General features: G+C 42.6%; 55 protein-coding genes and 1 pseudogene (1 of these 56 running past the window's edge). 34 read left to right on the forward strand and 22 right to left on the reverse strand.

Annotated features, from left to right (window positions below; translation table 11 throughout):
• A pseudogene (locus tag FTT91_RS05120) lies at nucleotides 1-956 on the forward strand (IS66-like element ISAba25 family transposase); the annotation flags it as partial.
• A gap of 268 nt (nucleotides 957-1,224) precedes the next feature.
• Here FTT91_RS05120 and FTT91_RS05125 read toward each other — a convergent pair.
• Nucleotides 1,225-3,192 (reverse strand): BCCT family transporter, encoded by a 1,968-nt coding sequence (locus tag FTT91_RS05125; RefSeq protein WP_180169085.1) that lies wholly within the window; start codon nucleotides 3,190-3,192, stop codon nucleotides 1,225-1,227.
• A gap of 535 nt (nucleotides 3,193-3,727) precedes the next feature.
• Between FTT91_RS05125 and FTT91_RS05130 the strand changes: the two genes are divergently transcribed.
• The gene (locus FTT91_RS05130) at nucleotides 3,728-3,982 is read left to right on the forward strand and encodes a TIGR03643 family protein (RefSeq protein ID WP_004976999.1); all 255 of its coding nucleotides are present in this window, start codon (nucleotides 3,728-3,730) and stop codon (nucleotides 3,980-3,982) included.
• On the opposite strand, the gene FTT91_RS05135 is transcribed toward FTT91_RS05130, so the two are convergent.
• Entirely contained in the window at nucleotides 3,979-4,131 is a 153-nt protein-coding gene (locus FTT91_RS05135) for a DUF2256 domain-containing protein (RefSeq protein ID WP_136143616.1), read from the reverse strand. The genes FTT91_RS05130 and FTT91_RS05135 overlap by 4 nt on opposite strands.
• A gap of 3 nt (nucleotides 4,132-4,134) precedes the next feature.
• Nucleotides 4,135-5,658 (reverse strand): cryptochrome/photolyase family protein, encoded by a 1,524-nt coding sequence (locus FTT91_RS05140; protein WP_180169086.1) that lies wholly within the window; start codon nucleotides 5,656-5,658, stop codon nucleotides 4,135-4,137.
• Nucleotides 5,659-6,047: 389 nt separating this feature from the next.
• On the opposite strand from FTT91_RS05140, the gene nudC reads away from it, so the two are divergent.
• From nudC to FTT91_RS05185, 9 genes are all read left to right on the forward strand, one after another.
• Nucleotides 6,048-6,815: an NAD(+) diphosphatase gene (gene nudC, locus FTT91_RS05145; protein WP_019837893.1), complete on the forward strand. Its 768-nt coding sequence runs from the start codon at nucleotides 6,048-6,050 to the stop codon at nucleotides 6,813-6,815.
• 120 nt (nucleotides 6,816-6,935) lie between these two features.
• Nucleotides 6,936-7,484, forward strand: a complete 549-nt coding sequence (locus FTT91_RS05150) for a lipocalin family protein (RefSeq protein WP_180169087.1) — start codon at nucleotides 6,936-6,938, stop codon at nucleotides 7,482-7,484.
• 138 nt (nucleotides 7,485-7,622) lie between these two features.
• The gene (locus FTT91_RS05155; protein ID WP_180060411.1) at nucleotides 7,623-8,609 is read left to right on the forward strand and encodes an acyl-CoA desaturase; all 987 of its coding nucleotides are present in this window, start codon (nucleotides 7,623-7,625) and stop codon (nucleotides 8,607-8,609) included.
• Nucleotides 8,606-9,889: an NAD(P)/FAD-dependent oxidoreductase gene (locus tag FTT91_RS05160; RefSeq protein ID WP_180169088.1), complete on the forward strand. Its 1,284-nt coding sequence runs from the start codon at nucleotides 8,606-8,608 to the stop codon at nucleotides 9,887-9,889. The genes FTT91_RS05155 and FTT91_RS05160 overlap by 4 nt, the downstream gene beginning before the upstream one ends.
• A gap of 9 nt (nucleotides 9,890-9,898) precedes the next feature.
• Nucleotides 9,899-10,693: a DUF1365 domain-containing protein gene (locus FTT91_RS05165; RefSeq protein ID WP_180169144.1), complete on the forward strand. Its 795-nt coding sequence runs from the start codon at nucleotides 9,899-9,901 to the stop codon at nucleotides 10,691-10,693.
• On the forward strand, nucleotides 10,690-11,886 hold the full coding sequence (locus tag FTT91_RS05170; RefSeq protein WP_180169089.1) for a cyclopropane-fatty-acyl-phospholipid synthase family protein: 1,197 nt from the start codon (nucleotides 10,690-10,692) through the stop codon (nucleotides 11,884-11,886). The genes FTT91_RS05165 and FTT91_RS05170 overlap by 4 nt, the downstream gene beginning before the upstream one ends.
• 25 nt (nucleotides 11,887-11,911) lie before the next feature.
• Entirely contained in the window at nucleotides 11,912-12,691 is a 780-nt protein-coding gene (locus FTT91_RS05175) for a DUF1295 domain-containing protein (protein ID WP_180169090.1), read from the forward strand.
• Between the two features lie 8 nt (nucleotides 12,692-12,699).
• Nucleotides 12,700-13,749, forward strand: coding sequence for a cyclopropane-fatty-acyl-phospholipid synthase family protein (locus FTT91_RS05180; RefSeq protein WP_180169145.1), 1,050 nt, complete (start codon nucleotides 12,700-12,702; stop codon nucleotides 13,747-13,749).
• A 39-nt stretch (nucleotides 13,750-13,788) separates the two neighbouring features.
• A complete protein-coding gene (locus FTT91_RS05185; protein WP_373686105.1) occupies nucleotides 13,789-15,111 on the forward strand; it encodes a sensor histidine kinase in 1,323 nt (440 codons plus the stop codon).
• Here the strand turns inward: FTT91_RS05185 and FTT91_RS05190 are convergent.
• The 6 genes from FTT91_RS05190 to ribA all read right to left on the reverse strand — a co-directional run bounded on the left by FTT91_RS05190 (nucleotide 15,108) and on the right by ribA (nucleotide 19,102).
• Nucleotides 15,108-15,800 carry a response regulator transcription factor gene (locus FTT91_RS05190; protein ID WP_004976968.1) on the reverse strand — a complete coding sequence of 231 codons (693 nt, stop codon included), beginning with the start codon at nucleotides 15,798-15,800 and terminating at the stop codon, nucleotides 15,108-15,110. The two genes, FTT91_RS05185 and FTT91_RS05190, sit on opposite strands and share 4 nt — an antisense overlap.
• A gap of 11 nt (nucleotides 15,801-15,811) precedes the next feature.
• Nucleotides 15,812-16,312 (reverse strand): chalcone isomerase family protein, encoded by a 501-nt coding sequence (locus tag FTT91_RS05195; protein WP_005177287.1) that lies wholly within the window; start codon nucleotides 16,310-16,312, stop codon nucleotides 15,812-15,814.
• Nucleotides 16,288-16,860: a nuclear transport factor 2 family protein gene (locus FTT91_RS05200; protein ID WP_180169091.1), complete on the reverse strand. Its 573-nt coding sequence runs from the start codon at nucleotides 16,858-16,860 to the stop codon at nucleotides 16,288-16,290. The genes FTT91_RS05195 and FTT91_RS05200 overlap by 25 nt, the downstream gene beginning before the upstream one ends.
• A gap of 378 nt (nucleotides 16,861-17,238) precedes the next feature.
• Entirely contained in the window at nucleotides 17,239-17,847 is a 609-nt protein-coding gene (locus tag FTT91_RS05205; RefSeq protein WP_168397586.1) for a hypothetical protein, read from the reverse strand.
• Complete coding sequence (locus FTT91_RS05210; RefSeq protein WP_257229575.1) at nucleotides 17,837-17,962, reverse strand: hypothetical protein; 126 nt, start codon at nucleotides 17,960-17,962, stop codon at nucleotides 17,837-17,839. Before FTT91_RS05210 ends, FTT91_RS05205 begins: the two co-directional genes overlap by 11 nt.
• Nucleotides 17,963-18,499: 537 nt before the next feature.
• A complete protein-coding gene (ribA, locus tag FTT91_RS05215; RefSeq protein WP_004976959.1) occupies nucleotides 18,500-19,102 on the reverse strand; it encodes a GTP cyclohydrolase II in 603 nt (200 codons plus the stop codon).
• A gap of 537 nt (nucleotides 19,103-19,639) precedes the next feature.
• Here ribA and FTT91_RS05220 point away from each other — a divergent pair.
• From FTT91_RS05220 to FTT91_RS05240, 5 genes are all read left to right on the forward strand, one after another.
• Entirely contained in the window at nucleotides 19,640-20,548 is a 909-nt protein-coding gene (locus FTT91_RS05220; RefSeq protein WP_136143601.1) for a cation diffusion facilitator family transporter, read from the forward strand.
• A gap of 64 nt (nucleotides 20,549-20,612) precedes the next feature.
• On the forward strand, nucleotides 20,613-21,032 hold the full coding sequence (locus FTT91_RS05225; protein WP_180169092.1) for a cation efflux protein, CzcI-like: 420 nt from the start codon (nucleotides 20,613-20,615) through the stop codon (nucleotides 21,030-21,032).
• A gap of 47 nt (nucleotides 21,033-21,079) precedes the next feature.
• Nucleotides 21,080-22,402, forward strand: coding sequence for a TolC family protein (locus FTT91_RS05230; protein ID WP_163142145.1), 1,323 nt, complete (start codon nucleotides 21,080-21,082; stop codon nucleotides 22,400-22,402).
• 1 nt (nucleotide 22,403) lies between these two features.
• A complete protein-coding gene (locus tag FTT91_RS05235; protein ID WP_180169093.1) occupies nucleotides 22,404-23,639 on the forward strand; it encodes an efflux RND transporter periplasmic adaptor subunit in 1,236 nt (411 codons plus the stop codon).
• Complete coding sequence (locus FTT91_RS05240) at nucleotides 23,629-26,775, forward strand: efflux RND transporter permease subunit (protein WP_180169094.1); 3,147 nt, start codon at nucleotides 23,629-23,631, stop codon at nucleotides 26,773-26,775. Before FTT91_RS05235 ends, FTT91_RS05240 begins: the two co-directional genes overlap by 11 nt.
• A gap of 62 nt (nucleotides 26,776-26,837) precedes the next feature.
• Here the strand turns inward: FTT91_RS05240 and betA are convergent, their stop codons facing one another.
• From betA to betI, 3 genes are all read right to left on the reverse strand, one after another.
• Complete coding sequence (betA, locus tag FTT91_RS05245) at nucleotides 26,838-28,505, reverse strand: choline dehydrogenase (protein ID WP_136143596.1); 1,668 nt, start codon at nucleotides 28,503-28,505, stop codon at nucleotides 26,838-26,840.
• 107 nt (nucleotides 28,506-28,612) lie between these two features.
• Nucleotides 28,613-30,085 (reverse strand): betaine-aldehyde dehydrogenase, encoded by a 1,473-nt coding sequence (gene betB, locus FTT91_RS05250; RefSeq protein ID WP_096901206.1) that lies wholly within the window; start codon nucleotides 30,083-30,085, stop codon nucleotides 28,613-28,615.
• Entirely contained in the window at nucleotides 30,078-30,704 is a 627-nt protein-coding gene (gene betI, locus FTT91_RS05255; RefSeq protein WP_004976938.1) for a transcriptional regulator BetI, read from the reverse strand. The genes betB and betI overlap by 8 nt, the downstream gene beginning before the upstream one ends.
• A gap of 554 nt (nucleotides 30,705-31,258) precedes the next feature.
• Between betI and FTT91_RS05260 the strand changes: the two genes are divergently transcribed.
• Nucleotides 31,259-33,319 carry a choline transporter gene (locus tag FTT91_RS05260; RefSeq protein ID WP_004976932.1) on the forward strand — a complete coding sequence of 687 codons (2,061 nt, stop codon included), beginning with the start codon at nucleotides 31,259-31,261 and terminating at the stop codon, nucleotides 33,317-33,319.
• Between the two features lie 12 nt (nucleotides 33,320-33,331).
• Complete coding sequence (locus FTT91_RS05265) at nucleotides 33,332-33,946, forward strand: MarC family protein (protein WP_004976930.1); 615 nt, start codon at nucleotides 33,332-33,334, stop codon at nucleotides 33,944-33,946.
• A gap of 238 nt (nucleotides 33,947-34,184) precedes the next feature.
• On the opposite strand, the gene FTT91_RS05270 is transcribed toward FTT91_RS05265, so the two are convergent.
• Nucleotides 34,185-34,616, reverse strand: a complete 432-nt coding sequence (locus tag FTT91_RS05270) for a PPC domain-containing protein (RefSeq protein WP_004976922.1) — start codon at nucleotides 34,614-34,616, stop codon at nucleotides 34,185-34,187.
• 135 nt (nucleotides 34,617-34,751) lie between these two features.
• Nucleotides 34,752-35,618, reverse strand: coding sequence for an SAM-dependent methyltransferase TehB (gene tehB, locus FTT91_RS05275; protein WP_180169095.1), 867 nt, complete (start codon nucleotides 35,616-35,618; stop codon nucleotides 34,752-34,754).
• 278 nt (nucleotides 35,619-35,896) lie between these two features.
• Here tehB and FTT91_RS05280 point away from each other — a divergent pair, with 278 nt between their 5' ends.
• The 6 genes from FTT91_RS05280 (at nucleotide 35,897) to FTT91_RS05305 (ending at nucleotide 40,313) form a co-directional block, all read left to right on the forward strand.
• Nucleotides 35,897-36,523 carry a 2'-5' RNA ligase family protein gene (locus FTT91_RS05280; RefSeq protein ID WP_096901204.1) on the forward strand — a complete coding sequence of 209 codons (627 nt, stop codon included), beginning with the start codon at nucleotides 35,897-35,899 and terminating at the stop codon, nucleotides 36,521-36,523.
• Entirely contained in the window at nucleotides 36,520-37,041 is a 522-nt protein-coding gene (gene cobU, locus FTT91_RS05285) for a bifunctional adenosylcobinamide kinase/adenosylcobinamide-phosphate guanylyltransferase (protein ID WP_180169096.1), read from the forward strand. The genes FTT91_RS05280 and cobU overlap by 4 nt, the downstream gene beginning before the upstream one ends.
• The gene (gene cobT, locus FTT91_RS05290; protein ID WP_004976913.1) at nucleotides 37,038-38,096 is read left to right on the forward strand and encodes a nicotinate-nucleotide--dimethylbenzimidazole phosphoribosyltransferase; all 1,059 of its coding nucleotides are present in this window, start codon (nucleotides 37,038-37,040) and stop codon (nucleotides 38,094-38,096) included. Before cobU ends, cobT begins: the two co-directional genes overlap by 4 nt.
• On the forward strand, nucleotides 38,093-38,698 hold the full coding sequence (locus FTT91_RS05295) for a histidine phosphatase family protein (RefSeq protein WP_131261637.1): 606 nt from the start codon (nucleotides 38,093-38,095) through the stop codon (nucleotides 38,696-38,698). The genes cobT and FTT91_RS05295 overlap by 4 nt, the downstream gene beginning before the upstream one ends.
• A complete protein-coding gene (locus FTT91_RS05300) occupies nucleotides 38,695-39,438 on the forward strand; it encodes an adenosylcobinamide-GDP ribazoletransferase (protein ID WP_180169097.1) in 744 nt (247 codons plus the stop codon). The genes FTT91_RS05295 and FTT91_RS05300 overlap by 4 nt, the downstream gene beginning before the upstream one ends.
• Nucleotides 39,439-40,103: 665 nt before the next feature.
• A complete protein-coding gene (locus tag FTT91_RS05305; RefSeq protein ID WP_004976903.1) occupies nucleotides 40,104-40,313 on the forward strand; it encodes a hypothetical protein in 210 nt (69 codons plus the stop codon).
• Between the two features lie 85 nt (nucleotides 40,314-40,398).
• Here the strand turns inward: FTT91_RS05305 and bioB are convergent, their stop codons facing one another.
• Complete coding sequence (gene bioB, locus FTT91_RS05310) at nucleotides 40,399-41,391, reverse strand: biotin synthase BioB (protein ID WP_104851863.1); 993 nt, start codon at nucleotides 41,389-41,391, stop codon at nucleotides 40,399-40,401.
• A gap of 288 nt (nucleotides 41,392-41,679) precedes the next feature.
• On the reverse strand, nucleotides 41,680-42,780 hold the full coding sequence (gene queG / locus FTT91_RS05315; protein ID WP_154320819.1) for a tRNA epoxyqueuosine(34) reductase QueG: 1,101 nt from the start codon (nucleotides 42,778-42,780) through the stop codon (nucleotides 41,680-41,682).
• 21 nt (nucleotides 42,781-42,801) lie between these two features.
• Here queG and FTT91_RS05320 point away from each other — a divergent pair, with 21 nt between their 5' ends.
• A complete protein-coding gene (locus FTT91_RS05320) occupies nucleotides 42,802-44,322 on the forward strand; it encodes an NAD(P)H-hydrate dehydratase (RefSeq protein ID WP_104851865.1) in 1,521 nt (506 codons plus the stop codon).
• Nucleotides 44,323-44,346: 24 nt separating this feature from the next.
• Here FTT91_RS05320 and ruvC read toward each other — a convergent pair whose 3' ends face one another.
• Nucleotides 44,347-44,892 (reverse strand): crossover junction endodeoxyribonuclease RuvC, encoded by a 546-nt coding sequence (gene ruvC / locus FTT91_RS05325; protein WP_004976895.1) that lies wholly within the window; start codon nucleotides 44,890-44,892, stop codon nucleotides 44,347-44,349.
• A gap of 200 nt (nucleotides 44,893-45,092) precedes the next feature.
• Between ruvC and FTT91_RS05330 the strand changes: the two genes are divergently transcribed.
• From FTT91_RS05330 to FTT91_RS05340, 3 genes are all read left to right on the forward strand, one after another.
• Nucleotides 45,093-45,476: a YkvA family protein gene (locus FTT91_RS05330; RefSeq protein WP_154320817.1), complete on the forward strand. Its 384-nt coding sequence runs from the start codon at nucleotides 45,093-45,095 to the stop codon at nucleotides 45,474-45,476.
• Nucleotides 45,477-45,644: 168 nt separating this feature from the next.
• Nucleotides 45,645-46,220, forward strand: coding sequence for an FxsA family protein (locus FTT91_RS05335; protein WP_004976892.1), 576 nt, complete (start codon nucleotides 45,645-45,647; stop codon nucleotides 46,218-46,220).
• 169 nt (nucleotides 46,221-46,389) lie between these two features.
• Nucleotides 46,390-47,025 (forward strand): LysE family transporter, encoded by a 636-nt coding sequence (locus FTT91_RS05340; protein ID WP_096901197.1) that lies wholly within the window; start codon nucleotides 46,390-46,392, stop codon nucleotides 47,023-47,025.
• Nucleotides 47,026-47,045: 20 nt separating this feature from the next.
• Here FTT91_RS05340 and FTT91_RS05345 read toward each other — a convergent pair whose 3' ends face one another.
• A complete protein-coding gene (locus FTT91_RS05345; protein WP_154320816.1) occupies nucleotides 47,046-47,255 on the reverse strand; it encodes a hypothetical protein in 210 nt (69 codons plus the stop codon).
• A 315-nt stretch (nucleotides 47,256-47,570) separates the two neighbouring features.
• Between FTT91_RS05345 and FTT91_RS05350 the strand changes: the two genes are divergently transcribed.
• The gene (locus FTT91_RS05350) at nucleotides 47,571-47,801 is read left to right on the forward strand and encodes a hypothetical protein (protein ID WP_372238839.1); all 231 of its coding nucleotides are present in this window, start codon (nucleotides 47,571-47,573) and stop codon (nucleotides 47,799-47,801) included.
• Between the two features lie 152 nt (nucleotides 47,802-47,953).
• Here FTT91_RS05350 and FTT91_RS05355 read toward each other — a convergent pair whose 3' ends face one another.
• Nucleotides 47,954-48,265 (reverse strand): monooxygenase, encoded by a 312-nt coding sequence (locus FTT91_RS05355; protein WP_004976884.1) that lies wholly within the window; start codon nucleotides 48,263-48,265, stop codon nucleotides 47,954-47,956.
• A gap of 158 nt (nucleotides 48,266-48,423) precedes the next feature.
• Complete coding sequence (gene metK, locus FTT91_RS05360; protein ID WP_004976883.1) at nucleotides 48,424-49,590, reverse strand: methionine adenosyltransferase; 1,167 nt, start codon at nucleotides 49,588-49,590, stop codon at nucleotides 48,424-48,426.
• A 749-nt stretch (nucleotides 49,591-50,339) separates the two neighbouring features.
• Here metK and tkt point away from each other — a divergent pair.
• The 4 genes from tkt to FTT91_RS05380 all read left to right on the forward strand — a co-directional run bounded on the left by tkt (nucleotide 50,340) and on the right by FTT91_RS05380 (nucleotide 54,082).
• Nucleotides 50,340-52,328 carry a transketolase gene (gene tkt / locus FTT91_RS05365; protein ID WP_004976881.1) on the forward strand — a complete coding sequence of 663 codons (1,989 nt, stop codon included), beginning with the start codon at nucleotides 50,340-50,342 and terminating at the stop codon, nucleotides 52,326-52,328.
• 152 nt (nucleotides 52,329-52,480) lie between these two features.
• A complete protein-coding gene (locus tag FTT91_RS05370; protein WP_004976879.1) occupies nucleotides 52,481-52,696 on the forward strand; it encodes a hypothetical protein in 216 nt (71 codons plus the stop codon).
• Nucleotides 52,697-52,875: 179 nt separating this feature from the next.
• Complete coding sequence (locus FTT91_RS05375) at nucleotides 52,876-53,361, forward strand: GNAT family N-acetyltransferase (RefSeq protein WP_154320812.1); 486 nt, start codon at nucleotides 52,876-52,878, stop codon at nucleotides 53,359-53,361.
• 136 nt (nucleotides 53,362-53,497) lie between these two features.
• Nucleotides 53,498-54,082, forward strand: a complete 585-nt coding sequence (locus tag FTT91_RS05380) for a YceI family protein (RefSeq protein ID WP_004976875.1) — start codon at nucleotides 53,498-53,500, stop codon at nucleotides 54,080-54,082.
• A gap of 230 nt (nucleotides 54,083-54,312) precedes the next feature.
• Here FTT91_RS05380 and FTT91_RS05385 read toward each other — a convergent pair whose 3' ends face one another.
• Entirely contained in the window at nucleotides 54,313-55,824 is a 1,512-nt protein-coding gene (locus FTT91_RS05385) for an aldehyde dehydrogenase family protein (RefSeq protein ID WP_180169098.1), read from the reverse strand.
• A gap of 244 nt (nucleotides 55,825-56,068) precedes the next feature.
• Between FTT91_RS05385 and FTT91_RS05390 the strand changes: the two genes are divergently transcribed.
• Nucleotides 56,069-57,250 carry a hypothetical protein gene (locus FTT91_RS05390; protein WP_004976871.1) on the forward strand — a complete coding sequence of 394 codons (1,182 nt, stop codon included), beginning with the start codon at nucleotides 56,069-56,071 and terminating at the stop codon, nucleotides 57,248-57,250.
• 64 nt (nucleotides 57,251-57,314) lie between these two features.
• Here the strand turns inward: FTT91_RS05390 and FTT91_RS05395 are convergent, their stop codons facing one another.
• Nucleotides 57,315-57,671, reverse strand: partial view of an alpha/beta hydrolase gene (locus tag FTT91_RS05395; RefSeq protein WP_168396382.1) — the final stretch only. 639 nt of this gene lie beyond the right edge of the window; 357 of the gene's 996 nt are visible here — the last part of the coding sequence; its start codon lies beyond the right edge, outside the window — the gene reads right to left on this strand; it ends in the stop codon at nucleotides 57,315-57,317.

Here is a 57,671-nt window from a genome sequence, read left to right on the forward strand (position 1 = left end):
CGCTGTACCGTCAACGTCTGATCTATCAGCGGGCGGGAATCGAACTTTCTAGATCAACTTTATCTGACTGGATAGGTCGCTGCGGTGTAGAACTGGAACCTCTGGCCAATGCCTTAAAAGAGGTGGTGCTGCAACAGCGGGTGCTGCATGCAGATGAAACACCGGTCACCATCATGCGGATGGGTGAGAATAATAAAAAACCGAAGAAAGGTTATGTCTGGGCCTATGCCACTACACAGTACAATCCAGTTCAGGCGGTGATCTATGACTTTCAGGATAGTCGTTCAGGCCAGCATGCTGCAGAGTTCTTGAAAGGCTGGCAGGGTTATCTAGTCTGTGATGATTACAGTGGTTATAAAGCACGCTTTAAATCAGGCCAGGTGATTGAGGTGGGCTGCATGGCCCATGCACGTCGTAAATTCCATGAACTGCATGTAACTGGGAAAAGTCAGGTCGCTGAACAGGCATTAGTGCTGATTCAGAAACTGTATGCGATAGAAGCAGAGCTCAGGAAAAAGACCGATGGTACAGCGGAAGACCGCCGCGAATACCGACAACAGCATAGTCAACCAGTGATGCAACAACTATATGAATGGCTCAACCAACATCATCTGACAGTGCCATCGAGTTCTCCCACCGCCAAGGCCATCAATTACACTCTGAAGCGTTGGCCAGCTTTAAGCCGCTATCTGGATGATGGCAATCTACCGATATGCAACAATTGGGTAGAGAATCAGATGCGTCCCTAGGCGTTGGGGCGCAAGAACTGGCTGTTTGCAGGTTCGCTGCGCAGTGGTCAGCGAGCGGCAAACATCATGACGTTAATCCAGTCAGCAAAGCTGAATGGCTTGGATCCGTATGCCTATTTAAGTGATGTGCTGAAAAGGTTACCGACACACAAAGTGACCCAAATTGAAGAATTGCTGCCGCACTGCTGGAAACCTAAATCGAATTAAAAATTGGTATGGGATTCAGCGGACGCTTACAAAGTTCTTAGCTATTTTTAAGTATAGAAAACCCGACCAGGGGAGATCGGGCTAAAAAAGAAACTACCGCACTAATTTCTGCAATAAATATAACTTAAATCACAAAAAAATAAAAATATGAGCATTCATTCACAGATCGGGCTGGTTGTCCTTCGGATCAAACCAATTTCGTTACACTCATTGTTTTGAGCATAGCAAATTCAGGCAATTACACAATTTAATTTACATTCTCCAATACTTAGTTGCGAACCACATTTAAGAAATATAAATGCCGCTCATATTGTTCCAAAATGTCTTGAAGTAAGTCTTCTTGTGTCCATTCCATCACATTGTAGTTTTTACCACCTTCCCGTAAAAACACTTCAGCAATATAAGACTGCTGAGTATCTTCATTTTGATCTTGAAGCATAAAGCTTGGAGGGAGAGTTTTACTTACAGCTACTTGGTAAATAAAATTAATTTCATCATGATGATTGACTTTGAATAGTAAGCCTTGATCACTTTCGACAATAGATACATCCAGTTGGCGACGTTGAAATTCACGCTTTAAATTCTGAAATGCTTGACGTACATCCTGTTTAATATAGGCTTTGACTTCGGATTCACTGTGAGGCGAATGCATAATTAAACTTAAACGCTGTTGCCAGCTTCTTGGATTATGTATAGCGCGTGGTGTGATTCGAGCACTTTGTAAAGCTTGCATCTTAGTCACATCTAAACGTAAGGCTTTGATGAGTCCGATGCACAATAGCAGCATAATAAAAGTGAACGGTAGGGCACTCATAATAACTGCAGACTGCAAAGCTTCTAAGCCACCTGCAATCAATAAAATAATAGAGAGCACAGCAATAGTTGCTGTCCAAAACAGTCGTTGCCACGCAGGAGAATGTTCTGTTTTTGCTGTTAAATAATCGGTGATTAAAGACCCAGAATCTGCAGAAGTCACAAAGAATAGAAAAACTAAAACCGTTGCAAGTAAGCTAGAAGCCCCAGAAAATGGCAAGTGCTTTAAAAACTCAAATAAGGCAACAGAAGAGTCTTTTTCTACAGCAGCAACTAAACCTCCCTGATTTTCAAAAAGAATACTAAATAGCGCGGCATTACCCATAAAACCCATCCATACCAAAGTGAAACCTGTGGGAATGAGTAATACCCCTACAATAAATTCACGGATGGTGCGTCCACGGGAGACACGAGCGATAAACATACCAACGAATGGCGACCATGAAATCCACCAAGCCCAATACATGATGGTCCATCCACCAATCCAGCCTGTAGGCTGATAAGCATACAGATTAAAGGTCATTGCAAATAAATTGGAAACGTATTGACCAATGTTCTGAATGGTGGTTTGTAAAATATAAATACTCGAACTGGCGAAAAATACAAATGCGAGCAGTATTACGGCCAAAATGATATTTAGTTCAGAAAGTCGTTTAATGCCCTTATCAAGACCAATAAAAACTGAAAATGATGCGAGTGCACTGACTAAGATAATTAAGATAACTTGGGTTTGAATACTATTTTCAAAATCAAATAGATAATTTAGCCCAGAGCTAATTTGAGTTACACCAAAACCTAAAGTGGTTGCGATACCGAATATTGTGCCTATAGTTGCAAAAGTATCAATTCCATCGCCAATAGGGCCATAAATTCGCTTGCCAATAATTGGATATAAGCCAGAACGCACCTTTAAAGGTAAGTTATGTCTAAAAGAGAAATAAGCAAGACTTAATCCCACTAAAGCGTAAATAGCCCAGGCATGCAATCCCCAGTGGAAAAAAGTAATACGCATGGACTGTTGGGCAGATTGGATGGTTTCGGGTGTTCCAGTCGGTGGGCTAACATAGTGCATAACGGGTTCGGCCACACCAAAGAACATTAAGCCAATACCCATTCCTGCGGTAAATAACATGGCAAACCAAGAACTATTTTTATATTCAGGTTCGCTATGATCTGGACCTAATTTAATACGCCCCATTTTAGACAAGGCGATACAGGTAAGCGCGATCAGAAAAATGGCGACAGCAAGTACATAAAACCAACTAAATGAGGCTGTGATCCATTGGTTTAACTGATTGGTGAGCAAGTTAAAAGCATCTGGTGTAAATATCACTAATGCTAAAAAAACAGAAATAATAATCACGGTGCTAAAAAATACATTTGGATTGACGTTATCAAACCAAGATGCTTTTTTGGAAGGCATAATTCCCCCGTATTTTGTCGTAGTTTGGTGCGTGTAGATAAAAGCAAAAATTTCACATTGAGTGAAAAGATAGGAAATCAATCCCTTGATGAGTGTGCTTGGTACAGAATTATCGGCAGAACAACTGATTTGTAATTATATCATTGGATTTACCTTTTAGTAAAACCTGGGGTGTAAAAATGCATTTCAGTATTTTATATACGGTAAATTTTTAGTTAGGAAAAGTGTGGCTAGTAAATCGATGGCTATTCATAGCTTATAAGGCTAATAATTCTCTAGCATAATCTGAAAAATCAACTAGCCTCACAGAGGCTTTGTTGCATAAATATGTAAGCATCTGATTTAAATAAATTTAATTTTGGATCAAAAAACAATCAAAACTATAAAATCATATAATTATGAAATCTTTGTGCAACAAAGCCTTCGTAAACTAGAAAAAATCACAAAAAATTCATGATTGTACTGTTATTCTTTTAGTTAAATTAAAGTCGATAAAGCTTATTGACGCTTCATAATGATTAAAAACGAGAATAGTATGAATCAATTTTCTGAAGAAGACTTATCCAGAATTATAGAAATGGCTTGGGAAGATCGAACTCCTTTTGAAGCTATTTTATGTGAGTATGGTTTAAATGAAGCGGCGGTGATCCGCTTGATGCGTCAAAATATGAAAGCATCGAGTTTTAAAATGTGGCGTGAACGCGTCACCGGCCGAAAAACTAAACATCTGCAACTGCGTTCACCCGACGTGATACGGGCCTATTGTTCACGGCAATACAAGCGTTTCTAAGCGTTTGATTTTGACCGCTGTCTGGACTCACGTTTACATCGTTCAGAACAGTATCTGACTTCCTCCCAGCAGCGTTGCCATTTTTTGCGCCAAGTAAAAGGACGCAAACAGTACATACAGATTTTTTCAGGAAGATGCTGTTTTTTCATGGTTTATAACTCATCAATCTGGCTAAGAAGTTGCTGGGCATGGCTGATGATCTGCGGCCGATCTTTAAGCTTGTCCAGCTGTCGATAGATCATGCCCATACGTGGATGAGTACGGAATGTCGCTTCATGCCGGATCATGAAATACCAGTACAGGCTGTTGAAAGGACAGCTGTCCGGTTCGGTACGGGTTTTGACATTGTAGCTACAGTGCTTGCAGTAATCCGACATCTTATGGATATAATTGCCCGAAGCCCCATAGGGTTTGCTGGCCATAAAGCCGCCATCGGCATGCATCACCATGCCCAAGGTGTTCGGTAGTTCTACCCATTCATAGGCGTCGGCATATACTGCCAGATACCACTCACTGATCTGCTTCGGATCTATACCAGTTAATAAGGCAAAATTTCCAGTCACCATCAAACGCTGAATATGATGTGCATACGCATGCTGAAAAGTATTACGGAAACACTCAGCCATGCACTTCATCTGAGTGCGGCCAGTCCAGTAAAATTGTGGCAAAGGGGTTGAGTACTGCAGCGCATTGCGGCTGGCATACTCTGGCATGTACAGCCAGTAAACTCCGCGGACATATTCGCGCCAGCCGAGGATCTGCCTGATAAAACCTTCCACTGCATTCAGTGGTGCATGACCTTCATGGTAGGCAGCTTCTGCCGCATCACAAACTTCTTTGGGCAGTAACAGACCACAATTTAGATAAGGCGAGAGCAGGCTGTGAAACAGCATGTCTGCACCCTGAGCCATGGCATCCTGATAGTCTCCAAAATGCGGCAAACTGTGAGTAATGAAATGCTCCATTGCAAGCAGGGCATTGCTACGCGTGGTGGCCCAGCGAAAATCGGCAAGGCTGCCGGGGTGATGGGAAAACTCGCGTTCAACCAGTTCCAGTACATCCAGATCAATCTGATCGCGTTCAAAGTACAGTGGCGCGGTCAATGGTGGACTGCCTGACCAAGCCTTGCGATTGGCACTGTCATAGTTCCATTGCTGTCCAAGCGGCTGCTGTCCCTGCATTAAATAGCCGGTCTGCTTACGCATTTCCCGATAAAAATATTCCATACGCAGTGTCTGGTAACGGCTGGCCCAGTGCCGGAACTGCTCCGGACTGCAGAAAAAACGCTCGTCATTCAGACACTGTATCGGCAGTTGCAGCTGCTGGCTCCAGTGCTGTTCAATCTGCTGCTGCAAGCGGTATTCTCCGCATTGGGTCATGACCAGTACTGTGACGGGGAACTGCTGTTGCTGTGCCTGCACAAAATCCAGCAGGCTACGAATCGGACTGCCGGATTGAAAAGCATGATAACGTACACGCCAGCCTTCTGCTTTGAGTTCTTTGGCAAAATGACGCATGGCGCTAAAAATCAGGGCAATTTTCTGCGGATGATGGGCGACATAAGTGGCTTCCTCAACAACTTCGGCCATCAGGATCACATCCCGGGTACGGTCCAGTGTCTTGAGTGTAGCAAGCTGATGATGAAGCTGATCACCCAGAATTAAACCGAAACGCATAGCTATTCCAGACCCAATGAAAGATAGCGCAGTGTAAATTCAGAGAGTTCAATTTTTTGTGAAAATAAATATCAACCCGTATGTTGAATCAATTCAACTCGACCAGATGATCCTCTGACATCGCATAGGAATCATAATTGCTGCAATAAAAGACTGTTCATCTCTACAATGCTAAAGCTAGTTGATGAAACTTACTTTGCATGATTTCTGAGTTCATAATTGGTGTGAAAATTATGTGATTTTAATCAAAAAGATACAAATTATTATGCTTGTAATTTAGGTGGCGTGCACCTAGTATCTGGCTAGAAGTTACTCCATGTAAGCTTCCTTAGTTTTGTCCCATACATCCCCAGTATGGGATTTTTTTTAATCAGGGAATTCTCACGAGCATGCATTCAAAAGCGTATATTTTTAGACAGCAGCAATTATTGGTGGATGAGCATTTTCAGTTGCCGCAGGTAGCCAAACTGCAGCACGACTTGAACTTGACGGAAAATGGCGAGATCATTGCTCGTGACCTGAAAGAAGACGAACCGGTGCCTGAAGGTTATCAGCTGGTTCCGATCCGACAACTAGTGCAAGTCTGGAACAGACCACAATTTGAAGAGGCCAGCCGTGCGGTACAGTTACTGGAATGGCGCCGTAACCACCGCTTTTGCAGTAAATGCGGCCATGCCACCCAGCAACACGCCAGCCAGTATGCCATGGTCTGTCCATCCTGTGGCTATAACCAGTATCCACGGGTGAATCCCTGTGTGATTACCATCATTACCCGGGGCGAAGATGAAATTCTGCTGGCAAAAAATGCCCGCAATAAAACCCAAATGTACAGTCTGATTGCCGGCTTTGTTGAAGTCGGAGAAACCCTGGAAGAGGCAGTCCGCCGTGAAACCCTAGAAGAAGTTGGGCTGCAGATCAAAAACATTCAATATCTGGCCAGCCAGCCGTGGCCGTTTCCCAGCAATCTGATGATGGCCTTCAAGGCGGAATATCATACAGGGGACATTCAAATTCAGGAAAATGAACTGAGCGATGCGCAGTTTTTCAAATTTGATCAGTTACCCGAAATTCCGTTCAAGGGCAGTATTGCCTATGCCATGATTCAGCATGTGATGCATGGTACCCCTGTGGCAGATGACAGCAAAGAATGGCTTTAACCCGGAAACCAGTCTAGGACTTTTTTAGCAGCACGCCTCCTGAATCACATCATTTCGTCTTCACGCTTTGTTCACATGCTGTTGAGTTATCTTAAGCCTAAAATCAAACAAGGCTAAAAAATGAAGATGCTATTCAAGTCTGTTTTGGCAGCGACAACGCTGGCGATAATCAGCTTAAGCTTTACTACGCAAGCTGAAACGGTTCCACCTCAGGCAGTCGATCAGGTTGATATCCAGAAGTATGCTGGTAAATGGTATGAAATTGCGCATTTACCGATGTATTTTCAGCGTAAATGCGTATCGAATATCTCGGCACAATACACTGTCAATGCCGATCAGACTATGGGCGTATTAAATAGCTGCCGGATTGAAAATGGTGAAATGATCAGCTCTGAAGGGGTGGCCTATCCGCAAAATCAGGGCAACAGCAAACTAAAGGTCAGCTTTTTGCCGCCAGGTTTAAGATGGATTCCGTTTACCAGAGGGCATTACTGGGTATTACGCGTGGATCCGGAATATAAAGTGGCACTGGTCGGTGGACCGAGTACCAAATACCTGTGGATTTTATCGCGTGAACCGCAACTGGATGAAGCCATCTATAAGTCTTATCTGGAGACAGCAAAATATTATGGTTATGACATCACAAAACTGATCAAATTGTCGCATTAATCTGTTAACCTTTTGCCGAACTGACCACTCTCTCTACACAGTTCGGCTTTTTTTATTTCATTTCACATAAAATTCATATCTGACTGATTACACTCATCAAATAGAATAAAGACAATCGCTTGAAAATAGGATGAGTCCATGTTGAAAAGTCTGATGCGATGGATAGACAGCTGGTCTACACCCACAGCGCCCGAAACACTGACGGCTGAAAACAGCAAGATTCAGTGGCTGAGGATTTTACCCTTTATTCTATTACATCTAGCCTGTCTCGCCGTGTTCTGGGTGGGAGTGTCGTGGTTTGCGATTGGCTTTATGCTGCTGTTCTACCTGATCCGCATGTTTTCCATCACCGCTTTTTTTCATCGTTATCTGTCACATAAAACTTTTCAGACTTCGCGTCCGGTACAGTTCCTGTTTGTGTTGATGGGTACCATGAGTGCGCAGCGTGGCCCGCTCTGGTGGGCGGCGCATCACCGTTATCACCATCGCTATACCGATACCTTGCAAGACCCGCATTCCTCCACGCATGGTTTTTGGTACAGCCACGTTGGCTGGTTTTTAAACGAATATAACTTTGCCACGCGTAAAGAAGTGATCAAGGACTGGCTGAAATATCCAGAACTGATCTGGCTGGACCGCTTCAGTTTAATTGTGGTGCTGCTGACCGCGGGAGGAATTTATGCACTCGGGGAGTGGGTGGCCATCACCTGGCCGCAACTTGGTACATCAGGCCTGCAATTGCTAGTGTGGGGCTTTGTCGTGTCTACCGTCTTACTGATCCATGCCACCTTGTGTATCAATTCACTGGCGCATCATTATGGCAGCCGAGATTTTGACACGGATGATCACAGCCGCAACAATTTATTCCTGTCGATCATTACCTTGGGCGAAGGCTGGCACAACAATCACCATTATTATGCCGGCAGTACCCGGCAGGGTTTTTACTGGTGGCAGATTGATGTGACCTATTACCTGCTGAAACTCATGTCTTTGTTCGGGCTGGTCTGGGGACTCAAGCCCATTCCGGCACGTGTCTATGACGTCAGTAAAATTGCCCGGGCTCGAAAACAGAAAAAAGCTGCCAAGACCGGCACTCCGACTATCCATTCAAAGGAATCACCATGAAAATTGCAATTATTGGTTCAGGTATTTCCGGTCTGTATGCTGCCTGGAAACTCAGCAAAGCGCATGAAGTCACAGTCTTTGAAAAGAATAACTACTTTGGTGGTCATACCGATACCCATCAGCTGAATATCGATGGTGAACAGGTTGCGGTGGACAGTGGCTTTATTGTCTTTAATGAGCATAACTATCCGCTGTTCTGCGCCATGCTAAAAGAACTTGGCATTCAATCGCAAAGCAGTGACATGGGCTTTTCGGTGAATAATCAGGTCACTGGCTTACAGTACAATCCTTCAAAAAAATTCTCGTTATTGTTCCGACCTCAAAACTTTTTTAATGCAGATTTTCGCGCGATGTTGTCCGATCTGTTCCGCTTCTATGCCGCCAATAAAGATCTGGATGTCGAGCATGTCGATGCACAGCTCAGTATAGATGAGTATCTGGATCGGCATGGCTATTCCGAAGCCTTCCGTCAGGAACATCTCTATCCGATGTGCGGGGCGCTGTGGTCCTGCCCGGTGGAACAGGTCGGACAGATTCCGTATAAGTTTGTGGTGAGCTTTTTCCAGCATCATCGCATGTTGCAGCTCAAAGACCGTCCTTTATGGCTGACGGTCAAGGGTGGATCAGCTCGCTACGTCCGTGCCATTCAGGCCCAATGCAATATCACGCTTCGTAAAGCTGCTGTGCATCAGGTGTCTCGCAGTGCCAATGATGTGCTGATTGAAACCCAACAGGACAGTGAGCGTTTTGACTGGGTGATTTTCGCCAGCCACGCCGATGACAGCCTGAAACTGCTGAAAGACCCGACCGCGCAGGAGCTGGACGTGCTAGGCAAGTTCCACTATCAGGATAACCGCATGGTGGTACATTCCGATACCTCTATCATGCCCAAATCCCGTCGCCAGTGGGCCAGCTGGCATGTACACGTCACGCCGACTCAGGTCACTGAACAGACGCCATTCCAACACAGTGGCACACATTATGGCTTTAGCTACTGGATGAACCAGTTGCAGAACCTGAACTGCAAAACCCAGGTCTTTGCCACCCTGAATCCTAATTTTGCCCTGAATCCGAAAAAAGTCTGGATAGAACGACATTACCGTCATCCAGTGTTTGATGCCCCGGCGATTGAAGCACAGCAACGCTGGGCCGAGGTCAACGGCCAAAACCGCACCTCATATTGCGGCGCTTACTGGGGCTGGGGCTTTCATGAGGATGGGGCACGTAGCGCATCATGGGTAATCGATCAGCTATTAAAACAGGCCGAACAGGCAGACTAGGAGCGCATGATGCAGATGTATCCACTTGCGATCGCCACTGCTGAAATCCGGCATCGACGTTATTTGCCCCAAGCCCATGCTTTTAAAACCCAGCTGAGCTATCTATGGTTTGATCCAGATCAACTCGCGACGTTTACCCGAAAATCCTGGCTGTGGTCATCTAAACGCTGGAATTTCCTGACCCTAGATGAGCGAGATTTTCTGACTATGGAATGTGGCTCGATTCGGCAGAAGATTGCACGCCTGCTGATCAAGCGGGAAAACTACCTGCTTCCGCATGCCGCGTCTATCCGGGTGCTGGCTTTACCGCGCACACTGGGTTTCCGTTTCAATTCCGTAGTATTTTATCTGGTCTTTGGTGCCACAGACCAGTTGCTCTTTGTGCTGAGTGAAATCACCAACACACCGTGGAATGAACGACAGGTCTACATTCACGACTGCCAAAACAATGCAGACGAATATGCGCCGTACCAGAGTCACCAGTTTGACTTTAAAAAGGCCTTTCATGTGTCGCCGTTCATGCCGATGGGGCTGGATTATCGCTGGCGCTTCAGCTTCTCCGATCAGCAGAACGTGATTCATATGCAGCTGTTTGAGCAGGGCGTGCTGCAATTCGATGCCACCCTGAAATTTTCCCTGCAGGCCATCACGGTTCCTTCACAGCAGCATCGCTATGCTGTGCTGAAAGTTCTTGAACCCTTCAGGATGATCAGCGGAATTTATTTGCATGCCTTTCGTTTATGGAAAAAGAAAATTCCGTTTTACCGGCATCCTAAAAAAGAAAAAGGAAACACATTGCAATGAAAACACTATTCATGGGAGAGCAAAGCACACTGCCGGTAGTATTACGGCATTTGCTGAAATTACGGCATGGTCAGCTGATTTTTAAAGGCGTCTGGAACGGGTCGGTCGGGGAAAACAGCGATCTTGAGGCTGTGATTCAGGTGCATGATGCCCGTCTGATGGAACTGTTGTTCCGTAATGGTGTGCTCGGTGCAGCAGAGGGTTTTATCCGCGGTTACTGGAGCAGTGAAGACTTGGTGGATGTGATCCGCATTCTGGCACGCAACCGTGATGTGCTGGACCGGATGAACCAGAATGCACTGGCCAAAGCTAGCCAATTGCTGTTAAAGGTCTGGTACCAATCGCGCAAGAACTCGATTGATGGCAGCCGTAAAAATATTGCCGAGCATTATGACCTAAGCAATGACTTTTTCAAGCTGTTCCTGGATAGCAGCATGATGTATTCCAGTGCAGTGTTTAAAGAGCCGGGCATGAGCCTGGAACAGGCTTCGGATTATAAAAAAGAGCTGATCTGTCAGAAACTGCAGTTACAACCGATGGATCATTTAGTTGAAATTGGCAGTGGTTGGGGAGGTTTTGCTATTTATGCAGCTCAGCATTATGGCTGCAAGGTCACCACCATCACCATTTCCAAGGCACAGTATGATGAAGCCGTGGCCCGGATAGCTGCAGCGGGACTGTCACATCGCGTTGATGTGCAACTAAAAGATTACCGCCTATTGGAAGGCAAATACGACAAACTGGTGTCGATTGAAATGATCGAGGCCGTAGGTGAGCAGTATTTACCAACTTATTTCCGAAAATGCCGCGAGCTCCTCAAGCCGAATGGTCTAGCGTTGATACAGGCCATCACCATTGAAGATGCACGCTATGCCAAAGCCCTGAATACCGTTGACTATATCAAGCGCTATATTTTCCCGGGCAGTTTTATTCCCTGTATCAGTGTCATGACCCAGACCGCTTCCGAACAAAAACTGCGACTCAAACATCTGGAAGATATCGGCCAGAGCTATGCCCAGACCTTGCACTGCTGGCGTCAGCGTTTCTTGCAGCAGCATGATCAGGTACTTGGGCTTGGCTTTGATGAGCGTTTTATCCGCATGTGGGATTTTTATCTGTGTTATTGCGAAGGTGGCTTCCGCGAAGGCGTGATCAGTGATGTACATCTGCTGTTCGAAGTCAGTGCCTACTAAGCCAAGATAAAACAGGAGGGACGAAATGCTGCTGAATTTACTGATGCTGAATGTCTTTATTATGCTGTGTAGCTGGCTGCTGGTGACCTATAACCGCAGAGCAGGGCTGGTCGATGTCGCTTGGAGTTTCAGTATTGCCCTCAATGTGATTATTGCCGCTTGGGCAATTCACAGTGCACCACTGTTGGTTCGGTTATTTCTGGGACTGGCGAGTGGGATCTGGTTTTCACGGCTGACTTGGCATCTGTTACGGCGCTATGCCAATGAAACCCAAGAAGACACGCGTTATGCCAACATGCGCCGAGCGATGGGGGATTATCAGCATCTTGGTTTTCTGGTGTTTTTTATATTTCAGGCAGGTTTGGCGCTACTGTTTTCCTACCCAATGCTGAAGTTGTTAAGTATCTCGACCGAGCAATGGAATGACTGGACTTTGGTCACTGTGATTGGGGCGGGTATGATCATGCTCTTGGCTTTGATAGGTGAAAGCACTGCCGATCAGCAACTTTACCGTTTTAAGCTAGATCCACAGAATCAAGGTAAAACCATGGATCAGGGCTTGTGGAAATATTCGCGCCATCCGAATTATTTTTTTGAATGGCTGCATTGGTTTGCCTATCCAGTGCTCGGTTTGGCAGCAGGATGCTATGAATTATGGATATATCCACTGCTGATGTGGCTATTCTTGTACTACTTTACAGGTATTCCCTTTAGTGAAAAACAGGCGCTCGCCCACCGTGGCGACAACTATAAAGACTATCAACGACGAACTTCAATGTTTATTCCGTGGCCACCCAAAGAGTAGGTAAATACATGGACTTTATGATTAAAAAAACCTTAGAACTGATCGAAAATGGCAAGGTGCCAGACCCAGTGATTCGTGCAGGCATTCGTACTTTAAGCAAAAAACGTTTGGCACAAGAAGGTCGGTTTAACCCCGCATTGGCAGCGCAACGCTATATGGATGTGCTGACCATGCTGAAAAACAGCGAAATTGCCATTGAGACAGACAAAGCCAATGAACAGCATTATGAACTGCCGACCGCATTTTTTCAGGCAGTACTCGGTAAGCGTTTGAAATATAGCGCGAGTCTCTTTGAACATGCCGATACAACGCTAGACCAAGCCGAAGAAGCTGCTCTTGCATGCTATTGCCAGCGAGCACAACTGAAAGACGGGCAGGATATTTTGGAAATTGGCTGCGGTTGGGGTTCTTTAAGTCTATATATGGCCGAGCGTTATCCAAGGGCCCGTATTACAGTCGTGTCAAATTCTTCAACGCAGCGCGAGTATATTCAGGAACAAGCCCGTTTAAAAAAACTGGATAACCTGACGGTGATCACCTGCGACGTCAATGTGCTGCAACTGGAACCCGCGTCCTTTGACCGCGTGGTTTCGGTGGAAATGTTTGAACACGTACGTAATTACCAGAAACTGTTTGAAAATATCAGCAGCTGGCTGAAAGCGGATGGTCTGCTCTGGTGCCATATTTTCTGTCACCGTTTCCTGCATTATCCGTTTGAAGTGAAAAATGAATTCGACTGGATGTCGAGATATTTCTTTAGTGGCGGACTGATGCCGGCAGCTTCGACCTTTCTGCATTTCCAGCAGCATTTGCAATTAGAGCAGCACTGGCAATGGGCCGGCACGCAGTATGAACGCACCTCAAATGCCTGGCTGGAGAACATGGACCAGAAACAGGTCGAGCTGCAGCCCCTGTTTGAACAGACCTATGGTGCAGATGCCGCCATCTGGTGGCAACGCTGGCGGATTTTCTTTATGGCCTGTGCCGAGCTGTTCGGTTATGAGCATGGACGCGAGTGGGTGATCGGTCACTTTCTGTTTAAAAAGAAAACCGTATAATTGAATGGCGAATCGGATGGGCCAGCGGGGAATGCACCAATGTTAAAGCTGTTCAGGGACAAACACGATCATCCTCTGGGTGAGGTGTTTAACCGCTATTACTGGCTGCAAATCGGATTCATTGCCCTGTCTGTGGTGATCGGGATTGGCTGTAGTGCTTGGGTAATCAAGGGTTCCCTGCTCAGAACTGCGCTAGAACAGGAAATGTCACACTACTGGCAGCGGCTGGAACGTAATCCGGCTGCTGAACTGCCCGACACCAAAAACCTGTATGGTTACCGCTGGAGCGATGTGCCGCCAGTCCAATTTCGCCACATGCAGCTTGAGCAAGGGGTGAACCGGCATTTTGTCGATGGCAAGGAGCGCATGACCGTGTATGGTGAAAAAGACGGACAGCATGTGCTGCTGGTGTTTGGCGAAAGCAACGTCAACAAGCTGGTCTGGCTGTTTGGTCTGGCACCGCTGATGGTCAGCCTGTTTGTGCTATATAGTGTGCTGTGGTGGTGGAACCGTCGGGCCCGGCGCTATTTTTCCCCGATTACCCGTCTGGCCAATGCGCTGGAATATATCGACTGGGAACATCAGAAAAATCAGGCTTCGCCTTTTCAGGACATCCGCACCGACTCTAATCTGGAAGCTGAATACCTCAAGCAGGCGCTGGAAAAATATCATCAGGTATTAAGCGAATTTATTCAGCGTGAGCGTGAATTTACCGGAGATGTCAGCCATGAGCTACGCACGCCACTGACCATTTTAAAAGGGAATGTGCAGCTGTGTCAGGCACGCTATGGCGACAACAAGTCCTTTACCCGCCTGCATAACACCATTGAAGACATGCAGCTGCTGGTCGATACCTTGCTGGCCATTGCCCGCAATACCACCAACACTTTAACTGCTGAACCGACCATGCTTTCAGAATGTCTGGACAATCTGGTGCAGGATCTGGAAAGTGTCAGTCATAACAAAGGCATGCAGATAGACCTGCAAAAAGACCTCGATGAACAGCCGCGTAAACTTTATCCATCCATGACCAAAATGGTGTTTGGCAATATTCTGCGCAATGCGCTGAACTATTCACAGGGCACAGAAATTGATGTGATTCTGGAAAAAAATAAAGTGCTGATTGCTGACAATGGGGTCGGCATGTCTTTACCTAACAATTCTAAAGTTCAGGAACTGTCTGGTCAGCAGCTACAACTGGAAATCAAAGGGCATGGTATTGGATTGCAATTGGTGCAAAAGCTATGCAAACAGCTAGGTTGGCGTGTGGAGCTGTTTGACAGGCAATATTATCTTGACACTCATCAGAATGTTGATCTAGCAATGACCACTGGACTGATTGTTGTTGTGTACCTAAATTAGGCTTCATCTTCGAAAGCAATTTTTAAACCAATCCCAGATATGGTGTGAATCAGCTTTTGTTCAAAGGGTTTATCGACCATTTTGCGTAAATTATAGATATGACTGCGCAGAGCATCACTTTCTGGCTCTTCGTCACCCCAAAGCTGCATCATAATTTCCTGTTTGGTCAGTACTTTAGGAGAATGACGCATCAATAGTTTCAAAAGTTTAAACTGAATTGGAGGCAATTCAATGTTCTGCCCAGCTCGAGTTAGCTGCTGTGTTGCGGGGTCCAAAATTAGGTCATGAATTTGCAGACGACTGTTGGATACTTCACCCAGGGAGCGTTTGATCAGGGCCTTCACCCGAACCACCAGCTCGTTAAAATCGAAAGGCTTGACCAGATAATCATCCGTGCCGGAATTGAAGCCTTTGAGTTTATCATCCAAGGTATCCCGAGCGGTAAGCATCAAGACAGGTAAGTCTAACCCCTCTTCATTGCGTAACCACTCGCACAGTTCATAACCAGAACCATCAGGCAAATTAATGTCTAGTAGTAAGATATGGTAGCGTTGCTGTTTCAGTAATTGTCTAGCAGCACTCAGATTGCGAGCATGATCGACCACAAAGCCATGTTCTTCCAGAAACTCACATAGGGTAGAGGCCAGTTCATAATGGTCTTCAACCATCAGGATAAAATGTTTCGACATAGCGGCAGATACTAATTTAATAATTGCTGTTTTAATTTAGCACTAAATGGCTGGGGACCCAGCCATATATTAAAATATTGTTGTGCCAGAGGATGTTTAAGCTGCCCTAAACTTTGCTGGTTCAAAGATAAGCTCAGGGTCTGTGTAGCATGGTTGTATTTTAAACGGTAGAGGTCGCCTGATCTGACCGGACGATACAAATCGGTGATTGGGTTGAATAGAGCATGTATTTTTGCGTCTTTAACATTACGTTTCAGTAAATGTGTGGCCGCACGCTTAAATGCCCATTCCGGAATATTCTGTGTATAGGAAAAGTCCATCTGTATATTTTGTTTTTCCCAGGACTGGCTACAGTTTTGGGCAAAATAACTGGCCATACCGACCTGTTTTTGACCCACCATCAGCGGACCATTGCCGCATTGATTCAGGCTTTGTGCCTGTGCCCATGGACAGAAGCTACATCCCATCACTAACGCTGTACTAATCGCTATTTTTTGAAAGGCAGTAGCCATGAGTAGACCCCTCCAACATAAGGCAGGGAACGGTACAGGCCATTCGCAGGGTCCCAGAAATCCTGCTGGAAAATAATCTTGTTGTTTTCGTTGATCTTGATTTCACTGATACCGTAAGAGTCCATACTGCGGGTCGTGCCGAACATTTTAAAATCATAGGCCATATGCCAGTGCACATAGGCAGAGTCCTGATGATAAGAAGCGTTTAACAGCTTGACGCTGACCTTGCTGACCCGTTTGTTCATGCCTTGAAAGTGCTCCAGCAGATTTTGACGGGATGAAAATTGCGATAGGGTATCATTAATAAACAGCTGTTCGGCATACAGCGATCCAGCTCTTTCCACAAATTCCGGTGTGCCCAAGGTATTAAAGGCTGAGGTAAAGCGGAGGCCGATATCCTGAGCTTTAGCCTGATCCAGCGCTATCCCCTGAATACCGTTTCTGGATTGGGCGTAATTGGCTGAATAACTGGGGATACTTTTACATCCGGCTAACAACAGAAGCGGCAAGGATAAGGCTGTAGCAATTAGTGTTTTTACAAGTCTCATCATCAGTGTCCGTATGAAGTGTATGTTTATACCTTAGGCAGCACAGCGTGAACAGAATGTGAAATAAACGTTATAGATGAGCAATTGAATAGAGTTTTTCAAATCAAAGATTAGACCTCTTGCGTTAGTCAAAATTTAATCAGTGATAAGCGTTGATTTTTAAATAAATATCAAAATCTGATTTAGGCTTGCATATGGACACCTAAACCTACCAATTACAGCTAAGTTTATTGTTTGCAAGAGCTTCTTTGACAGGCTTTAAGTCATATGTTTGAGCTGAGAGCTGATCGCCTATAGCTGGGGTCAATTTTACTTTGCCATTTGTAAGGTAAAAGGGGTTAATTTTAATCAAGATTACATCAGAATCAGGATGTAACCCTACAACTGATTAGAATCCTTAAAGCCGTACACTATGAATCTTACTAACCACGATATTAAGAAAAACATCGCTAGTGGGAAAAGTAAGGTCAAATAAAACATCTTCTTTTGATAAGCTAAAATTTTTTTCTTAGTTTCCAAACTAGAAGCATGAGTTTTTAAATAGAATTGTTCATCAATGCTATTAACGAACTCAAATTTTCCACTGACTATCGCTGTTTTTTCTTTATCTGGGTAACAATCAAAGGTGTACAAATTTGGTTGAGCATAAAAAATCTGAAAGGCACATTGGTAAAACCCCAAATAGTTAAAACTTTTAGCTTCAACATACTCGGATGTCAACTTGTCCAGTGTGTATGATCTCAAAGGAAAGGGGATTACTGATAAAGAGGCCTTAGTATCTTGAAAGATAAAAATTGAATCTTCCAAATTCTCTTGTAACTTACGTTCATCCATTTTACTTATAGTACAAGTTCCATCGTCAACCACACAAAAAACAGCATGTTCAAGAGGATTAAAGATCCTACGTTCAGCTAAGTAATAACCGAGACCAAGTAGCGGTAGAAAAAGGACTAAAGATAAACGAACATACTGTTGTTTAGTAATCATAAGGAACCTCAAAAAAGGCTGTTATCTGATAAGGATATTGTCCCACCCCTAAAAACCAGCGTGTAATCGCCTTACGATCAACTTCCAAGTTCTTTGCAATCTGTGTGTTGTTCATACCGTTAGCCTTCAGCTGTACTGCTTGCTCACGCTAGGTGGCATAAGCTGCACCTTTAGCTCCACGTTGAACCTGTACTGCTTTGATTTTTAAATAAATATCAAAGTCTAAAATAGTCATTAAAGATACTTTCGCAAGAGGTCTATTAAATGTTTAACTTTTTTCTTCGGCCATTAACCAATCAATGATATTCATAACATCACGATTTTCGTTATTTTTTCTGACCATAGCATAAAAATTATAGTCACAATAGATAAAACCAAAAGGGGCAATGATCTTTCCATTTAACATTTCTTTTTCTACTAGAATTTGAGGTGCTATCGCACTTCAAGTTTTACTCTGCCAGGGAATGAACGCAACTTTAGAAAAAGTCACAGTTTTTTCGCAAATCCTGAGAGAAAATAAAGAATAAGCCAGCTTCTTTGATAGGTATTCTTTAAAACCATAATTGAATATAAAACAATCTTTTATCTTTACCTTCTCCCGTGAGGGAGATGGAGCTTTATACGTGGATTTTTTTCTATAAGTGATCGCTTTTTAAAAATCACTATTATCATATAGATGTGACATGCGTTTTTGCTTTGTTTCAAGATAAGCTTTGTTAAAGATATTTAAACCAACTTTTAAAGGAATACGTTCAACAACATTAATTCCTAAATCAGTTAAAGATTTAATTTTAAGGGGATTATTTGTAATGAGTTTTACATTCTTTATTTTTAAATAATCTAACATAATGGTACACATATCATATTTACGAGCATCTGCTGGTAAATTTAATAATAAATTGGCGTCAAGAGTATCATGTCCTTGGTCTTGAAGGGCGTAAGCTCGAATTTTATTGGTTAGTCCTATGCCGCGACCTTCTTGGCGTAAGTATAAGATCACACCTTGACCTGCATCATTAATCATTTTCATGGTTGAATGTAATTGGGGGCCACAATCACATTTGAGTGATCCAAAAGCGTCACCTGTTAAGCACTCTGAATGAATTCTAACGAGTACAGGTTGATTAGAAATAGTACCCATGCCTTTAGCAAGAGCGATATGTTCTTCACCAGTACTTTGGTCTTGAAACGCTATAATTTCAAAATCACCAAATGCAGTCGGTAGTTTTGATTTTGAAACAAACTCTATAGCCATTGAAGAATACACCTATATAAATTTATATTTGGTACAATTTACTTAATCTAACTTGAAAGCATTGGCTAATTTTTTTCAGTCAAAAATTTCAGCATTTTACTTCCAAGTAAAGAGTATGTATTTAATAGTGAATTTTTTGTGAAATATTAAGTTGACAAAATAACTAACCAAGCTAAAAAAATTTTTTAGTTAGCTGAGGCTTTGTTGCTTAAATATGTAAGTATCTGATTTAAATAAATTTAATTTTGAATAAAAAATAATCAAAACTTTTAAAATCATATGGTTATGAAAACTTTGCGCAACAAAGCCGAACAGATGCCAAAATAATTGATCTGGTACAGCATATTACACAAACAGGCTATACGCAGGCCATCAACTTTTTAACAGGTAAAAAACGTCGCAAATAAAGACGTATTCACATGAAAGATGATTTTATCGTTTTAACCGAGTATGCTGAATCGAGTAATTTTTAAATTAATAAAAGCTTTGATTTCAATGCTGAAGCATTCCGTTAAATAAAATGATAAGGAGCCCTACATGAGTGGTTCTCATAACCATGATCACAGTCATGTTGAAGTGACTGCAAAAAATGCCAAGAAATTAACCATTGCACTTGCTCTGACGTTTACCTTCTTAATTGTGGAAGTGGTTGCAGGATTTATCACACAAAGTTTGGCCTTACTGTCCGATGCAGCGCATATGTTTACCGATGCCGCTGCTTTAGCCATTGCTTTAGCAGCCATCAAAATTGGGCAAAAGCCTGCCGATGATAAACGTACTTTTGGCTATCAGCGGTTTGAAATCTTGGCAGCTTTGTTTAATGCCATGATGTTATTTGTGGTGGCGATTTACATTTTATATGAAGCCTATCAGCGTTTTAGTCAACCACCTGAAATTCAAAGCTTGGGTATGCTGATTGTTGCGGCTTTGGGTTTAATCATCAATCTGATTTCAATGAAAATTTTGGTGTCGAGCAGCCAAGACAGCTTAAATGTGAAAGGGGCTTATCTTGAGGTGCTCAGTGATGCATTAGGTTCTGTGGGTGTGATCATTGGCGCACTGGTGATTTATTTCACAGGTTGGATGTGGGTAGATACCGTTATTGCTGTGTTGATTGGCTTTTGGGTCTTACCTCGAACTTGGGTGCTACTGAAACAAAGTATCAATATTTTGCTCGAAGGTGTGCCAAGTGAAATTGATATTGAATCTTTACGTAATGACTTGCTGGCTTTAGAGGGTGTACAAGGCATTCATCAGCTTAAAGTTTGGGCGATTACTTCTAAAAATGTGCATTTAACAGCGCATTTGATTGCACCCGATGTAGATCAAAGAGCTTTATACCACCAAGCTGTAGAGTTATTGGGGCATGAGCATGGAATTACGCAAGTGACTTTACAGATTGAAGAAGATGAATGCCATCCACACCAACACGAACATAGTCATTAAAAAGACTTGACCTTAGACTTAGTCTAGGCTTTACAATAGCGTCACTTTATTTCAGTACGACATTATGCGTTCTACCACGTCGATTAGCGTCTTAGTTGCTTTATTCATGTTCCAAAGTCTATGGAACGTGGCGGCAGCTTTTTGCGTCCATGAAGAACAAAAAGCTCAAGTCGTGACTCAACAAAGTTTTCATTTTGGCCACCATCAAACCACCTTGTGTGCGTCTGATGATAAGGCACACCAGCAAAGCAGTGCCGATAGCCATACTCAAACGGCAAATGATCAGTTTGAATTGGGTGAAGACCATCAAGATCATTTACCCACAATGGCACATTTGATTATTCCGAAAGAAAAAAACTATCAACTGCCACTCGCGTTTGAACTTCGTGAGTGTCCGCAGTTTTTTTGGCACAATGCCTATCAAGCCCCTGATTTATTGGGGCAACATCCTCCTCCTGAACTTTCCCCGCTAATGGTGGGGTAGCCTAAAACATTTCCCACCACTTCTTCTAAAAATTAGTGGGAAAAAGCATGTCGAATCAATTTAAGGCGTTTATACGCCAAGCTCTTGCTGTGGGCATAACAACAGCCGCGATGCAATGGAGTTTTGCCGAACCGATCAAGACTTTGGATGAAGCTTTAGCAAAAGTAGAGCGCTATCAAAACCAAAGTGAAATTGGGCAACACAGTCAAAGCATTTCAGAGCTGAACATCAAAAACAGTGGCCTATGGCAAAATCCTAACTTAAATATCAATCAAGATGGTTTTGGTTCAAATACCGATCAAGAGCTCAGTATTGCCATCAGTCAGCCCTTAGATGTGTTTGGACAGCGTAAGCTCAATCAAAAACTCGCAGAAACAGCGCACCAACAAATGCAGTTACAGCAACAACTGTGGACAGCACAAAGCCAATTGGTGGTGAAATTTGCATGGTCTCAATTGGCTTTGGCACAAGTTGAAAAATCGCTGTACGCAGCACAACTCAAAGTGAGTCAAAACAATTTAGACAGTGCCAAAAAACGTTATCAGGCGGGCAGTATTTCTTTGGTTGACTATGAACGTGCGCAAATCGAAAGTTTGGATATGCAGCGCTTATACCAACAAGCGGTATTGGCAGAACAAGTAGCACAGCGTCAACTCTCAAACCTATGGGGCGAAACCAAAGCCGATATTCAACTCAATGCGACCACCATGCCATGGCCAGATCAAAGTGATGCCACAGTACAGCGCTATATTGCTGAAGGTTGGTTGGAAAAGCTGTATGCACTGAACATTCAACAATCCAATTTAAATATTGAAAGTTTAAAAGTGCAGGCGCGTCCTAATCCGACCTTAAATGTCGGCATGAAACGAAGCCAAGCACCGAATGAAAGTAGCGATACCACATTAGGTGTCGGTGTGGATATTCCGCTGAATATTTTTAACCGCCAGCAATACAGCATTCCGATGGCCCAGCGCCAGCAAAGCTTGTTAAATCAGCAGCAACAGCGCGAGTTAAAACAGCAGATTTTAGATATCGCCAATGCCATGCATGAGCTTAAAGGACTAAAACTGCAGTTCAGTGCGATCAGTCAACAAACCACTTTGGCAGAACAAGTGCAAGTCCGCACACTGCAAGGTTTTAAAGCGGGAAAGTTGTCCATTACCGACATTCAACAAGCCAACTCACAACTGCAAAGCATACGCCTTGGGCAGTTGCAGTTATTACGTCAAGCTTGGCAGACCGCATTGAGCGCAGAAGCACTCAGCCTCGGTACCAGCTATGAACAGATCAGTAGTTCAGATGCTTTTAGCCAAATCAGTAAAAATTCGATCGCACAAATACAAGACCTCATCCTTGGCGGAGCACAATAATATGCAACTAAAAAACCAATTTGGAAAAATATCACAGCCATTGATGATTGGCCTTTTGCTCCTTATTACATTCCTCATCGCTGTTGGGATCTGGTTTAGCTCCAAAGATAAAACCATCGATGAACATGCGCATGCCGAACATGAAGAATCTGAACCTACGGATAAGCCCGAGGCAGAAAAAGGACATGCCGAGGAAGGTGAAATTCAACTGACAGCGCAGCAACTGACAGAGCAAGGCATTCAAATCGCTTCAGCTCAACAAGGTGTGGTGTCTCAAGTCACCGTTCTACCCGGAAAGCTTGTGGTGAATACCGATCAGCAAGCTCATATTTCGCCAAACTTTGGTGGGCATGTGGAACAGGTGAATGTTGAACTTGGTCAAAACATACAAAAAGGACAAACCTTAGCTGTACTGTCTGTACCCGAGCTGATCGATCAACAAGCCAATTTGCGGATGGCCCAAGCTAGCTTGGATTTAGCGCGTCAAGATTATCAACGTGAACAGCAGTTATGGTCACAGGGCATTTCTGCCAAGCAAGATTATCAACGGGCAGAAAATGCTTACCGACAAGCGCAGATTACTGTGCAATCGGTGCAAAGCCGCTTAAACGCCCTAGGTGCAACAGGTGGGGTAAATGGTCGTTTTGCCATTAAAGCACCCATTTCAGGTGTGATTAGCCAAAAAGATATCGTAGTGGGTGAAAACGTACAATTGGCCGATCAGCTTTTTGTGATTGAACAATTTAAAGAGTTATGGCTTGAGTTTAATCTGCCTGCTCAGTACTCAGGTCAGTTACAAGCCAATCAGAGTCTGACATTTAAGCCGAATGTTTCTGATCAAAAATATGAAGCCGTCATCCAAAGCTTAAATTCTCAAGCCGATGCACAAACAGGACGTTTGGTGGTACGTGCTAAATTAAAAAGCCAAGCGGCTGAACTACGTCCAAATGTTTTGGTGAATATCTTTTTAGACAATACCAGTTCCAAAACAGCACTTCGCGTCCATAAAAGTGCTATTCAAAACATTGAAGGTCAAACTTCGGTATTTGTAGTCGACGCGGAACAAAAAGGACAAGTGCATTTGAAAGCGCAGCCCGTTCAACTTGGACAAGCTTCAAACGACGCTCAATGGGTGGAAGTAATTTCAGGCCTAACAGCAGGACAACGCTATGTCAGTCAAGGCAGCTTTGTGCTTAAGTCTGAACTAGAAAAAGGCGAGGCTGATCATGCACACTAATCATGATTTACCCAAGCCTGAGGGTTTGTTTGAACGAATTATTCAGTTCTCTATTCAAAATGCAATTTGGGTCATGCTCTTTGTCTGTACATGGATTGCGGTCGGAGTTTATAGCTATCAAAAACTGCCGATCGATGCAGTGCCTGATATTACCAATACGCAAGTACAAATTAATACCCAAGCCAATGGTTTTACAGCACTAGAGGTTGAGCAGCGGATTACCTATCCAATTGAAACTGCAATGGCGGGTATTCCCGATTTACAGTTGACTCGCTCGATTTCACGTTATGGTTTGTCCCAAGTCACTATTGTATTTGAGGATGGTACAGACATCTATTGGGCACGTCAGCAGATTAATCAGCGGGTGCAAGAGGTCAAAGCGGACTTACCTAGCGATGTTTCCCCAACCATGTCACCAGTTTCAACGGGTTTGGGTGAAATTTATCAGTGGGTGATTAAAGCCGAACCGAATGCTAAAAAAGCGGATGGTATAGCTTATAGCGCGATGGACTTGCGGGAGATCCAAGATTGGATTGTTCGCCCACAACTGCAACGTGTTGCGGGAGTTGCAGAGGTCAACAGTATTGGCGGGTTTAACAAAACCTATGTGGTTGCTCCCGACTTTAACCGTATGCAGCAGTTGAATATTTCCTTGAGCCAACTGCAAACCGCTTTACAGGAAAATAATGAAAACCGTGGGGCAGGTTTTATTGAGGAAAATGGTCAGCAACTCACAGTGCGTGTTCCAGGGACACTCAACAGTCTTGCAGACATTGAAAATACAGCGGTTGCCAGCCCAAAAGGGAACCCTATTCGTGTCGCAGATATTGCGCAGGTTTCAATTGATCATGACCTCAGAACAGGAGGCGCAACCTATAACGGCGAAGAAACTGTACTCGGCATCGCTATGATGATGATGGGAGAAAATAGTCGAACGGTGTCTAAAGCTGTAGATGCCAAAATTCAGGAGGTGCAAAGTAGTTTACCGCAAGGCGTTAGAATCGAAACAGTTTATGACCGCACCACGTTGGTAGAAAAAGCCATTAAAACAGTGCAAAAGAACTTGGTTGAAGGCGCAATCTTGGTGATTGTGATCCTCTTTTTATTCTTAGGTAATATTCGTGCGGCGTTAATTACAGCCTGTGTGATTCCACTGTCTATGCTGTTTACTTTAAAGGGTATGGCACAGCAGAACATCAGTGCCAACCTAATGAGTTTGGGTGCATTGGATTTCGGTATTATTGTCGATGGCGCAGTGGTAATTGTTGAAAACTGTATTCGCCGTTTAGCCCATGCGCAGCAGTTACTCAAACGACCGTTGACTCAGTCGGAACGTTTTAAAGAAGTATTTTTGGCAGCGCGCCAAGCCCGTCGACCGCTCATTTTTGGTCAACTGATTATTTTAGTGGTGTACTTACCGATTTTTGCACTGACTGGTGTAGAAGCAAAAATGTTCCACCCAATGGCTTTGACTGTTGTACTTGCGCTCGTTGCAGCCATTATTTTGTCGATCAGCTTTGTACCTGCGGCTGTCGCACTTTTTGTTAAAGGTGACATCAAAGAAACTGAAAGCCGTTGGATGCTGTGGCTAAAGGATCGTTATCAACGTGTATTGGACTGTGCCTATCAATATAAAGCAGTGGTTTTAACCTTTGCACTGTGCTTGTTGATGTTGACAGGATTACTTGCAACACGTATCGGCAGTGAGTTTGCGCCGCAACTGAGTGAAGGTGACTTTGCTGTACAGCAATTGCGCTCTCCAAGCACAGGCTTAGAAGAATCACTTCGTATTCAGGAAAATACGGAAAAGCTACTTCTGAAAAAATTCCCTGAAATACACGCTATTTTTGCGCGAACAGGCACGGCTGAAGTGGCGACCGATGTAATGCCTCCAAATATTTCAGATGGTTATGTCATGTTAAAACCCCGTGATGCATGGCCAAACCCGAAAGAAACATTGCATGAACTGCGTAGCCGTATGCAGGCGTATTTAGCGACATTGCCCGGTAACAACAGTGAGTTTTCTCAGCCAATTGAACTGCGTTTCAATGAGTTAATATCGGGTGTACGTAGTGATGTCGGTGTCAAAATCTTTGGCGATGACATGCAAGTATTAAATGCGGAAGCTGAAAAAATCAGTAAATTGATTCAACAGGTTTCAGGCAGTACCGCCGTTAAAGTTGAACAAACGTCGGGTTTACCTTTGCTCAATGTGGAAATTGATAAAAGTTTAGCAGCTCAATATGGCTTAAGTGTCAAAACTATACAAGACTATGTGTCAGCAAGCATTGGCGGACAAAATGTCGGTGAAATTTTACAGGGTGACCGCCGTTTTGACTTTGTGATTCGGCTCAGTGAGCAAGATCGTAGTCTCAGTGGGATTGCGCAACTGCCAATACAGCTTCCAAATGGTGGCAGTATTTTACTTACCGATATTGCCACTGTAAAAATGATGGATGGCATCAACCAAGTCAGCCGTGAAAACGGCAAACGGCGTGTGATTGTCACGGCGAATGTGGAAGGGCGTGATTTGGGCTCTTTTGTCACAGAAGTACAAAGTCAGCTTAAGCAGTATCCTCTACCAAGTGGTTACTGGATTGAATATGGTGGTCAGTTTGAAAATCTGGCCTCGGCGCAGGCTCGAATGCAGATTGTGATTCCACTGGCGTTACTGACAATCTTTATTTTGCTGATGGCCGTTTTCCATAACATCAAAGAAAGCTTGTTGGTGTTCACGGGTGTTCCATTTGCTCTAACTGGCGGAGTGCTTTTCTTGTGGTTAAGAGACATTCCCTTGTCAATGTCGGCGGGTATTGGTTTCATTGCCTTGTCTGGCGTTGCCGTCTTAAATGGTTTGGTCATGCTGACCTTTATTAAAGAGCTAAGAGGGCAATATCGCCTGCATGAAGCCGTTTGGCAGGGAGCGATTTTGCGATTAAGGCCTGTTTTAATGACCGCTTGTGTGGCGTCCTTAGGTTTTGTTCCCATGGCGCTTGCCACAGGCACAGGGGCAGAGGTTCAACGTCCACTGGCGACCGTGGTGATTGGTGGAATTATTTCTTCGACGTTATTGACCTTGGTGCTATTACCAGTGTTGTATCGTTGGATGAATGCAAAAAAAGAAACGGAAGTTTAATTCCTTAATCAGATGAAGTATGAGGAGGTAAAATACTCTCCTCATGCTTGAGTGTGAGAAAATTATGCAGATGAACGGGCTTGATAAAAACCTGCATCAGAACGAGCTAATGCTGGTAGTCCACGAATTTGATCGGCAATTTTCTCAGCCATCATAATGGTCGTAGCATTCAAATTCCCTGTGATAATTAACGGCATAATTGAGGCATCAACCACACGTAAATTGTGCAGACCATGTACACGCCCTTGACCATCGACCACGGCCATTTCATCTTCGCCCATTTTGCAACTACAAGAAGGGTGGTAGGCCGTTTCAGCATGATTGCGTACGAAGTCATCCAATTCTGCATCACTGCTTAAATGTTTACCCGGACTAATTTCTTCACCGCGATAAGGATCTAATGCGGGTTGTTGCATGATTTCACGTGTAATCCGAATAGCATCGCGGAATTCGCGCCAATCTTGCTCTGTAGACATATAGTTAAACAGAATGCTTGGATGTTCAAATGGATCTTTAGATTTTAATTTGATGCGTCCACGCGAGGGTGAACGCATAGAACCGACGTGGGCTTGAAAGCCATGTTCTTTGACTGCGTTGCTACCATTGTAGTTAATCGCAACAGGCAGGAAATGAAACTGAATATTGGGCCAAGAAAATTCATCGGAAGAGCGAATAAACCCCCCTGCTTCAAATTGGTTGCTGGCGCCAATCCCAGTTCCATTGAATAACCATTCGGCACCAATGGCAGGCTGGTTATACCATTTCAAGGCGGGGTAGAGCGAAACAGGTTTTATGCATTTATATTGCAGATACATTTCCAGATGGTCTTGTAAATTTTCTCCGACACCAGGTAAATCATGGACAAGTTCAATATCTAGATCACGCAGTAACTCGCTAGAGCCTACACCTGAACGTTGTAAAATTTGCGGAGATGCAATTGCGCCTGCACAGAGCAAAACTTCTTTATTCGCATAGACCTGATGTAACTGTTGCCGATTTGCACCTTGCAGGTATTCCACCCCAATTGCTTGTTTGCCGCTAAACAGAATTTTATGGGTGGTGGCATGCGTCATGATAGTCAAGTTGGGCCGCTGCTTTGCCATATCCAGATATCCGCGGGCTGTACTGGCGCGTCGACCATTGGGCGTGACAGTTCGATCCATAGGACCAAAACCTTCTTGTTGATAGCCATTTAAATCATCTGTACGTGGATAACCTGCTTGTACGCCAGCGTCTACCATCGCATGAAACAGCTCATTATTATTGGCTTTGGGTGTAGCAACACTTACAGGTCCATGATCACCGTGATAGTCGTTGGCGCCAATATCACGACTTTCTGCTTTTCGATAGTAAGGCAGGCAATCGGCATAGCTCCAGTTTTCTAAACCTTTTAAAGTTGACCACTGTTCTAAGTCCATGGCATTGCCACGGATATAGCACATGCCATTAATCAGTGAAGATCCACCCAAACCTTTGCCGCGTCCACATTCCATGCGGCGGTTATTCATATGCGGTTCGGGGTCAGTTAAATAAGCCCAGTTATAGCGTCGCCCTTGCAGTGGATAAGCCAACGCAGCAGGCATTTGGGTACGAAAATCGAGTCGGTAGTCAGGTCCGCCAGCTTCTAGTAATAAAACAGAGACATCGGCATCTTCGGTTAAACGTGCAGCAAGAACATTACCTGCAGAGCCAGCGCCAATAATAATATAATCGTAGTGTGTAGAATGCATAATGATCCTTTTTCTATGGCAGTACCACGCCCGATTAGAGCGTGGCGACATGTTGAGTTGAGGATGTAAAAACAGAAAAATAAAGAATAAAGGTCAGTATTTAGCGTTTAGAAAATACTGTGATAATCGCCCAATTCGACTTGAATGGATTTGATGCGGGTATAATGTTGCAAAGTAGACAAACCGTTTTCACGTCCCACACCCGATTGCTTATAGCCCCCGACAGGCATTTCAGCAGGGGATTCGCCCCAAGTGTTAACCCAGCAAATGCCCGCTTCAAGTTGGTGAATAATGCGATGTGCTTGCGAGATATCTTGTGTTACAACCCCCGCCGCTAGACCATAAGGGGTCTGGTTAGCACGTTGAATGACTTCTTCGATGCTGTCATAAGTCAAAATACTCATCACAGGTCCAAATATTTCATCTTGTACAATTCGCATGTCGTCATGACAGTCTGAAAAAACAGTTGGCATGACATAAGCGCCCTGAGCCAGTTCCGCAGAGGTCGCTCGTTCACCCCCAATTAAAAGTGTCGCACCTTGCTGTTTGCCCAATTCAATATAAGACAAGACTTTTTCCATATGCGGGAAACTGGTGAGCGGACCAAAATTGGTTTCTGCCAACATTGGGTCACCTACACGAATACGTTTAACACGTTCGAGTACAGCCTGTTCAAACTCGACTTTTAGGTGGCGCGGAATAAAGACACGCGTACCGTTGGTGCACACCTGACCCGAACTAAAGAAATTTGCCATCACTGCAATGTCCGCAGCGCGGTCAAGAGGGGCATCAGAGCAAATGATCAACGGAGACTTGCCGCCGAGTTCCATGGTAATTTCTTTTAAACTGGATGCAGCTGCACTGGACATGACTTTTTTGCCTGTTTCCACGCCACCTGTAAAGGAAATTTTGGCAATTTCTGGATGTTCAGTCAGCCATTGACCGACTTCTTGTCCAAGCCCTTGAACCACGTTAAAGACCCCAGCAGGCAAACCCGCTTCGGTATAAATTTCAGCCAACTTAAAGGCCGTCAGTGGCGTAATTTCACTGGGTTTGAAAATCATGGCATTCCCCGCAGCTAAGGCAGGTGCAGATTTCCACAGCGCAATTTGAATAGGGTAGTTCCATGCGCCTATACCCGCGACAACGCCTAAGGGTTCGCGACGGGTATAGAAAAAACTACTTTCACGCAGGGGTACTTGTTCGCCCTGAATCGCAGTTGCAAGACCTGCATAATATTCGAGAACATCCGCGCCAGTTACAATATCGACACTAGAGGTTTCGCTGTATGCTTTACCCGTATCGAGCGTTTCTAGACGGGCAAGCTCATCATTACGTTTACGTAAAATATCCACGGCACGCAGCAGAATACGTGCCCGTTCAACAGCCGTCATGGCGGCCCAAACTTGTTGCCCTTGTTGGGCACTTTTAACCGCCGCATCTACATCGGCTTGACTTGCTTGCTGCACGCTCGCAAGGATTTGACCTGTAGCAGGGTTAATCGTATCGAAGGTTTTACCACTAGTGGCATTGACATACTGTCCATGGATATACAATTGATGTAATTGTGCATCATTCATTTTGCTGTTCCTGCCGTATCTGTTGTATTAAGCGAAGTTGCATATCGACATAGTCGTATGCAATAGAACGTGCCAAGTCACGATCAAATGCTTGATGACCACTTAAACTGCCGCGTAACCAAAGACCATCAATCAAAGCAGCAAGCCCTTTGGCGATATGGCTGGCTTTGTCTTTAGGCATCATCTGCAGTAAATGAAATTTTAAATTTGAATAAAGACGTTGGTCATTTATTCGCTGCAAGCGACCTAAATCGGGCATGTGCATGCTGGCGGACCAAAAATCTAACCAGACACGCATCGCTGTTTGATTCACCTGACTGATGTCAAAGTTGGCATCAATAATTGCCTTAAGTAAATTTTCTGGTGTGGGCTGACTAACTTTGGCTTTATAGGTTGCCGCAGTTTCACGTAAGACAAAGAGCATTTGTCGCATACAGCTTTCAATCAAACCCTGCTTATCACCAAAATAATGACTCACAATGCCTGTAGAAAGTTGGGCTTTTTTTGCAATTTGAGCAATAGTGGTATTGGATAAACCCACCTCGTAAATGACCTCATAGGCTGCGCGAATGATTTCTTCACGACGTTCATGCTCAGGTTTAACTCTACGTTTATTCATGATAATCCAGAAAATTTACCTTAGATTTAAAGGTGTTAGATTCAATTATTGACATGGAAAACATCATAGCATTTTTTTATGATACTTTTAATTGATTGAACGTTCAATCAATTAAAAGTATCATGTTGTTTAAATTGAATGCAGCTTTGCAAAGTTTGTTCTCAATTTTTTAAGTATTAATGCTTATTTATCATATGGATAGATTTGTAGTTGGTTTTGGTGAACCTGTGGCAGAGTACGCGCATTTTTTTATGTTCTTGCTTGAAACATCGGATACAACACCTAAAAGCTTCTACAAAAATTGAGTTTAAGGAGAAGAACAGTTTATTTATGTCGTTCTCATGTTGGAATTGGTTGTGTAAGCAGGGCAAATTTAGGGAATTTGTTACACTGCCACATATCTTTATATTCTGGCTAAACATTCGGTTACACGAAGATAGCATTTTTGTCGGAGACAAAAGTACTGTCGTATAGCACTTATCGATTTTTAAGCTCTCGACAGCGAGAAGTTTAAAAATTGATTTTCAACTTATATTTACTTCCTTGAGGATTGTATGGCAACAGATAATCCAAGAGCAGTTGATGATCAAACATTAGCACCAAAAGACCGTTTAAATGGTGTGGTCTTTTATATTTCAGCTCTCATTATTTTAATTTTTTCAATTACCACCATTTTGTTCAATGACTTCGCCAATCAAACGCTGAATGCAGTTTTGGCATGGGTCAGTTCCACCTTCAGTTGGTACTATTTACTGGCTGCCACACTGTATATGGTGTTTGTGATTTTTATTGCCTGTTCACGCTATGGTGATATTAAGCTTGGCCCCAAACATTCTAAACCCGAATTTAGTTTACTCAGTTGGTCTGCCATGCTGTTTTCAGCAGGGATTGGTATCGATTTGATGTTCTTCTCGGTCGCTGAACCTTTATCCCATTATATGCATCCACCAGTAGGTGAAGGACAGACCTTTGAAGCTGCACGCCAGAGTATGGTCTGGACTTTATTCCATTATGGCCTGACAGGATGGTGCATGTACGCCTTGATAGGCATGGCATTGGGATATTTCAGCTATCGCTACAATTTGCCACTCACCATCCGTTCCGCGCTTTATCCGATTTTTGGTCAAAAAATTCATGGTCCGATTGGACATAGTGTGGATACTGCCGCGGTGATCGGGACGATTTTCGGTATTGCGACCACCTGCGGTATTGGTGTCGTGCAACTGAATTACGGTTTACATGTACTGTTCGATTTACCTGAAAATCTGTGGATGCAGGCATCCCTAATTGGTGTTGCTGTAGTGATGACCATTATTTCGGTGACTTCAGGTGTAAATAAAGGTCTGCGCATACTCTCGGAAGTGAATATTTATGTATCCGTGGGTTTGATGCTGTTTATTTTATTCCTCGGCAATACAGAATTTTTACTCAATACTTTTGTGCAAAATATTGGCGATTACATTAGCCGTTTCCCAAGTATGACCTTGGAAAGTTTTGCCTTTCAGCAACCCAAAGAATGGATGAACAGTTGGACGCTATTCTTCTGGGCTTGGTGGGTGGCTTGGTCACCTTTTGTGGGACTCTTTCTTGCACGTATTTCTCGTGGGCGTACCATTCGTGAGTTTGTCAGTGGTACCTTAATCATTCCGTTAATTTTTACCCTAACGTGGCTGTCAATTTTCGGAAATAGTGCATTATACAATGTGATTTTTGATGGAAATCTGGCATTGGCTCAAACCGTCATTGCCAATCCAGCACACGGTTTCTACGACTTGTTGGCTCAATATCCGTATTTTCCTTTTATTGCAGGCATCGCAACCATTACAGGGTTGTTATTTTATGTGACTTCAGCCGACTCAGGTGCATTGGTCTTAGGGAATTTCACCACACAATTTACCAATGTCGACCATGATGCACCACGCTGGCTCAGTGTATTTTGGGCTATTGCCATTGGCTTGCTGACCTTGGCCATGTTGATGACCAATGGGATTACTGCTTTGCAAAATGCAACTATTATCATGGGGTTGCCTTTTAGTTTTGTTATGTTCTTGGTGATGGCAGGTTTATATAAATCTTTAAGACTTGAAGATTATCGACAAGCCAGTAGCAGTTTGAATGCAGCACCTGTGGTGGGTAATGTAGATATTCTGAACTGGAAAAAACGCTTGTCACGGGTTATGCATCATCCTGGAACCAGCGATACCAAACGCATGCTGGATGAAATATGCCGCCCCGCCGTGCTGGCCGTCGCAGAAGAAATGCAAAAAAGAGGCGTGAATATTGACGTTCAGGAAAGTGCATTAGAGCAAGATCCAACTTTATATCATTTAGATTTGATTATTCATTTGGAAGAAGAACAGAACTTTGTTTATCAAATCTGGCCAGTACGTTATATCGCACCCACATTTAGTGAACGTGGTAAGTTGGGTAAACGGTTTTATTTTCGTTTGGAAACCTATCTTTATGAAGGTTCACAAGGCAACGATTTGGTTGGTTACACCAAAGAGCAAGTTATTAATGACATTCTAGACAGATACGAACGACATATGACCTTCTTACATATAAACCGAATCAGTCCTGGAAATCGTCCGTTATTTCCAGACCCACAAAGTTAATCAGGGGACACCATGTATATCTCATATTTACATGCTTTTGCGTTGTTCTTTTCATTGCTTAATCCATTTTTGATGAGCATTTACATGATTGGCATGATTCGTAATTCAGAAGCAAAAGTGTTTAATAAAGCCCTGATTCAAGGCTGTTTAATTGCTTATGCGGTATTTATGCTGTTTGCATGGGGTGGTGAAGCTATTTTCAGCAAATATTTGAATGTGCGGTTTGAGGCATTTCAAATCTTTGGTGGGCTCATTTTCTTGGTGATTGGTTATCGCTATGTGTTTCAAGGTGCAGACACCATCGGTGAGATGCGGGGAGCACCTGAACATTTGGCAGGTACCATTGCTATGCCCTTCATGATTGGACCGGGGACGATTAGTGCCGCCGTGGTAACAGGCATGACTTTGCCCATTAGTGGGGCTGCGCTGGTAATTTTCCTCACCTTGGCGCTAACCTGTAGTTTAATGATTTTGATGAAGTTTGCGCATGATCATCTCAGGTATAAGCATGCCAAATATATAGACCGTTATGTGGATATTGTAGGTCGATTATCTGCGTTACTGATTGGTACTATTGCGATTGAAATGATTATTACGGGGATTTTAGGTGTGATTGCAGAGATGTAAGTTCATCACAGAAAAAAACCGAATGCAATTCATACAGTTTTTTTATTGTCAGAAATATGATTCTGATTAGGATGCAAATTTCTTAAGAATTTGATGAGGGTGTAAATAATTCTGTGTAAATACAGTTTTATTTACAGTCTCCATACACGTAAAAATCACGCCCCAGTTTAACTGGCAATAGTTTTGAACCCTTAGTTTTGAACCCTTGTATTAAAACTTAAACGAATCTAGCAATTCTTTATTTGATGTTAATACTCATCCAGTATTGAGGTTTTTTATCTTTTCTTGCTTGTGATCTAGGTTGAAATACTCTAATTTCATACTCACCTGACGCAGGTAAAATATAAATACCATTATCATCAAGCTCTGGAGAATATTCTCCAAGACTGATGGAGTCTTTTAATTGATTACCCCATAAGTAAGTTTCAACATTTCCTCCAGTCAACTTCACTTTTAACTTTTGCCCTTTTTTAGCATAAAATTTGTAGGAATCATACTTGTATCCATCTATCCTTCCGTAATAATTTGCAGAGTAAGCTTTTTTTGCAAAGTTAACTACTACAATCTTTCGTATATCATTGTTATCATTTGCAAGTACGGCAGGGCTAAGCATAGTTAAAGTTAGGGCCATACAAGCACCAGCTAGTAATTTCGTATTCGCTATTTTCATAAGTTACCTTAATAATTGTATACCTCACTACAGAATAACATATGAACCCTTGATCCTAGGCAGTATCTAGGACAAACAACTCCTCGTTTGCGAGCAGCTAAAAAAGATCATCTGTTTCAAATTTCTTTTGTGATTCTACTTTTTCCTCGCCAACAATGTCGCAAAACGCTGTTTAATTCGATTACCATCTGCATCTTTACGGTGCAATTCACCGACATTTTCATTGTATTTCACAATATCCCAATCAGCATAATAAGCACTTAACTCACCCGCTTTAAAACTAAAAGGGAAGTCCTGTTGCACAGGGTAATCTTCAGTATTCATCGCGCAAACAATTAAGTTAAAGCCTTGAGGTTTGGTCGCTTGCTGCATATGCTGAATAAGAGGAGGGATAGTTTCAGGCGCCAAAAACATCATTACTACGATACAGTTGATGAAGTCATATTCACCAGTAATAGTGGCATCCTGATTGAAATCCCGAACAGCAGTTTGAATAGATGAAATCTGTTCTGCAGCAATAATTTCATTTAATTTTTGGATACTCACTGGGTTCACATCCCAAGCATCCACTTGAAAACCATTTTGGCTCAAATATAGCGCATTTCGGCCTGTACCACAGCCAACATCCAAAGCTTTACCCGCGTTTAACTGCGGAAGCGCCTCTAAAATTTCAGAATGTGTTGGGCTTAATTTGTATTTTTTAACAAAATAATCTTGAGGCAAACAATAAAAACTGAGCTGACATTCAATATCATCACTGGCAGATACAATTTTATGCCACACTTGTGGTTCAATAAAAGGTGGTTGATTTTCCACAGAAAAAACATGCTCAGAATGTACTTCACCAGATTCATGTAGCATCGAAAAATGCAATTCACCTTTTAAAATAGTCAACTTCGCCCATGTGCCGACTTGGGTATTATGTTGTTTTTTAAACCCTTGTGGAATTGAGTCATGATTCCAAATAGGAAGTTGTTTATAACAGATCAATTCTTGTTGCATCATAAACTCCAGTTGTACCGATCCTGATGGGATATAACTTCACATTAATGTAATGTCTTATGTAGATTAGAAAATATCATCTTCATTTCAGCATAACATTGCAGACCTGTTTCAGCCATCTTCTGAATTTATCCATCTCATTAAAATCAAAATTATTTAAATGATGTAGATGGTTAAAATACCAAACTGAAAAATATTCACCTCAAATTGCATGATTTTCATGTCTATTCAGTTGTGAATGTTTTACCATAAGCTGTTTTAATTCATTGAATTATCCCGTGTTTATTCAAGCCAATCAGTACGTTATTCCAACACAGCAGCATGATTATCCTGAATGGCATCGTGGGCGTGAGCGTTATGTGCTTTGGTATTTAGCTGTTCAACATCCAGCTTTAGAATGTTATTTACAACAATTAAAACAGCAATTTTCAGATGTATTATTTCGCCCAAACACTCGCCAGTTTCATATCACCTTATATATTTGTGGGTTTTATGCAGCAAAAAAGCATTGGGAAGATGACTTTCTCGAGTCACAATTTCAACAACAAGTTCAAGCCTTACAGCAGTTGCAACTAGAGCCTTTTCAACTGAAAGTGGGCGGCATCAATAGTTTTGATAGTGCTTTATTTGTAGAAGTGCAAGATCAATCACAGCAACTGGCGCGTATACGTCAGGCACTTAGCGTAGGCGGGGCTGAAATCGCAGCTTTACAGTATCATCCACATATTACTTTGGGTTTATATCAAACAGCGTGTTCAACCAATTTGATTTTGCAGCGTATTCAAAATCTCCCCGTGCAATATTTCGATTTAGATATCCATCATTTAAATTTTGGTTATTATCAGGCACACACTTTACAAGGTCAGCTATTTAGCACGCATCAATTTCCTTTGGAGCACATGTGATTCAACTTATTTTGGGCGGTGCGCGTTCGGGTAAAAGCCGTATGGCTGAGCAAACCGCGCAGCAACTTGGCAAATCCGTCATTTATGTAGCAACTGCACAAGCGGGCGATGCAGAAATGCAGGCGCGGATTCAGCATCATCAACAACAGCGTCCGCAGACTTGGCAATTGTGCGAAGAGTCTTTGTATTTGGCGGAGCAGTTAAAGATGCTGGATCATCCGAATGCTGTGATTTTAGTAGATTGTCTGACCTTGTGGATGAGTAATTTGTTGATGCAATCTGCAGAAAGCTTTGCCGAACAACAAATTTCAGCATTGCTCGAAGTTTTACCTCAGTTGCAAGCCGATATTATTTTAGTGAGCAATGAAACAGGTTTGGGCGTTGTACCGATGGGCGAAATAACCCGAAAATTTGTCGATGAAACAGGGCGATTACATCAGCAATTGGGACAAATTGCAGACAAAGTGCAGTTCTGTGTCGCAGGTTTTCCAATGCTTTTAAAAGGAGAGAAGAAATGACTTGGTGGTTTGCAGCGTGTCAAAAGCCAAATGAACAGATGAAACAACAGGCAATTGCACGACAACTTCAATTGACCAAACCAACAGGTTCATTGGCAGCATTGGAAAATATTGCGATTCAACTGGCGGCTTTGCAAGGAACAACGCAGCCGAATATTGAGCGTCCGTGGATATGTATTTTCGCAGGCGATCATGGCGTGATGGAAGAAAATATTTCCGCCTATCCCCAAGCCGTGACTCGGCAAATGCTACAAAATTTTGCCACAGGTGGGGCATGTATCAGCGTCATCGCCCGACAATATCAGGCGCATTTACAAGTGGTGGATTGCGGCTCGGTCGGGGAAGCGTATGAATATGCAGGAGTAGAGCGGCATTGTATTCGTGCAGGCACAGCGAATTTTGCTAAAACCCGCGCCATGACTGAACAAGCGTGTGCAGATGCGATGGCACTTGGACGTCAAAGTGTGGAAGATGCCATCGCACAGCAGGCCTCGATTTATGTCGCAGGTGAAATGGGTATTGGAAATACCTGTTCGGCATCAGCCTTGTCTTGCTTTTTATTACAAGAACCTGCTGAAGCCTTGACTGGCATAGGCACAGGAATTGACACTGCACAATTGCAACATAAAAAACAGGTGATTGATGCTGCTTTAGCTCTACATCAGAACTATGTGCAAGATGATGCTTTTAAAGCCTTATGTGCAGTTGGTGGATTGGAGGTCGCTGCAATGGTGGGCGCGTATATTCGCTGTGCGCAGTTGGGCTTGCCGATGGTGGTGGATGGTTTTATCAGCAGTGCTGCTGCATTAGTTGCAGTGCGTTTAAATCCTCAAGTCCGAGAATGGATGTTGTTTGGGCATCAATCGGCTGAATATGGACATCGTCGCTTATTAGAAGCATTAGGTGCACAAGCCTTGCTGCATCTAAATTTACGCTTAGGTGAGGGCAGCGGTGCGGGCGCGGCATTGGGCATTATCCAACTGGCCTGTGCCTTGCATAATCAAATGGCGACTTTTGCCGAAGCTGCGGTTATTGGTGAGAAAGTATCTTTATGATCATGCTAGACCTATTAAGACATGGCGAAACAGAATTGGGTCATACTTTGCGTGGCTCAACCGATGATGCTTTGACTTTAAAAGGTTGGCAAGACATGCAGCAGACTTTAAACACGGCAATAGCTACAGGACAGCGATGGGATGTTGTGGCAAGTTCACCTTTACAGCGTTGTCTGCAGGTTGCTCAGACCTTTGCGCAAGCACAGCAATTGCCACTGTATATTGATGCACAATTTCAGGAAATGCATTTTGGTGCATGGGAAGCTATTTCCACTCAAACCTTATATGAACAATACCCTGAAGATTTAGCTAAATTTTGGATGACACCGACCCAATTTAGTCCGCCACAAGCAGAATCTTTGCTAAATTTTCAGCAGCGCGTTTTGCAAGGTCTGTCCGATCTCAACCAATATTTACAACAACTCGAGCAACAACCTAAACGTGTGTTATTGGTCACGCATGGCGGGGTAATTAAATTGCTCAAAGTATTGGCGCAGAAAAAATCTTTAGACGATATTTTAAAAATGTCTGCAGCGTTGGGGCAATTGAGTTCATTCCAGTTACATCCCAATGGCAACATTTGCATGCAGGGGCAAACATGACACCTTTTTGGATTGCCTTGCAATTCCTGAGCACTTTTCCTGTTTCTTTAAAACAGATGCCAACTGCAGCGCAAAATGCACAATCACTGCTGTTTTATCCGCTCGTTGGCTTACTAATTGGAGCTGCGCTGTGGGGGATGGCGCATTTATTGCAATTCTTGCCTTTGGTTCTGAGTAGCAGCTTAATTTTAGTGCTCTGGATTTGGCTGACAGGTGGTTTACATTTAGATGGACTGGCTGATACTGCCGATGCATGGGTCGGCGGTTTTGGTGATCCTGAACGTAGCTTAAACATCATGAAAGACCCAAGCAGCGGCCCGATTGGAGTATTGAGCTTACTGATCTGCTGTTTATTAAAATGGTCTGCGTTGTATGTATTGCTCGAACAACAGTATTTGGCATTTTTGCTGTTTGTACCCGTATTGGGACGATTAAGCGCTTTGGTTTTATTTTTAAGCACGCCTTATTTACGTGCCAATGGTTTAGGCACTGCTATTCAGGCACATTTGCCTAAAACAGGCACAAAAATTGTGATCGCATTGACCTTGCTTGCAGGAGTGCTTTGGGGATGGGTGGGTTTGGTGACCGTTCTGACTTTTATCCTTGGCACCTTGTATTTGCGATATAAATTTATGCAGCGTTTAGGTGGAATTACGGGCGATACCGTTGGTGCGAGTATTGAAATAACAGAAAGCATGATGTTATTGGCTATTGCGATTCTTTGGTTTTTAATAAATTAGCTTTTGAGCAGTTTTTCTTGTTTCAAGTGCGCTGAAAATTGAAATAATATAAGCGAATGAATTTACAGCTATTTATGCACTCAATTTCAGCAAGTATGCAGATGAATTTGTCATTTGTCGGAAAGTTCCTAAATTAGATTTGCTATTTTTTTTAAATATGATAATAGTAGTTTATGTCAATCAGCCTTGATGGCATTTGTATCTCAGGATGAGATCACAAACGTGATGTATAAAAATCAAAAGGAATGTCATTTATGATCAAACTGTTAAAGCAAATTTTCTGTATCCATATTTATGAATATGACGCAATGGAAGAAATCGGGGCGCATTTAGAGTGTCGTAAGTGTGGGGATTCTAAGACACAATAATGTTAAGTATTGAATCTGTATTAAAACCAAGTGAGTCTTTATGACTCACTTTTTTATTTTAGGCTAATAGCCTGAATATTTTGCTTAGTCTTGCCTGCATGTATAGATTAGACTGCACTTATCCATCTTCAAAACTACATATATCATTCCCACCTCTTTTGGTGGGGAGACTTCTCATGCTGTACGAAGTTTGATTTATACAAGTGCACAATTAAATTTTCTATCCTCCGCACACTTTATCCCACAAGGTATTCCGCTTAAAATCCAGTACCTAGAAATATTGAACTGACCGTATTTATGGCTAAAAACTTTCAAGAAAAAACGTATATTGTAGATGACAATCTAGCAGATACTTTGACGTGGTTGCTGCATCATCAGGACTGTTATGATCGGTTTTATTATGATGCGATTCAGCAACAACTGACGGTAGAACATGCCAACGGGGTAGATATTATTAAAACAGGGCAGTATTTAAATGCCAGTTACGGAATTTTAATCACCTCTTAAAAGCATTGCCGCATAAACTTATTTTGCTGCATAAAAAACAAAGTCCCTTTGCGGGACTTTGTACATTTGGATGGATGCTAAAACTTTAAGCCATTGCCATCGCATCTACCGACAATTCAGAAACCGTTGGTTTAGCACGTTCAGGCACTAAGCCTAACTTTTGGAACAATTGTTTGTCTTTGCCTTCGCCTGCGTTTGGTGTGGTTAAAAGCTTTTCACCTGAGAATAACGAGTTCGCACCTGCCATAAATGCCAACGCCTGATCTGAATCAGACAACGATTCACGCCCTGCAGACAAACGAATATAGCTGTTTGGCATGATAATACGTGCAACTGCAATAGTACGAATCCATTCAATCACATCTAGCTTTTCGACTTCAGCCAGTGGTGTACCTTCAATCGGAACTAACATATTGATTGGCACAGATTCAGGGTGTAACGGTAAAGTCGCCAATTCATGTAACAAACCAATACGGTCTTGGGTATCTTCACCTAAACCGACAATACCGCCACTACACACTTTCATACCTGTTTGACGCACAATATCCAAAGTATTTAAGCGGTCATCAAAGCTACGAGTACTAATGACATTCGGATAATATTCACGCGATGTGTCTAGGTTGTGGTTGTAATAATCCAAACCTGCATCTTTTAAGCGTTCTGCCTGAGATTGATTCAACATCCCTAAAGTCATGCAAGTTTCTAAGCCTAGAGCTTTGACTTCACGCACCATTTCTAGAACATACGGCATATCGCGTTCATGCGGATTACGCCAAGCAGCGCCCATACAAAAACGTGAAGAACCTGATGCTAAAGCTTCTTTGGCTTCCTGAATGACTTTATCCACTGCAATACGTTTTTCAGCTTCAAGCTGTGAATCATAATGCGCAGATTGCGAGCAATATTTGCAGTCCTCAGGGCATTTGCCTGTTTTAATAGACAATAAGGTACTGACTTGTACGGTATTGGCAGCAAAATGTTGGCGATGCACACGCTGTGCTTCAAAGACTAAATCCAGAAAAGGTTGTTCATATAACTGCTGAATTTCTTCTCGAGTCCAATCATTGCGTACTGACATAAGTAAAAGTCCATCATCCCTATTATTCATAGTCTGTATCATACACAAATAGTTTGAATCAGAAAGGCATAATCTCCCAATTTCATGGCTAATATTCGACAGTGTGGAAACAAAAATATGCAGTCGATTTAGTCGCAAACTTAAGCAATTTTACTGTTATTTAGCTGCAAAATTTATTTTTATGGATTTTTATTTTGCAATGAATTGGTCACTAAAATTCAGTTAACTGCATAAATTGGCAAGTAACCTGCAGTCAAAATATCGCACGGTTTTGGATATGATTTTTGTTTAAAATTTAGACTGTTTAAGGAGTTGTTCCTGAATCGCCCAATCAATATGGATTTGCACAATCTCATTATGCTGTGCACGCGTTTGCTGCAAAGTTTGTAAAATCTGTGCTGAAAATGGGGCATTTCCAAGCCCGATTGCAATATTACGCATAAAACTTTGATAGCCTGTACGACGTAATGGACTACCTTCGGTTTTGGCTAAAAATGTGCTTTCATCCCATTGCCATAAATCTAGCAAGCTGACCTGATCTAAGGCATGTCGGGGATGAAAATCCTCCACCGTGGTGACTTGAGCAAAGCTATTCCACGGGCAAATCAGTTGGCAATCATCACAACCAAACACCCGATTACCAATGCCACGACGTAATTCTTCAGGAATGATACCCTGATATTCAATGGTCAAATAAGCAATACATTTACGCGCATCTAACATATAAGGTTCAACAATGGCTTGCGTTGGGCAAATGTCGATGCAGGCTGTGCAAGAGCCGCAATGCGATGTTGCAGGTGGATCAAAAGGCAAATCTAGTGAAGTAAACAGCTCACCCAATACAAAAAATGACCCAGATTTTTTATGAATCAGTAAGGTATGTTTACCTGTCCAACCCATGCCAGCACTTTCAGCCAACGACTTTTCAAAAATCGGGGCTGAGTCCGCAAAGGGGCGTGATTCAAACTCGCCCACTTTTTCACGAATACGGGTGGCAAGAGTTTTTAGGCGTCCGCGCATGACTTTGTGATAATCGCGCCCACGTGCATAACGGGCAATAATTGCAGAGTTAGGTGCATCGGGAATGTGTCGTGGACGTGGTGTTTCCACCAAATAATTCATCCGCACACAAATAATACTTTTTGTATTCGGGACTAACAGTGTGGGATTAGCGCGCTTGTCTAAATTTTCTTCTAGAAACTTCATATCGCCATGATAGCCACGTTTTAAATATTCCTGAAAACGTGCTAATTCTGCTTGAGCATCTGGTTTGGCAATGACACAATCAGCAAAACCAAGCGCCAAAGCTTGAGCTTTAATCCACGCTTTCAAGGCGGCTGGATCGTCTTGATGCAGAGAAATATGTGCTGAAGTGGTGGATGTTGCCATAACAAAATAGAAGGGAAGAAAATGCCGCAGCAAGTGTACCATAGCCCTGTTTATCATAGTCAAAGTATTCAAGCGTGGGAGCAGCGCTGGTTTGCCCGTCAAAATAGTTCTTACGGTTTAATGCAGCAAGTGGCGTGGACACTGCATTTACAAATTCGCAAAATTTTTGCAAAACAGCCATCTACAATACAAAAAATTGCTGTGTGTTGTGGACAAGGCAATAACGCAGGCGATGGCTATTTAACTGCAAAATATTTAAAACAAGCAGGTTTTCAAGTCGATATTTATGCCGCAACACGCGGTTCATCGGCAGATTTACATCAGGCTTTTTTAGAAGCTCAGACAGAACAAGTCAATATAATTCAAGGTTTTGCATTTCAACAAAGTTATGACTGCTATATTGATGCATTATTTGGTATTGGTTTAGATCGTCCTTTAAATGATGAGTGGCAGTCGCTTATTCACGCAATGAATCAACAAGCGGGTTTAAAAATTGCGGTTGATATTCCAAGCGGTTTAAATGCCAACACGGGGCAGCCATTGCCATGTGCAATTAAAGCCGATTACACCTTTACAGCTTTGGGTTTGAAAGCAGGGTTATTTACAGGGCAGGCACAGGAATATACTGGACTGGTCGATGTGCTGGATTTGATTCCAGCCGATGCAGAACTCAAAGCGTTGGCCCAACTCACACCACATTTGATTCAATTACCCGCACGGCAGGCTTTTGGACACAAAGGCAGTTATGGGCATGTGTTGATTGTGGGCGGACATGCGCAAATGGGTGGTGCGGTGATGATGGCTGCAGAAGCCGCATCAAGCGCAGGTGCAGGGAAAGTGACTGTGGTCTGTCATGCCAAACATCATGTGGCGATATTAAGCCGTGCGCCGAATTTAATGTTGCGGGATATAGACGCACTGACAGGCGCAGAAATTCAGCACTTAATTTCACAGGTCGATGCCGTGAGTTTAGGGATGGGACTAGGACGAGATGCTTGGGCAGAACAGCATTATGCAGACTGGTTTGCCGCACTAAATCAGTCCGAGGTAGAAGTAGTTTACGATGCCGATGCCTTGTGGTTTTTGGCGAAACAAGCGCATTCATCGCATCATCCAGCCCAACTAAAACCGAACAGTTATGCCACACCACATTCAGGTGAGGCTGCGACCTTGCTCAATACTACGGTTGCAGCCATTGAAGCAGACCGTATTGCCGCGATTCAGCAATTGCAGCAACGCTATGCAGGCGATTGGGTGTTAAAAGGTTCAGGTAGTTTGACTTTGCAAGCTGCATCTACAGAACCGCAAGCAAGTTCATTGTGGATTTGTACCGCAGGCAATCCTGGTATGGGTACAGGTGGTATGGGCGATGTGTTGGCAGGCATGATTGCCAGTTTAAAAGCCCAGTTTCATCATAAAATTCAATTGCATGAAATTGTCATGTTACATGCCTTGGCGGGGGATGTATTGGCACAGCAGGGCATGCGCGGTTTACAGGCACAGCACATGAGCCAAGCGATTTATCAGGTTGTGAATCGGTAAAATATAAGCGATGGCGATGCTGATTTAGCGACGTCTGGAGCTTGAACGACTACGTCCGCGAGCCATACCGCCCAAGGCATTGAGCACAGCCAATTTGGTCATGCTGCCTGATGCATGAGCATGGCAAATTGCAGCAGCCAAAGCATCGGCAGCATCTTGTTGTGGTTTAATGGATAGATTTAATAGTTTCATGACCATCATTTGTACTTGTTCTTTATCGGCAGCGCCATAACCCACGACAGATTGTTTAATTTGACGGGCGGTATATTCCGCCACTTGTAAATCTAAATTCACCAAAGCGGCAATCGCTGCACCACGAGCCTGTCCCAATTTCAAGGCAGAGTCTGGGTTTTGCGCCATAAACACTTGTTCAACTGCAGCTTCAGTCGGGCCATGAAATTTCACAATCCGTTCAATCCCTGCAAAAATCCGTTTTAAGCGTTCAGGCATTTCACTGGTTTCGGTGCGAATGGTTCCTGCATCTACAAAACGTAATTTAGCGCCATCACGTTCAATAATGCCGTAGCCCGTTAGACGAGAACCAGGGTCGATTCCAATAATAAGTGACATGCCAAGCCTTAAAAAATTAAATCAAGTTGAATTATAGGAGTTTAAATCTCTTTTGTGTGGAGTAATTTCAAAACATTCGGTCAGTAAGCTGCCGTTTAAACAATTAGCATGTATCCTTTGCCATATTTTCAATTTTGGACTTCATTTTATTTTAAGTTTTGAGGCGTATATTTTATATACGGTAGCAAATGAGAGCGGCAATGAAGTGGATTAATAGGCTAAAACAGTGGGCGAAGCAAATTAAACGAGATGTTTATGCGGTGTGGTTTGCAGCACGTGATCCTGAAACACCGGTTATGGCAAAGCTTTTGGCATTGTTGGTTGCTGCTTATGCTATTTCTCCCATTGATTTAATTCCAGACTTTATACCTGTTTTGGGTTATTTGGATGATTTGATTTTAGTGCCATTGGGCATCATGTTGGTATTGCGTTTAGTACCTGCAGAGGTAATGCAGCGCTGTCGTTTACAAGCCGATGCGATCAGTCAAAAACCGAGCAGTTATATTGCAGCATCAGTTTTTATTGCGTTGTGGTTATTATTGGCTTATGCCGCATATTTTTATCTTTATCGTTTAAATATATAGACGTATTAAGTCTGTTATTGGGTGATGATGGAAATATTAATGACAGACTTAACCTTTAAAAATACAATAATGCCCATATTGAAACAACAGCGAATCAAAAAAGCTTGATCCCGATGAAGCACTTGGTTACTGCATTTTATTTATTTTGTTGAGATTAGATTAATTTTCATGAAATTATTTCTTATTGTTCTAATTGGCTTAGTTCTTGAAGTCTTCGTCTGGATTGGTGTGGGCGACCTAGTGGGGAGCATGTGGTACGTGTTCTTTTGGTTTGTCGCTGCTTTCTTCATTGGTTTGAACCTGATTCGTAAATATTCTGCAGGCGTGATGCCACAAATGCAGCAAATGCAAATGGGGCAGATGAGTGCCGATCCTGCGCTGAGTAATAATTTACCTAAAATTTTTGCGGGTTTTTTATTGATGATTCCAGGATTAATCAGCGATGTTTTGGCATTGCTGGTCATGATTCCTGCCGTACAAAATGCCTTTAAAGCGGCAATGATGAAAGCCATGATGAAACGTCAGCAAGCCATGATGGATCAAATGATGGGTGGCATGATGGGCGATATGAATGGCATGGGCGGAGCAGGTCAAAACCCGTTTGCAGATTTAATGCGCCAAATGCAAGACATGCAAAATCAGCAGGGCGGTGGTCGTGATTCCAGTATTATTGATGGTGAAGCACGTGAAATTACCCCCGATGCGAAAAAAATTGAAATGAAAGATGTCAATCCACCTAAATAATATGGGTGATGCTTGAGATCAAACCGAATCGTGCTGATTCGGTTTTTTTATGGGTATTTTTTGGTGAATATGCACGTGAGTGTTTAAACATTGAGGTGTGCATTTAAAGCCTTATTTATTCTCCTACCGCACAAGGTATAATCGGATTTTCAATTCTCCTGATGTATTTATGTCTTTGTTATTCACCATTTGTGCGCTGCATTTTGTGGCACAGCTTAGTCCAGGACCAGATGTTTTATTAATTGCCAAAAGTGCAGCCAGCAATACCCGCCGTAATACCTTGCAGATTATTGCGGGTATTTCATCAGGGATTGTGGTGTGGGTGGTGCTGACCTTATTAGGTTTTACGGTTTTGGTGCAGCAATTTCCTTGGATTCAGCAAGTCTTAATGCTGATTGGCGGTTTATTTCTTGCCAAAATGGGATGGGGCATGTTGTCGGGCGGTTGGCATAGTTGGCAGCAGCGCAAACAGTTTGATGATACTCAAGTGCAAATTCCAGCCGCAAAAAACTACTTTTTATTGGGGCTATTCACCAATTTATCTAATCCGAAAACCTTAATTTATTTTAGTAGTGTATTTGCTTTGGCGTTGAGTTCATCGGCAAGTGCATCTTTGAAAGCCCAATTGGCAGTGATTATTCCAATCCAAACTTTTGTGACATTTACACTATTTATGTTGCTACTTTCTACACCAAAAATGAAAAAGTTATATCAGCGTTCAGGCAGTTATATTGATATGGTCTCGGGCGGATTATTTTTATTATTTGCTGTGTGGTTGTGGTTAGATGCACTGCGTATGTTTTAAAACATAGGTTTTGATGCCAATTAGTTAGATGATTTGATGTTGTCCAAAGCCAAGTTTGACGATTTTTCATTCAGTATTTCGGTTGCAGTCGTGTTTTCAGTTTTATCTAAATGATTGGGCTGATAAGTACGGTTTGATTGCAAAGTTGCTTCGGTATTTTCCGAACCTTGGTATTTACGACTACGGTTGGCACGTTCTCGCAAGCCACCTTTTTTAATGAGTTGCACCACTTTAACTTTACTCCGTGTAATAAAAAAATATGTGCTGAAAGCCAAGCTTGAGTCTAAACTTCAAGTAATCGAGCATGCAGAATTTTAGCATGGCATACCTATTTTAGATGGATAAAGTGACTGTTTATTCAAAAATACGATTTGCGCGAATAGCAGAACTTTGACATTCTAATTCACAAGCGATTGTGTCAGTTAAATCATCCAAAGGATGCAGGCTACAAAGTGTCACAGTTGCTTAAACAAAATTACACTGCATCAGGGTAGATGGTGTAACAATAAAAACAAGAATTACAGTGAAGTAGGAGAATACCTATGCTGTATCATCAGTATCGTTGCGCATGTTGCAATCGGGTGGTGGAATCATCAGAAAAAGAATGTGGTACTTGTGGTTCACACAATATTCGTAGTCCTTATGGTTTCTGGTTATTCTGTATTTTGGCATGCTTGGCAGCAGCCGTTGTGTTTAAAGTCGTGCATGTTTATTTGCAAGATCATCAAGAAGTGCCCGTGCAACAATCGGTGCTTGAGGTGATTCGTACGCAATAAGTGCTGCATCCAAGCTTAACGCTTATTTCGTCTATACAAGATTTCAAAAAATCCTGAATCATTAAATGGCTCAGGATTTTATTCAACTGTTTTTTCAATATTGAAGAGACTCACCATTTTATTCTTCAATATGGATGAGCAATTTAAAAAGATTAGCGACTTAAGAAGTCAGCTTGGTTGATTGCAGACAGTGCAGCATTCACCTCAAAAATCTTGCCACGAATATTCTTCACGCCAAAACTTTCTAAACGTGCAGTGTGCATTTTTAAATAGCGTTCAGCATTGGCCGCATGATCAAACAGATAGATTCCACCGGCTTCCTGTGTTTGACTGTTCTCAGTCCAAATTTTCCAAAGCATGCCAGTTTCTAGGTTAATGCTTTCTGCAAGTTCACGGTACGCTTGGCTCATGCTTTCGCCAAATGGGCCTTCAGAAGGGAAATCGACTTGAAGAATAACCGCCATAATAAACTCCTACATCATTATCTTAGATGAGTATTTAAAAAATCTCAGGAATGATTCACTATAACATATTCGTATTTTGTATATTGTGGTTTGACAGCTAAATTTTAGGCATAAAAAAGCCCACCGAAGTGAGCTTGATAAAACTGAAAAGTTTTACATTACAGACCTGCAGAGGCTTTTAATGCTTCAACTTTGTCGGTTTTTTCCCATGTAAATGCAGTGTCAGAACCTTGACGACCAAAGTGGCCATAAGCTGCAGTCTGTTTATACATTGGTTGTAACAGGTTCAACATGTTGGTAATGCCGTATGGACGTAAATCGAAGTGTTCACGTACTAAAGCAATAATCAACTCATCTGCCACTTTTGCAGTGTTGAAGGTGTTGATTGAAATTGATGTTGGCTCTGCAACACCAATAGCATAAGACACCTGAATTTCACATTTGTCTGCCAAGCCAGCTGCCACAATATTTTTGGCAACATAACGGCCTGCGTAAGCAGCAGAACGGTCAACTTTAGATGGGTCTTTACCAGAGAATGCACCACCACCATGACGCGCCATGCCGCCGTAAGTATCGACAATGATTTTACGACCTGTTAAGCCGCAGTCACCTACAGGACCGCCAATCACAAACATACCTGTTGGGTTGATGTGGAATTTGGTGTCTGCATGGAACATTTCTGCAGGAATCACTTTTTTCACAATTTCTTCAATTACCGCTTCTTTAAGCTGAATTTGAGAAATTTCAGGATCATGCTGAGTAGATAACACCACCGCGTCCAAACGTACAGGCACACCATTTTCATAAGCAAAAGTCACCTGACTTTTTGCATCTGGGCGTAACCACGGCAAAGCACCACTGCGACGTAATTCAGCTTGCTTTTCCATTAAGCGGTGTGCGTAAGAAATTGGGGCAGGCATTAATACATCAGTTTCACGGCTGGCGTAACCAAACATCAAACCTTGGTCACCTGCGCCTTGATCTTCAGGCTTTTGACGGTCTACACCTTGTGCAATTTCAGGTGATTGTTTACCAATCATGTTAATGACCGCACAGGTTGAACCATCAAAACCTAAGTCAGAATGATGGTAACCAATGCCATTTACGGTTTGACGAACAACGGCTTCAAAATCGACATTTGCAGTTGTTGTGATTTCACCTGCCAGTACAACCGCACCCGTTTTTACAAGCGTTTCACAAGCAACCCGCGCATAAGGGTCTTCTTTTAAGATTGCATCCAAAATGGCATCACTGATTTGGTCAGCCATTTTATCTGGATGGCCTTCGCTTACAGATTCCGAGGTAAATACAGCGTACTCGCGCATAAGTCCTATCACAGTTAAATTCAAAAGACGCAATATGTTACATCGAGTTAGACTTTAGGACTAGCGCATTACGACTAAATTGGCTGAATTTATTTCAATTCAATGACTTTTTATCGCATATCTTTAGCTAAAAAATAGATAAAGTATCGGTATGACTATATTGTGACTCAAAAATATTCATGTTGGCTAAAGTATGCTGTCATAATTTTAAACTAAGGAGCACCTTGTTTTTAAGTGGTGAATCATTTTTAAAAACAATATTGTAGATGGGTAATTTAAAGACTTTGAATTGACTTTATCTGCATCAAGCTGCATTTTCAAAAGCTGTTTTAAAATTTTGGACGATGGCTGTGATTCAATTTATTGTGTGAAAAGTGAATAAAATTCAAGATGTGTTAAAATCTGTCTATTATTTCTACAGAATACTGTTGTGTTTTAACTTGTTGCTAGGCATTTGATTGGAGTTGCTGCAAGAGCGACATCACAATTCCATCCTGCGTCTATAAATTGAAATATCTATACTTTAGAATTTTGCCAAGAATAGAGCTTAACACGGCAATTAGCTATTTTCTTGTTGTTATAAACGTGAAAACGTCTTTGAATTTGCACGAAAAATACCCTGAATGGGAATTAATGCGGAAATATTGTTGCATAGGCTTTACCCCTCAGGCGTTTTTTTGAGAGAATAGCGGCTGTTTTGAATTCTATTCATCTTCTTCTATTTAACGATTTTTTGTGGACTCTGACCTATGACGACCCCGCTTAACGAACGTCGTATTGCAAACGCAATTCGTGTATTGGCAATGGATGCTGTGCAAAAAGCAAATTCAGGACATCCAGGTGCACCGATGGGGATGGCAGATATTGCCGATGTGGTGTGGCGTGAATTTTTGAATCACAACCCAACCAATCCACAATGGGCAAACCGCGACCGTTTTGTATTGTCTAATGGTCATGGTTCAATGTTGCAATATGCGTTGTTGCATTTAACAGGTTATGATCTTTCAATCGAAGATTTAAAAGCGTTCCGTCAGTTACACTCTAAAACACCTGGCCACCCAGAATTGGGTTATGCACCAGGGATTGAAACCACCACTGGTCCACTCGGTCAGGGGATTGCCAATGCTGTTGGTTTTGCTTTAGCAGAAAAAACACTGGCTGCACAATTTAATAAAGAAGATATTCAGGTTGTAGACCATTTCACTTACTGTTTCTTGGGTGATGGTTGCTTAATGGAAGGTGTTTCACACGAAGCATGTTCATTGGCAGGTACTTTAGGTTTAGGCAAGCTGGTTGTTTATTATGATGACAACGGCATTTCTATTGATGGTGAAGTAGAAGGCTGGTTCTCTGACGATACCGAACAACGTTTCTTATCTTACGGCTGGCAAGTCTTAAAAGTTGATGGTCACGATGCCGATGCAATTCGTGCTGCAACGGTTGAAGCAAAAGCTGAAACGCAAAAACCGACTATTATTATTTGTAAAACTGTTATTGGTTTAGGTTCGCCAAACAAACAAGGTAAAGAAGACTGTCACGGTGCGCCATTAGGCCATGATGAAATCGCTTTGACGCGTCAAGCATTAGGCTGGACAGATGAAGCATTTGTTATTCCTGAAGATGTATATGCCGCTTGGGATGCTAAAGCGAAAGGTGCAGAAGCAGAAGCAGCATGGAATACAACTTTTGATGCCTATGCAGCAAAATATCCAACGGAAGCTGCAGAACTTAAACGCCGTTTAAGCGGTGAACTACCTGCAGAATTCATCGCGCAGGCAGATGCGTTTATTGCTGAAACCAATGCTAAAGCTGAAACTATTGCAACGCGTAAAGCCAGCCAAAATACTTTGCAAGCATTTGGCCCATTATTGCCTGAATTATTGGGTGGTTCTGCAGACTTGGCAGGTTCAAACTTAACCCTTTGGAAGGGTTGCCAAGGCGTTCAGGACAATGCAGCAGGGAACTACGTGCATTATGGCGTACGTGAGTTTGGTATGACTGCTATTGCAAATGGTGTAGCACTTCACGGTGGTTTCATTCCTTACGTTGCAACATTCTTAATGTTTATGGAATATGCGCGTAATGCCGTGCGTATGTCTGCATTAATGAAGCAACGTGTGATTCATGTGTATACCCACGACTCGATTGGTTTGGGTGAAGATGGTCCAACACACCAACCGATTGAACAAATTGCATCTTTACGTGGTACGCCAAACTTAAATACATGGCGTCCTGCAGATACCGTTGAAGCGGCTATTTCTTGGAAATCTGCATTAGTACGCAGCGAAGGTCCAACTGCTTTAATTTTCTCACGTCAAAACTTGCCATTCCAAACTCGTACTCAAGCGCAAATTGAGAACGTGGCAAAAGGTGGTTATGTCTTGGCTGAAGAAAAAGGTGAATTGAAAGCCATTATTATTGCAACAGGTTCAGAAGTGGGCTTGGCAATGGAAGCATACGCGCAGCTTGAAGGTGTACGTGTTGTGTCTATGCCGTGTGCAGAAGAATTTGTGAAGCAAGATGCAGCATATCGTGAAGCGGTATTGCCATCACATATTCGTGCACGTGTTGCGGTTGAAGCAGCGCATGTAGACTACTGGTGGAAGTTTGTCGGCTTAGACGGTAAAGTTATTGGTATGACAACTTATGGTGAATCTGCACCTGCAAAAGACTTGTATCAGTACTTTGGCATTACCACTGAAGCGGTTGTTGCTGCAGTAAAAGAATTAACAGCTTAATTTTTTAATCCAGTGTTTTTAAAGGCGTTCCTGCAAAGGGACGTCTTTTATTTTTGCATATTTGTTTGGTATTCGATGTGATGATCCAACAAATTTTGTCAGTGTAAGTCAGGTTTGTGAATAAACCTCTGTGTAATTGAGTGAGATGAGAAATGAGTTTGTACGAGCAAATTAATGATGAAGTCACTTTAATGGATGCGGGTGAGCAAAAGTGGATTGGACAAGATTTACCACTTGAAGCTATGGTGGCGGTAGAGTTGTTGTTACAGGATTTGGCTGAAGATCAGCAAATCAAAATTCGCCGTAAGAACCATGAAAAGCAATCAGGCTTAAAGCAAGTTGATCGTATTTTGATTGAGAAGCTTTAATCTATTGCGATGAATGCGGTGCATTAAATGGTGTATCGTCAAAAATAGCTTTATTCTATGCGTAGGGTAAAGCTTTTTTTATTGCTGAAAAATAGTGTATAAAATAGCCTAAGCATAATATGAATGATGCATAATCAATAAAATGATTCGATGCAAAAATAATCAGGCAATATCAAAGCATGCAGACAACTATATTAGATCGTCAATTTAAGCACATCGACATTGTCGCGTTAAGTGAAATCCAATTTGAGCAATGGCAACCACTTTGGCAGGGTTATCAGCAATTTTATCAGGTGCAATTAAGTGATGAGGTTACGCAAAATACGTGGTCAAAACTAATTAATCCACACAGGACGCATATTTATGGTTTTGCTGCCGTATATCAAACTCAAGTTGTGGCAATTGTGCATGTAATTGAACATGACAGTTGTTGGACGCTTAAACCTTATGCCTATTTGCAAGATTTATATACCTTGCCTGAGTACAGAGGGATGGGAATTGCTCAGCAGCTTATTCAGCAGGTGAATCAAACAGCGCAACAGCGTGAATGTGATCGGGTATATTGGCTGACTCATGAAGATAATTTACAGGCACGGCAGTTGTATGATCGTGTCGCAAAAAGAACAGGTTTTATTCAATATCGCAGCCCTGCAACAGCGATGTAAAACGCGCATGCATATTTTTACAAATTTATCGTTTCAGTCATGCAACATACTGTTTTATCTTTAATCCTGTATTTGCAGCAAAAATCTATAAACTAAACCTCATTGAAACGTATCAACACTTTTAGAGATGAACAATATGAACATGAAATCAATTGCTTTAGGTTTGGCTATCGCGTCTGCAGCAACAATGACAATGGCTAAACCAGTGGCTTATCAAATTGACCCAACGCATACTGCTACTGTATTTACTTGGGATCACTTCGGTTTTTCTACGCCATCAGGTAACTTCTCAGACATTCAAGGTACTATCAACATTGATGAGAAAAAACCTGCTAACTCATCTGTGAATGTGACGATTCCATTAAGTAGCATCAACACCAACGTAAAAGCTTTAGATGAGCACTTAATGGCAGCAGATTGGTTTGATGCAGCAAAATATCCAACCATTACTTTTAAAAGTACAAAAGTTGAAACTCAAGACAAGAAAAACTTTAAAATCACAGGTGATTTAACAGTTAAAGGTGTAACTAAGCCAGTGGTACTTGACGCAGTATTGAACAAACAAGGTCCACACCCAATGACTCAGGCAGCGACTGTTGGTTTTAATGCAACAACATCATTCAACCGTTCTGCATTTGGTATCGCAAGCTATGTACCAAACGTGGGTGATAAAATTACTGTTAACATCACTACTGAAGCATCTGTAGCTGCAAAAAAATAAGCAGTTGTGATTTGATCAAAAAGCATCATTTTTTAAATGGTGCTTTTTTTATGTCTGTGATTTCATCTACATGACTTTGATGTTAGTAATTTTAGGTCTATGACTTGTAAATCTATGTAGATAAATGGCTTTTTCTGTTTTTCTTTTTGTCCATCTGTACATCCCAAATATAAAAAAATGCGAACAGAAGTTCGCATTTTCATTCATCATGTTGAGGTTAAAAGCTTAACTTAGAAGAAGCCTGCAGGTTTAGTTGAATAACTTACCAACAAGTTTTTGGTTTGTTGATAATGTTCTAACATCATCTTATGGTTTTCACGGCCAATACCTGACTTTTTATAACCACCGAAAGCTGCATGCGCAGGGTAAATGTGGTAACAGTTCGTCCAAACGCGACCCGCTTGAATAGCACGACCCGCACGGTAAGAAGTATGCGCAGAACGTGACCAAACACCTGCACCTAAACCGTAAATGGTGTCATTGGCAATTTTAATGGCTTCATCGAAGTCTTTAAATGTGGTCACAGACAGCACTGGGCCGAAAATTTCTTCTTGGAAAATTTTCATGTCGTTGGTGCCTTTGAAAATTGTCGGCTCAATATAGAAACCACTGCCAACTTCATGACGTTCACCACCACCTGTTAAGACTTGAGCACCTTCGGCACGACCTGTCGCAATACAACCCAAGATTTTGTCTTGTTGTTCTTGCGATGCCTGCGCACCAATCATGGTTTCAGTATCAAGCGGGTGACCTGTTTTAATACGTTTAACACGTTCGATGGCTTTTTCAAGGAAACGGTCAGCAATACTTTCCTGTACGAGCGCACGTGATGGACAAGTACAAATTTCACCCTGATTCAGCGCGAACATGGCAAAGCCCTCAAGCGCTTTATCTAGGTAGTCGTCATCTTGCGCCATAATATCTTCAAAGAAAATATTTGGAGATTTACCACCAAGTTCCAAAGTCACTGGAATGATGTTTTCAGTGGCATATTGCATGATCAATTGACCGACCTGGGTTGAACCTGTGAATGCAATTTTGGCAATACGTGGATTAGTTGCCAATGGGCGACCGACTTCTACGCCGTAACCATTGACTACGTTTAGTACGCCTGCAGGCAATAAATCTTGAATCAGCTCGACCAAAACTAAAATACTAGCAGGGGTTTGCTCCGCAGGTTTAAGTACAATACAGTTACCCGCAGCCAAAGCAGGTGCAAGTTTCCATGTTGCCATTAAAATTGGGAAGTTCCATGGAATAATTTGCCCCACAACGCCCAACGGCTCATGAAAGTGATAGGCAATGGTATCTTCATCAATTTCAGAAATTCCGCCTTCTTGGGCACGAATACAGCCTGCAAAATAACGGAAATGGTCAATCGCCAATGGAATGTCGGCAGCCAATGTTTCCCGAACAGGCTTACCATTATCCCATGTTTCTGCCACTGCCAATAATTCTAGATTTTGTTCTAAACGATCTGCAATTTTAAGCAGAATGTTGGAGCGTGTGGTTGGAGATGAGCTGTTCCATTGTGCTTTGGCTTTATGGGCTGCATCTAAAGCCAGTTCAATGTCTTCTGCCGATGAGCGTGGGACTTTGGTAAATACTTTGCCATCTACAGGAGAGATATTTTCAAAGTATTCGCCTTTTACAGGGGCGACCCACTCGCCACCAATAAAGTTTTCGTATTGTGCTTTAAATTGAACTTTTGAACCGGGTTGATTGGGATCTACGCAACGCATAATTCTCTTCCTTTGATGGTTTTTTATAATCTGCCGTCACTTTACCGTTTAGAACAATCCTGTGTCTAAAATCAGGTTAAATTTACGGCTATGGTATAAGGTACTTTGGTACGTTATTTGTTTAGCATACCAATATAAGGTTGGAAAAAGGTTGGAAAGTTGCAGGTTTACAAGCAACGAACAAATCCTTACAAAAACAAGCACTACATTGGATGTAGTGCACACAGGATTGTGAGAATCAGTCATGATGAAAAAACAAGATCTATTGGAAAAAAAACTGCATATTGAACGGTTTAGACAAAGCAGTAGTTTATCGCCGCTGCATGCGCAGCAAATTCAGCAGAGTATTTTAAATTCTTGGCAACGCTCTGAAATTGCAGAAATTCCTGTAGATCGGCAGGCTGCTCCGTTAAATTCCAGTTTATCGCATCCGCAAGGCGGTTCGGCTTTACAGAGAGCTGTGCAAAATTGCGCAGAAGATTTAAAACATATCGCGCAGCAGTCCGACATGGTGGCAGCCGTGGGCGATGTGGGCAGTACGATTATTTGGACGGCAGCGAGCGCTCAAATGCGTAATGTGGCGGAACGAGTACATTTTGTAGAGGGTGGACAGTGGCGTGAAGAGTTGGTGGGTACCAATGCTTTGGCTTTGTCACTCAAAACTCAGCAAGCCAGTTGTGTGTTTTCCAGTGAACATTATATGTCATCGTTACATGACTGGGTTTGTTATGCCGCACCAATTTTAGACCCACATTCCAAACAAGTGTTGGGCGTGATTGATTTATCGACCACTTGGAAAAATCATAACAGTTTGGGTTTGTTGGCAGCAGAGCGCTGTGCTTCTTTAATTCAAAATGCGTTGCTGGAACAGCAAAAACAGCAGCTTTATATTCGCGCGTTTCGTGTGCCACAGGTGTTATTTAATGGCAAAGTGGTGGTGATGACACCGCGTCAAATTGAAATATTGGTGATTTTGGCACTTTGCCCACAAGGCATGAGTTTAGACACTTTACACCAAGCACTATATGGTGAGCGTAAAGTCAGCATGGGAACGCTAAAAGCTGAAATGTCGCAATTACGCGATATTTTAGGGGGGATGCTCGGATCGCGTCCTTACCGAGTTTTGGCGCATATTGAAGCCGATTTTTTACAAGCTGAGCAGGCTTTAGATGCAGGTTATGTGCAGTCTGCCTTGCAAACGTGTGCAGGGGTATTTTTGGCGAAAACTGAAAGTCCATTTTTATGCGCATGGCGAGATTGTTTAGAATCACGCCTGAGTGATGCCATTTTTAATGCACAAGATACCGATGTATTGCTGAAACATTTGGCGCATAGCCCTGAAGCGATTGATGCGGTAGAGCGTTTAATTGAACTGATGCCAAAGCATCATCCTGCACATCAAATTTTATTAAAATACAAAGCCTAAATGACGAATCAAGTCTTTAGGCTTTCATTTCACTATCCTTTAGTCTTACTGTTTTTTTTAGTTTTTACAGCCCTTTGCGGTTTAACCAGTCAAACAAGGACTGATACACTTCCGCACGGACTTCGGGCGCAGAAAGTACCAAATCATGCACGCCATTTTCAATTTGGCAAAGCTGAATATCACCATGCATGTGATGCCCATATTTTTGCATATCTGCAACATCTAAAATTACGTCAGTGCGTTGCGCAATCTCATTCCATTGGCGTGGATAACTACTTTGACTCGCATGCATAATTAAGGTGGGTACAGCCAAATGCACACTGGCATGAATTTCTTTTTGCGCTTCATGAATTGCACGTACAAAACTTAATCGCACTTTTGGATAACGCGGTTTCTTCCATTCCAAATTAAATAACCATTC

Source organism: Acinetobacter sp. YH12021 (assembly GCF_013420145.1).
GTDB lineage: Bacteria > Pseudomonadota > Gammaproteobacteria > Pseudomonadales > Moraxellaceae > Acinetobacter > Acinetobacter towneri.

Bases quoted from the DNA above. Each gene is read 5' to 3' on its own strand.
- FTT91_RS05125 (WP_180169085.1), bottom strand. From the start codon at position 3,192: ATGCCTTCCAAAAAAGCATCTTGGTTTGATAACGTCAATCCAAATGTA.
- FTT91_RS05130 (WP_004976999.1), top strand. From the start codon at position 3,728: ATGAATCAATTTTCTGAAGAAGACTTATCCAGAATTATAGAAATGGCT.
- FTT91_RS05135 (WP_136143616.1), bottom strand. From the start codon at position 4,131: ATGAAAAAACAGCATCTTCCTGAAAAAATCTGTATGTACTGTTTGCGT.
- FTT91_RS05140 (WP_180169086.1), bottom strand. From the start codon at position 5,658: ATGCGTTTCGGTTTAATTCTGGGTGATCAGCTTCATCATCAGCTTGCT.
- nudC (WP_019837893.1), top strand. From the start codon at position 6,048: ATGCATTCAAAAGCGTATATTTTTAGACAGCAGCAATTATTGGTGGAT.
- FTT91_RS05150 (WP_180169087.1), top strand. From the start codon at position 6,936: ATGAAGATGCTATTCAAGTCTGTTTTGGCAGCGACAACGCTGGCGATA.
- FTT91_RS05155 (WP_180060411.1), top strand. From the start codon at position 7,623: ATGTTGAAAAGTCTGATGCGATGGATAGACAGCTGGTCTACACCCACA.
- FTT91_RS05160 (WP_180169088.1), top strand. From the start codon at position 8,606: ATGAAAATTGCAATTATTGGTTCAGGTATTTCCGGTCTGTATGCTGCC.
- FTT91_RS05165 (WP_180169144.1), top strand. From the start codon at position 9,899: ATGCAGATGTATCCACTTGCGATCGCCACTGCTGAAATCCGGCATCGA.
- FTT91_RS05170 (WP_180169089.1), top strand. From the start codon at position 10,690: ATGAAAACACTATTCATGGGAGAGCAAAGCACACTGCCGGTAGTATTA.
- FTT91_RS05175 (WP_180169090.1), top strand. From the start codon at position 11,912: ATGCTGCTGAATTTACTGATGCTGAATGTCTTTATTATGCTGTGTAGC.
- FTT91_RS05180 (WP_180169145.1), top strand. From the start codon at position 12,700: ATGGACTTTATGATTAAAAAAACCTTAGAACTGATCGAAAATGGCAAG.
- FTT91_RS05185 (WP_373686105.1), top strand. From the start codon at position 13,789: ATGTTAAAGCTGTTCAGGGACAAACACGATCATCCTCTGGGTGAGGTG.
- FTT91_RS05190 (WP_004976968.1), bottom strand. From the start codon at position 15,800: ATGTCGAAACATTTTATCCTGATGGTTGAAGACCATTATGAACTGGCC.
- FTT91_RS05195 (WP_005177287.1), bottom strand. From the start codon at position 16,312: ATGGCTACTGCCTTTCAAAAAATAGCGATTAGTACAGCGTTAGTGATG.
- FTT91_RS05200 (WP_180169091.1), bottom strand. From the start codon at position 16,860: ATGAGACTTGTAAAAACACTAATTGCTACAGCCTTATCCTTGCCGCTT.
- FTT91_RS05205 (WP_168397586.1), bottom strand. From the start codon at position 17,847: ATGATTACTAAACAACAGTATGTTCGTTTATCTTTAGTCCTTTTTCTA.
- FTT91_RS05210 (WP_257229575.1), bottom strand. From the start codon at position 17,962: ATGAACAACACACAGATTGCAAAGAACTTGGAAGTTGATCGTAAGGCG.
- ribA (WP_004976959.1), bottom strand. From the start codon at position 19,102: ATGGCTATAGAGTTTGTTTCAAAATCAAAACTACCGACTGCATTTGGT.
- FTT91_RS05220 (WP_136143601.1), top strand. From the start codon at position 19,640: ATGAGTGGTTCTCATAACCATGATCACAGTCATGTTGAAGTGACTGCA.
- FTT91_RS05225 (WP_180169092.1), top strand. From the start codon at position 20,613: ATGCGTTCTACCACGTCGATTAGCGTCTTAGTTGCTTTATTCATGTTC.
- FTT91_RS05230 (WP_163142145.1), top strand. From the start codon at position 21,080: ATGTCGAATCAATTTAAGGCGTTTATACGCCAAGCTCTTGCTGTGGGC.
- FTT91_RS05235 (WP_180169093.1), top strand. From the start codon at position 22,404: ATGCAACTAAAAAACCAATTTGGAAAAATATCACAGCCATTGATGATT.
- FTT91_RS05240 (WP_180169094.1), top strand. From the start codon at position 23,629: ATGCACACTAATCATGATTTACCCAAGCCTGAGGGTTTGTTTGAACGA.
- betA (WP_136143596.1), bottom strand. From the start codon at position 28,505: ATGCATTCTACACACTACGATTATATTATTATTGGCGCTGGCTCTGCA.
- betB (WP_096901206.1), bottom strand. From the start codon at position 30,085: ATGAATGATGCACAATTACATCAATTGTATATCCATGGACAGTATGTC.
- betI (WP_004976938.1), bottom strand. From the start codon at position 30,704: ATGAATAAACGTAGAGTTAAACCTGAGCATGAACGTCGTGAAGAAATC.
- FTT91_RS05260 (WP_004976932.1), top strand. From the start codon at position 31,259: ATGGCAACAGATAATCCAAGAGCAGTTGATGATCAAACATTAGCACCA.
- FTT91_RS05265 (WP_004976930.1), top strand. From the start codon at position 33,332: ATGTATATCTCATATTTACATGCTTTTGCGTTGTTCTTTTCATTGCTT.
- FTT91_RS05270 (WP_004976922.1), bottom strand. From the start codon at position 34,616: ATGAAAATAGCGAATACGAAATTACTAGCTGGTGCTTGTATGGCCCTA.
- tehB (WP_180169095.1), bottom strand. From the start codon at position 35,618: ATGCAACAAGAATTGATCTGTTATAAACAACTTCCTATTTGGAATCAT.
- cobT (WP_004976913.1), top strand. From the start codon at position 37,038: ATGACTTGGTGGTTTGCAGCGTGTCAAAAGCCAAATGAACAGATGAAA.
- FTT91_RS05295 (WP_131261637.1), top strand. From the start codon at position 38,093: ATGATCATGCTAGACCTATTAAGACATGGCGAAACAGAATTGGGTCAT.
- FTT91_RS05300 (WP_180169097.1), top strand. From the start codon at position 38,695: ATGACACCTTTTTGGATTGCCTTGCAATTCCTGAGCACTTTTCCTGTT.
- FTT91_RS05305 (WP_004976903.1), top strand. From the start codon at position 40,104: ATGGCTAAAAACTTTCAAGAAAAAACGTATATTGTAGATGACAATCTA.
- bioB (WP_104851863.1), bottom strand. From the start codon at position 41,391: ATGTCAGTACGCAATGATTGGACTCGAGAAGAAATTCAGCAGTTATAT.
- queG (WP_154320819.1), bottom strand. From the start codon at position 42,780: ATGGCAACATCCACCACTTCAGCACATATTTCTCTGCATCAAGACGAT.
- FTT91_RS05320 (WP_104851865.1), top strand. From the start codon at position 42,802: ATGCCGCAGCAAGTGTACCATAGCCCTGTTTATCATAGTCAAAGTATT.
- ruvC (WP_004976895.1), bottom strand. From the start codon at position 44,892: ATGTCACTTATTATTGGAATCGACCCTGGTTCTCGTCTAACGGGCTAC.
- FTT91_RS05330 (WP_154320817.1), top strand. From the start codon at position 45,093: ATGAAGTGGATTAATAGGCTAAAACAGTGGGCGAAGCAAATTAAACGA.
- FTT91_RS05335 (WP_004976892.1), top strand. From the start codon at position 45,645: ATGAAATTATTTCTTATTGTTCTAATTGGCTTAGTTCTTGAAGTCTTC.
- FTT91_RS05340 (WP_096901197.1), top strand. From the start codon at position 46,390: ATGTCTTTGTTATTCACCATTTGTGCGCTGCATTTTGTGGCACAGCTT.
- FTT91_RS05355 (WP_004976884.1), bottom strand. From the start codon at position 48,265: ATGGCGGTTATTCTTCAAGTCGATTTCCCTTCTGAAGGCCCATTTGGC.
- metK (WP_004976883.1), bottom strand. From the start codon at position 49,590: ATGCGCGAGTACGCTGTATTTACCTCGGAATCTGTAAGCGAAGGCCAT.
- tkt (WP_004976881.1), top strand. From the start codon at position 50,340: ATGACGACCCCGCTTAACGAACGTCGTATTGCAAACGCAATTCGTGTA.
- FTT91_RS05370 (WP_004976879.1), top strand. From the start codon at position 52,481: ATGAGTTTGTACGAGCAAATTAATGATGAAGTCACTTTAATGGATGCG.
- FTT91_RS05375 (WP_154320812.1), top strand. From the start codon at position 52,876: ATGCAGACAACTATATTAGATCGTCAATTTAAGCACATCGACATTGTC.
- FTT91_RS05380 (WP_004976875.1), top strand. From the start codon at position 53,498: ATGAACATGAAATCAATTGCTTTAGGTTTGGCTATCGCGTCTGCAGCA.
- FTT91_RS05385 (WP_180169098.1), bottom strand. From the start codon at position 55,824: ATGCGTTGCGTAGATCCCAATCAACCCGGTTCAAAAGTTCAATTTAAA.
- FTT91_RS05390 (WP_004976871.1), top strand. From the start codon at position 56,069: ATGATGAAAAAACAAGATCTATTGGAAAAAAAACTGCATATTGAACGG.